The sequence below is a fragment of the Microbacterium sp. ARD32 genome, assembly GCF_031844385.1.
In the GTDB taxonomy this organism is placed as follows: domain Bacteria; phylum Actinomycetota; class Actinomycetes; order Actinomycetales; family Microbacteriaceae; genus Microbacterium.
Map to the genome: position 1 here is coordinate 1644766 of NZ_JAUZVD010000001.1, position 55881 is coordinate 1700646.

Consider the following 55881-nt stretch of genomic DNA (forward strand, 5'->3'; position numbering starts at 1 on the left):
GGTGGATCTCCAGCAGCGAGGCGCCGGGGAACGCCTCCAGGGTCTCGTAGTGCGTGACCGAGGGCTTGCCGTCGGGCACGACGGCGAACTTCCAGTGATGGTTCGGATGCCGCCCGATCGGCGCGTCGATCGTGCCGGCGAGCGGGTCGGGATGCCCCTGCACGACCGCGTGGTAGACCTTCTCGACCGTGCGTTCCTTGAACGCGCGCTTGAGGTCGGTGTACGCCGCCTCGGTCTTGGCGACGACCATCAGGCCGCTGGTGCCGACGTCGAGCCTGTGCACGACGCCCTGACGCTCGGGTGCGCCGCTGGTCGCGATGCGGAACCCGGCGGCGGCGAGGGCGCCGACGACCGTGGGACCCTCCCAGCCGAGAGAGGGATGCGCGGCGACGCCGGTGGGCTTGTCCACCACGACGATGTCGTCGTCGTCGTGCACGATGCCGAGCTCGGGCACGGCGATGGGCACGACCCGCGGCTCCTCCTTGGGCGTCCAGCTCACTTCGAGCCAGCCTCCGGCGCGGAGCCGGTCCGACTTCCCCAGCTGCGCGCCGTCGAGCGCGACGCCACCGGCCTCGGCGACCTCAGCGGCGAAGGTGCGCGAGAAGCCGAGCATCTTCGCCAGCGCGGCATCGACCCGCGCGCCGTCCAGCCCGTCGGGCACGGGCACGCTGCGCGTCTGCATGCTCAGGCGTCACCCGATGCGGAACCGGTGCCGGCCTGCGCGGAGTCGGCCCGCGAAGCGTCGCCCTGCGCTGCCCCGCCCTGCGCTGCCCCGCCCTGCGCGATGTCGGCCTCGTCCACGTGATCCCGCTCGCGGGTGCCGTCCAGGCGCAACCCCATGACCACCAGCAGCGCCACCGAGATCATCCCGGTCACGATGAACACGTCGGCGACGTTGAAGATGGCCGGCAGCATCCAGGGCATCGAGATCATGTCCACGACGTGCCCCACGCCGACTCCGGGTGCGCGGAACAGCCGGTCCGAGAGGTTCCCGAGCACCCCGCCCAGCAGGCAGCCGAGCACGACGGCCCACAGCCGCGAGCGCACGCCCAGCACCTTCCAGATGATGACCACGGCGACCACGGCCAGTGCGATCGAGAAGATCCACGTCATGCCGGCGCCGATCGAGAACGCGGCCCCCGAGTTGCGGATGTAGTACAGCTGAAGGAAGTCCCCCAGCACCGGCACCGCCTCTTCGGAGGGCAGGTGCTCGATGGTGAGGTGCTTCACGTACTGGTCGGCGGCCAGCACGAGCGCCGCGAGGATCGCAACGATCGCGCCGGCCGCCGACCGAGGAAGCGGCCGACGTCCGGTCAAGATCGACCTACAGGCCGATGGCGGAGACGGGTGTCGAGTCCGACGACGACTTCTGGTCCAGGTCGCGGAGCTGGCCCTCGATCAGGGCGCGCAGCTTGCCGCGGTAGTCGCGCTCGAACTCGCGCAGTTCGGTGATGCGGCTCTCGAGGGTGTTGCGCTCGCGCTCCAGACGCGCCGACTCCTCGCGCTGCTTGGCCTCGGCCTCGGTGCGGATGCGGGTGACCTCGGCCTCGGCCTCGGAGATGAGCTGACGGCGCTTGGACTCGCCCTCGGCGACGTGCTCGTCGTGCAGGCGCTGCGCCAGCTCGATGATGCCGGCCGACGTGCCCGTGGCGGAGGACTCCGCGGTAGGCGCCGGAGCGGCCTGGACGGGCGTCGCCGCGACCGGCGCCGCGGCCACCGGGCCGGTGCTCTGACCGGACTCGAAGGCGGCCAGCTTGGCCTTCAGGTCGTTGTTCTCCTCGATGGTCTTGCGCCACTCAACGACGATCTCGTCGAGGTAGTCGTCGACCTCCTCCGGGTCGAACCCGTCCTTGAAGCGGACGTGCTGGAACTCCTTGTGGACGACGTCATCCGGGGTAAGTGCCATGGGTGGCTCCTCTTTCGATGAGTTCATTTCGGCCAGTCGTTGAAGATGGCGCGGTGTTCTTCGGACGCGTACCCGCGGCGCGCGTCTGGGAGCCAAGCATAGTCCCCCAGCCTGTGCGTCGCGACGGGGCGACGCCCGCCGAGGCGGGTCAGAGCGCTTGCGCGATCGCGAGCGCGATGAGCACCACGACCAGGGTCAGCGTCCAGCCGAAATCCAGTGCCATCGAACCCACCCGCAGCGGGGGGACCAGTCGCCGGAACAGCCGGATCGGCGGATCGGTCACGGTGTAGACGAGCTCGGCGAGCACCAGCCCGGCGCCCTTCGGCCGCCACTCCCGGCTGAACAGTGGAATGAAGTCGAGTACCAGCCGTGCGAACAGCACGAGCAGGTACAGCGTCAGCACCAGCTCGGCGATGCCGCCGACGATGCCGAGACCTGTCGCCAAGGTCAGGAGTCGAACGAGGCCGGCGTCGCTGCGGCGATGCCGCCCTGACCGGAGACCGCGATGTTCTCGGGCGAGAGGAGGAACACCTTGCTGGTGACCCGCTCGATGCGCCCGTACAGCCCCAGCGACAGACCGCTCGCGAAGTCGATCAGACGGCGCGCGTCGGCGTCGCTCATCTGCGACAGATTGATGATCACCGGCACGCCGTCGCGGAAGTTCTCGGCGATGACCTGCGCGTCGCGGTACTGCTTGGGGTGCACGGTGAGGATCTCGTTGACCGTGCCCGCCGCCGGCTGGCGCACGGCCGTCGGCCGACGCAGCGGCGTCACCGGCGCGGGAGCGTGCTCCTCACGCGCTTCGCGCTCACGCTCACGCGGTGCGCGCACCTCGGGCTGCGCGGCGGTCTCCTCGTAGACCTCTTCCTCGTCGGCGAGGCCGAGATACACCATGGTCTTCTTCAGCGGGTTACCCATCGTGTCCTCCGGTTCGAACGGTGCGGGCTGGTCTGGTTGAAAGGTTAACCCCGCGCAGGGCGCGGGCCGGTTATTGCGGAGCCGATCCGCAGGTGTGTCGCGCCGGCGTCGATCGCCGACACGAAGTCGGCGGTCATGCCGGCGGAGATCCAGGTCGCCTCGGGCGCCAGGCCGCGGATGCGATCGGCGACGGAGCGCAGGCGCGCGAACGCGCGTGCCGGCTCCTCGTCGAGAGGTGCGACGGCCATCACACCGCGCAGCCGCAGCGAGTCCAGTCGCAGCACGTGCTCGGCGAGGGATTCCGCCTCGTCCAGCGCGCTGCCTCCCCGTCCGGCGTCCGTCGTGAGATTCACCTGCACGAGCACATCGAGTGCGCCGTCGTCCTCTGCAGCGCGGTGCAGCGCATCCGCGAGCCGCACGCGGTCCACGGAATGGACCGCGTCGGATGCGCGGCGGATCGCCGCGGCCTTATTGGTCTGGGCCTGGCCGATGAAGTGCCACCTCAGGTCATCCAGCGCGGGGTCCTGATCCGTCCGCAGCTCCGCGCGCTTGGCGGTCAGCTCCTGCTGACGGTTCTCCCCCACCTCGACGACACCGAGTGCACGCAGCTCCCGAACCAGCTGAGCCGGATGGAACTTGGTCACGACGATCCGGGTGATCTCACCCGGATCGCGACCGGCTCGGAGCGCGGCCTCGGCGATCCGCTCGTCGATCGCCGAGAGCCGCGCTGCGAGCTCCGGTTCGCCCACCGAGACCTACTTCAGGAACTCGGGGATGTCGATGTCGCCGTCGTCGAACGCCGGGTCGATGCTCGAGGGCGCAGAGACGGACACGGCGGGCTTGATGGGCTCGGCGCGGTCCTCCTCGCCCTTCTCCTCGACGCGCACCTCCGGCAGCGGTGCCGCCTCGGGACGCGTCGCCTCGAACGGCTCCAGACGCGGCGACGGCTCTCCGCCGTCGAATCCTGCCGCGATCACGGTCACCCGCACCTCGTCGCCGAGGGTGTCGTCGATGACCGTTCCGAAGATGATGTTCGCCTCGGGGTGCGCCGCCTCCTTGACGAGGTCGGCGGCGTCGTGGATCTCGAAGATGCCCAGGTTCGAGCCACCCTGGATCGACAGCAGCACGCCGTGCGCGCCCTCGATGGACGCCTCCAGCAGCGGCGACTCGACAGCCAGCTCGGCCGCCTTGATCGCCCGGTCGGCGCCGCGGGCAGATCCGATGCCCATCAGGGCCGAACCCGCGCCCTGCATCACCGACTTGACGTCGGCGAAGTCGAGGTTGATGAGGCCGGGGGTGGTGATGAGATCGGTGATGCCCTGCACACCGGCCAGAAGCACCTGGTCGGCGGTGGCGAAGGCCTCGATCATCGAGATGCCGCGGTCGCTGATCTCCAGCAGGCGGTCGTTCGGCACCACGATGAGGGTGTCGACCTCCTCCTTCAGCTTCGCCACGCCGGCCTCCGCCTGGCTCTGGCGACGGCGGCCCTCGAACGAGAACGGCTTGGTGACGACGCCGATCGTCAGCGCGCCGATCGACTTCGCGATCCGCGCGACGACGGGCGCACCGCCGGTGCCGGTCCCGCCGCCCTCGCCGGCGGTGACGAACACCATGTCGGCACCCGTCAGGGCCTGCTCGATCTCCTCGGCGTGGTCCTCCGCGGCGCGACGACCCACTTCAGGATCGGCGCCGGCGCCCAGTCCCCGGGTGAGTTCGCGACCCACGTCCAGCTTCACGTCGGCGTCGCTCATCAGCAGCGCCTGCGCGTCGGTGTTCACGGCGATGAACTCGACGCCGCGGAGTCCGAGTTCGATCATGCGGTTGACGGCGTTGACGCCGCCACCGCCGACACCGACGACCTTGATCACGGCGAGGTAGTTCTGGTTCTGGCTCATGGCCGGCCTCCGTTATTCGAGCCTGACGAGGGATAAACCTTAAACCTCTAGCAGAGGGTTAAACTGTTTCCCGGTATTGCGTTCTCGTCATCGACGGTAAGCGCAACGCGCGCGCCTGCCCGCACCGACACGGCGTGTCGGTGCGATCGCCTGCCGAAGGCGTCAGCGCACCACCGGAACGGTGGGCGCGGAGACGTCGAAGCCTCGTGCGTCGGGATTGCTCTTGATCAGCGCGGCGAGCACCAGGGCCTTGGTCACCGAGTCGTCATCGCTCCCCCAGAGCACCGTGGGGCCGTCCTTCAGCGTGAGCGTCACGTCGTCCACGGTCGATGCCGAGACCTGCGTCACCTGTGCCCGCAGGTCGGCGGAGAGCGAGCGGACGACCAGCCCCGCGCTGCGGAACGCGGCGGTGTCGGCGCCGCCGCTGATCTTCAGCACGGGCTGACCGGCGGGAGGGTCGGGAGTGGTCGACAGCACGACGCCGGCGGCATCGACGAGTGTGTAGCCGGCATCCGAGCGGAGCACTCCCACGGGCGTGCGCTCCACGATCCGCACGAGCAGCTCGTGCGGGGGCCGCGCCTCCAGCGAGTACGACTCGATGATGGGGAACTCGGTCAGCGCCGATTTCACCCCGCGGTCATCGATCAGCGCGAGCGGCGATCCGAGCTGACCCTGGAGAGCCTTCTGCACCGCGGCCGCATCCAGTGACTTCGCGCCCACCACGGTGATGCGCTCCACGGCGAACAGCGGCCCGTACGCCGCCAGCGCGCTGCCGATCAGGAGCGCCACGACCGCTCCGATCGCCGACAGCCACAGGATGCGGCGGCGGCGCGAGCGCTGCGTGAACCTGCGGATCTCCGCACGCAGCGCCTTGCGCCGTGCGCGCGCCGCGCGCCAGACGTCGCTGCTGCGCACGGGCGCCTGGTCACCGGCATCCCGCGACTCCTGCTCCGTCGCGACGCTCTCCGCCGTCGCGGATGCGGCCGCATCGGCCATCAGCGGCACACGCGCAGGCGTCACCATCTCCTCGTGCGCCGCCTCCTCGCGCGCGGTCTCGTCGCGCACGGTCTCCCCGGGCGCCATGGCGTCCGCTCTTCGCCGGAGCCGTCGAGCGACGGGCGCGGCCTCCTCGGGCTCCTCGACGGGAGACGGGAGCGGCACCGGACGACGCATGGCTCAGGCTCCGTGCGTGCGCCGCAGCGCGTCGAGCACCTGCGGGATGAGCTGGTAGACGTTCCCGCAGCCGAGCGTCACCACCACGTCCCCGTCACGGGCCACCTGCGCGGTGTAGTCGGCGGCCTGCTGCCAGTCCGGCACGTAATGCACGTGCGCCGGATCGGCGAAGGCGCCGCTGACGAGCTCGCCCGTCACCCCGGGCACGGGATCCTCTCGCGCGCCGTAGACGTCGAGCATGACGGTGTGATCGGCGAACTCCTCCAGCACCTCCGCGAATTCGCGGTACATGTGCTGCGTGCGCGAGTAGGTGTGCGGCTGCTGGATCGCGATCAGGCGACCGGCTCCGGCGACGCCGCGCATTGCCTCCAGCGCCGCCCGCACCTCGGTGGGGTGGTGCGAGTAGTCGTCGTAGACCCGCACCCCGCCGGCCTCGCCGTGCAGCTCCAGACGGCGCACTGTTCCGGCGAATCCCTCCACCGCGGCACTCGCCTCGGTCAGCGCGTGACCCAATGTCATCAGCACGGCCACCGCGCCGGCCGCGTTGATGGCGTTGTGCGCCCCAGGGACCGCCAACCGCATGCGCACCGACTCCGCGCCGCTGACCAGCGTGGCCGCGACCGCGCCGGTGGTGTCGATGTCGTCGACGCGCAGATCGGCGTCCGCCGCGCGTCCGAACGTGATGATCCTGTCGTGGGTCAGTGCGGCGCGCACGCGCTGCGCGCCGGGGTCGTCCGCCGAGATCACGACCGCCTCGGCGGCCTCGTTCCCGAAACGCGCGAAGGCGTCGTAGAAGGCGTCCTCCGAGGCGAAGAAGTCGAGGTGGTCGGGGTCGACGTTCGTGATCAGCGCGATCGAGGTGTCGTAGAGCAGGAACGTCCCGTCGGACTCGTCGGCCTCGATCACGAACAGCTCGTCGGAGCCCGTGCTGCTCGAGGCGCCGAGCTGCTCGATGACGCCCCCGTTGACGAAGCTCGGATCGGCGCCCAGCGCCTGCAGCGCCGTCACCAGCATCCCGGTGGAACTGGTCTTGCCGTGCGCACCGGCGACCGAGACGAGCCGGCGTCCGCCGATCAGCCAGTGCAGCGCCTGGGAGCGGTGGATGACGTGGAGACCGCGCTCCTTCGCCGTGACGAACTCGGGATTCTCCGGCCAGATCGCGCCCGTGTGGATGACCGTGTCGGCATCGCCCAGGTGCGCGGCGTCGTGGCCGACGTGCACCGTGGCGCCCGCCGCCGCCAGCGCGCGCAGATTGTCGCTGTCGGCGCGGTCGGAGCCGGAGACGCGGATGCCGGCATCCAGGAACATCCGGGCCAGTCCGCTCATCCCCGATCCGCCGATGCCGATGAAGTGCGCGGACTCGATGTCGTCGGGGACGGGAAGGGTGAGGTCGGGTCTGATCATGTCCCTGCCAGTCTACTTTTCCGCCAGCGCACGATCGATGAGCGCGATCAGGTTCTCGGTGCCGCTCCTGGTACCCACCCGCTGCGCGGCGTCCGCCATGCGGGCGATGCGATCGGGGTCCGCCAGCAGGGGCAGCACCCGCAGTCGCACGGCATCGCCGTCGAAGCTCGCGTCGTCCAGCAGCTCTGCCGCCCCCGCGGCCACGGCGGATGCCGCGTTCAACCGCTGCTCGCCGTTGCCGACCGCGTAAGGCACGTACAGCGCGGGCAGTCCGAGCGCGCTGATCTCGCTCACGGTCGCCGCGCCCGAGCGCGAGACGATCAGGTCGGCCAGGGCGAACGCGAGATCCATCCGGTCCACGTACCGGCGCATCGCGTACCCGGGCGCACCAGGGTCGGCCAGGTCGCTGCGCTCGCCGGTGACATGCAGCAGCTGCCAGCCCGCATCGAGCACGTCCTGCCACGAATCCGCCAGCGCCTCGTTCAGGCGCAGCGCGCCCAGCGATCCGCCGAACACCAGCAGCACGGGGCGATCGGCATCCAGTCCGAACTCCGCCGCGGCCTCGGCCCGGCTCGCCGCGCGGTCGAGCTCGACCACCTCGCGGCGCAGCGGCATCCCCACCAGCTCGCCGTTCCTCAGCGGCGTTCCCTCGAACGCCACGCCCACCCCGCTCGCGCGCCGCGCCCCCAGCACATTGGCCAGACCCGGCTTCGCGTTGGCCTCGTGGACGACGAACGGCACGCCCTCACGGCGGGCGGCGACGTACGCGGGGGCAGCGGCGTAGCCGCCGAACCCGACCACCACGTCGACGTCGTGCGCGCGGATGTGCGCGCGCACCTGCGCCACCGCGCGGCGGAACCGGGTGGGGAACGCCAGCGCCGCCCGGTCGGGCCGACGCGGGAACGGCACCTTGTCGACGATCAGCAGCTCGTAGCCGCGCGCGGGCACCAGGCGGGCCTCCAGCCCCTCCTTCGTGCCGAGCACGAGCACGGTGTCGCCGGCGCGTTCCCGCAGCATGTCCGCGACGGCGAGCAGCGGATTGACGTGGCCGGCGGTGCCACCGCCGGCGAGAAGATAGGTGGTCACCTGTGGCCCGTGACCCTTCGAGATGCGACGGGCGGCAGCGTGCGGGCGAACGACAGCAGCACGCCGCAGGCCAGCATCGCCGACAGCAGCGAGGTGCCGCCCTGCGAGACGAACGGCAGCGGCACCCCCATCACGGGGAAGATGCGCACCACGACGCCGATGTTGAACAGCGCCTGGCCGACGATCCAGACCACGATCCCGCCGGCGGCGATCCGGACGAACGGGTCTACCGTCCGGCGGATGATGCGGAACACGCCCACGGCGAAGAAGCCGAACAGCACCAGCACGAGCAGGCAGCCGAGCAGTCCGAGCTCCTCGCCGATGATCGCGAAGATGAAGTCGTTCGAGGCCGCCGGCAGCCAGTACTTCTCCTGCGAGTTCCCGAGCCCGAGCCCGAAGATGCCGCCATTGGCCATGCCCCACATGCCGTGCACCGACTGATAGCAGTCCACGGTCGGATCGCACGCCTCAGGGTTGAAGGCCGAGAGGATGCGGTTCATGCGGTTCTCGCTGGTGAGCGCATAGCCCGCGACCACGACCGCTCCCAGCAACAGGGGGATGATGAACAGCCGCAGCCTCGCTCCCGAGAAGAACAGGCACCCCAGCACGACCAGCACCAGCACCATCACAGTGCCCAGGTCGTCGCCGGCGATCACGGTGCCGATCGCCAGCACCGCCACCGGGACCACGGGGACGAAGACCTGATGCCAGGTTCCCAGCTTGGACTGCTTGCGCATCAGCACGCACGCGATCCACACCGCCAGCGCGAGTTTGAGGAACTCGGAGGGCTGCAGCTGGATGCCTGCGATCTTGATCCAGTTCTTGTTGCCGTACGACGACACGCCCAGACCGGGGACGAAGACCAGCAGCTGGAACAGCACGCCGAGGATCAGCGCGGGCCAGGCGATCCTCTTGAAGAAGACCACCGGCAGTCGGCTGACGATGAGCATGAGCGGGATCCCGACCAGCGCGAACAGCCCCTGCCTGAGTGCATCCTGGTACGGCGCCGAGGGGTTCGCGCTGCTGGCGGAGAGCACCATCACAACGCCGAAGATCGTCAGCAGCACCGCGGTCGAGGCGATCATCACGAACTCGGTGGACGGCGGGCTGAAGAGCCGGCCGAGCGACACCCGGGCCGCCAGGCCCCTGATCGCCGAGCGGCCGTCAGCGCGCGGAGGGTGAGCCGTCTGCGTCATCCGCGCTCCCCTGTCCGATCCACTCGCGCACCGCCCTGGCGAAGCGCTCTCCCCGATCCGCGTAGCTGACGAACTGGTCGAAGGACGCCGCTGCCGGGGCCAGCAGTACCGTGCCCGCGCCATCGACCATCCCCGACGCGATCCTCACCACGCGGTCCATGATCTCTCCAGTGTCGGCGGGGACGACCTCCTGCACCGGCACGTGCGGCGCGTGTCGCCGGAATGCCGCCAGGACCGGCTCGCGGTCCGCGCCGATCACGATCGCCCCGCCTGCGATCCCGCCCGCCTCGGCGATCAGCGCACCCAGGTCGACGCCCTTCAGGTCGCCTCCGACGATCCAGACGGCGCCGGGGTGCGCGCGCAGCGACGAGGCCGCTGCGTGCGGGTTGGTCGCCTTCGAGTCGTCGATCCAGCGGATGCCGCGATGCTCCGCCACGAGCTGGATGCGGTGGGCATCCATCCGGAACTCCGCCAGCGCGTCGCGGATGGCGACGGGCTCGACGCCGGCCGATCGTGCGAGGGCGGACGCGGCGAGGATGTTCTGCACGACGTGCGGGGCCGACAGGCCCACGTCGCGCAGCGCGTCGGTCGTGGTCAGCTCGAGCGCACTGTGCCTGCGGTCGTCGTGGAACGCGCGATCCACGAGGATGCCGTCGACCACGCCGAGGTCGCTGGGGCCGGGCGTGCCCAGGTCGAACCCGACGGCACGGGCGCCCTCGGTGACATCCGCCTCCTCGACCATCCGCAACGTCGCCCGGTCGGACTTGTTGTAGACGCAGGCGATCTTGGTGTTGCGGTACACCACGGCCTTGGCCGCACGGTACGCCTCGGCGCCGCCGTGCCAGACCAGGTGATCGTCGGCGAGGTTCAGGCAGGTCGACGCGTACGGCACGAGCTGCCCGGCGGGCTCCGACTGGCCGATGTACCAGAGCTGATGGCTGGAGAGCTCCACGACGAGCACGTCGAAGCCGGCCGGATCGCGCACGGCGTCGAGCACGGGGATGCCGATGTTCCCGCAGGGGGCGGCGCGCAGACCGCCGGCGTTCAGCAGCGTCGCCGTCAGCTGCGTGGTCGTCGTCTTGCCGTTCGTCCCGGTGATCAGCATCCACTCGGCGGGGGTGCCGTCCGGGCGCGGCACCTTGTCGCGCACGCGCCAGGCCAGCTCCACGTCGCCCCACAGCGCGATCCCCGTCTCGTGGGCCCAGGCGATCACCGGATGCGCGGGAGGGAAGCCCGGCGAGGCGACGACCACCTCGGGTGCGAACTCCCGGAGCGCGTCGGGCACCTCGGCGAGGGATCCGAGCTCCAGTCGCGCTCCGATCACCGGCACCAGTCGCGCGTACTCCTCGGAGGCGTCCTCCGAGAGCACGAGCACCTCGGCTCCGAGCTCGGTGAGCGTGTCGGCGACGGAGAAGCCGGTGACGGAGAGCCCGAGGACGGCGACGCGGAGCCCGGTCCAGTCGGAGTGCCAGCTGGTCAGCCCTGCCAGGCGTTCGGAGACCACGGCTCAGCCGTTCGAGGCCTGGGCGAACCAGTCCACGTAGAACAGGCCGACGGCGGATGCCGCCAGCAGACCGGCGATGATCCACAGTCGCACCACGATGGTGACCTCGGCCCAGCCGCGCATCTCGAGGTGGTGATGGAACGGGCTCATCAGGAACAGCCGCTTGCCGCGGGTGAGCTTGAAGTACGCCCGCTGCAGGATGACCGATCCGGACGAGATCACGAAGGCGCCCGCGATCACGAGCAGCAGCAGCTCGGTGCGGGTCAGGATCGCCATCGCGGTGATCACGCCGCCGATCGCCATCGATCCGACGTCGCCCATGAACACCTTCGCCTTGGGCGCGTTCCACCACAGGAACCCGATCAGTCCGCCGGCGAACGCGGCGGCGACAGTGGCGAGGTTCAGCGGCTCGCGCACCTCGTAGCAGCCCAGCGTCTCGGCGCCCTGCCCCACGCAGGACTGCTTGAACTGCCAGAAGGCGATCAGCGCGTAGGAGCCCACCACGAAGATGCCTGCTCCGGCTGCGAGCCCGTCCAGGCCGTCGGTGAGGTTGACGCTGTTGGAGGTGGCGACTCCGATCACCGAGATCCAGATCAGATAGAGCGCCCAGCCCAGCACGGCGCCGAAGGCGAACAGATTCAGCCAGGAGATGTCCCGGAACAGCGAGACGAAGCCGCTGGCAGGGTACTGGCCCAGCGAGTTCGGGAAGTTCAGCGCGACGATCCCGAACGGGATGAGCACGGCCAGCTGGCCGACGATCTTGCGCCACCCGGACAGGCCCAGGCTGCGCTGGCTGCGCACCTTCATGTAGTCGTCGATGAAGCCGACCACGCCGAACCCGACCATCAGCCAGAGCACGAGGATGGCCGACAGCGCCGGCTCGGTGCCGCCGAAGAACGTGCCGACGAAGTAGCCGACGATGGTGCCGACGATGAAGATCACGCCGCCCATCGTGGGCGTGCCGCGCTTGGCGCCGTGGTTGGGATTCGCGATGTCCTCGGGGGTGCGGATGACCTGGCCCCACCCGATCCTGCGGAAGACCTTCAGGAACACGGGGGTCAGGAAGAGCGTGAAGGCGAGCGAAATCGCCGTCGCCATAAGCAAGGACCTCACGAGAACAATTCTCCCAGACGATCGCCGAGGTGCCGGAGCCCGACGGAGTTCGACGACTTGACCAGCACGCGATCGCCGTCGCGCAGCTCGGTGCGCAGATACTCGAAGGCGGCGTCCTGATCCGGCAGATGCACGGCTTCGCTGTCCCACGACCCCTCGCCCACCGCGGCCAGGTACAGTCGGCGCGCCTCGGGCCCGACCACGACGATGCGCTGGATGTTCAGTCGCACCGCGAGCAGTCCGATCCGGTCGTGCTCCTCGCCCGCCGCCTCGCCGAGCTCGCTCATCGCGCCCAAAACGGCGACGGTGCGCTCGCCGGGGGCGGTGATCTGGGCGAGTGTGCGCAGTGCGGCCGCCATCGAATCGGGACTGGCGTTGTACGCGTCGTTGATGATGCGCACCCGGTCGCCGCCCATGGGCTGCATGCGCCAGCGCTCCGCGATCTCGAGGGTCTCCAGTCTCGCCGCCGCCACGGCGACGGGCACGCCGAGCACCCGGGCAGCGGCGATCGCCGCGAGCGCGTTCGAGACGTGGTGGGCTCCGAGCACCTGCAGCCGCAGCCGGATGCGCTCGCCTCCGGCGACGACGGTGCAGCCCGTGCCGTCGGCGGACACCCTGATGTCCTCGGCACGCACCTGGGCCTGAGCGGCCTGACCGAATCCGACCACGTCCTGCTCGCGCTCGACGGCGATCTCCCGCATCCCCCAGACCCGCGGGTCGTCGGTGTTGAGCACCGCGGTGCCGCCGATCCGGGCGGCCTGAACGAGTTCGGACTTGGCCAGGGCCGTGGCCTCGATGCCGCCGAATCCGCCGGCATGCGCGAGACCCACCATCAGCACCACAGCCAGATCCGGCTCGACCAGGCCTGCGAGTCGCGCGATGCTGCCGAGTCCCGCCGCGCCGAACTCGCTCACCAGGAAGCGGGTCTGCGGCGTGACGCGCAGCATGGTCAGCGGCGCACCGACCTCGTTGTTGTAGGACCGGATCGGCGCGACCGTCTCCCCCTCCTCCTGCAGGATGCGGGCGAGCATGTTCTTGGTGGTGGTCTTGCCGTTGGAGCCGGTGATCCCGACGATGCGCAGCTCGCCGGCATCCCGCACCCGCGCGACCACGGCCCGAGCGAGGTCGGCGAGTGCCTGCACGGCATCCGGCACCACGATCTGACTCACGGCGACATCGACCGGATGCTCGACGATCGCGAGCACGGCGCCCGCGTCGGCCGCCGCCCCGACGAAACGATGCCCGTCGGTGGTCTCGCCGGGCTTGGCCACGAAGATCGACCCTTCGCTCATCTCGCGCGAGTCGGTGTCCACCGTGCCGTCGACGACGGTCTCGGCGGTGTCCGCACCGGCGAGGTGCAGCTCGCCGTGCAGGATCTCGGTGATCTCAGCGAGCGAGAGGGCGATCATGTGGCATCTCCATGCGCGGCGGAACGCCGATCAGTTGAACTTGGGAAGCAGCGGCTCCATCGGCTCCGATGAAGGGGCGACGTGGTAGGTCTTGAGCACCTGGGTCATCGCCTGCTGGAAGGCGACGGCGTCCGCCGCCGAAGTCCTCATCTTAGTCGGCTCGTCCATGGTCACCAGGACGACGTACTGCGGATCCTCGATCGGTGCGATGCCCACCATGCTGGTGAAGTAGACGCCCTTCTTGTATCCGCTGCGCCCGTCCGTCTTCTGCGCGGAGCCGGTCTTCAGCCCGATGCGGTACCCCGGCACCTTGGTCGTATTGCGGTTGCCGCCCTGCACGGCGACGTTCTCCAGCATCCGCTGCACCTGCTTCGCGGTCTCGGGCTTGATGATCTGCTCGCCCTCGGGCGTCGCCGTCTCGTGCACCGTGCCGTCAGCGTCAGTGCAGGACTCCACCAGCGACAGCTCGATCTTCTTCCCGTTGTTGGCGATCGCCTGGTAGGCGCCGGCGATCTGAGCCGGAGTGACGGTGAACGCCTGGCCGAACGTGGTGGTGTACTTCGTGGCGCCGTCCCAGTCCTTCGGGTCGAGAACCTTTCCGTTCCGACCTCTGGGCAGGGTTCCCGCCTGCTCGGCGGGGAAGTCGATCGCGGTCTTCTCGGCGACGCCGAAGCGCTTCAGGTACTCCGCGCGCGTGGTCGGATCGACCTGCGTGCCGAACTTGGACAGCGACACGTTCGACGAGTCGATCAGAGCGCCGGCAAGGGTGTACTCGTACACGGGATGAGGAAACGGGTCGTTGATCGTCGTCCCGTTGGGGAACGTCTCCCGTGCGGCAGCGGTGACATGCGAGGTGGGTGTCGCCTTCCCCTGGTCGATCACTGTCGCCGCCGTGATCGCCTTGAACGTGGATCCCGGCTCGTACGCGTCCGAGAAGATCCGCGACTTCCAGTATTCCGGGGCGACCGTGTTGATGTTGTTCGGGTCCACCGACGGGTACTCGGCGGCTGCCCGGATCTTGCCTGTGGCGACCTCGACCACGGTGACGCTGCCGGCCTTCGCGCCCTGGCGCTGCACCTCTTCGGCGATCATCTGCTGCAGGTACCAGTTCAGATCGCTGTCGATGGTCAGCCTCACCGTGCCGCCGTCGACCGCCGGAGTGGTGCGCTCGCTGCCCGGGATGCGCACGCCGCCCTTGCCCTTCTTGTAGCTGATCGAGCCGTCGGTGGCCGCCAGGCACTTCTGATCGACCCGCTCGATGCCGTACTGCGGCTTGCCCTCGCCGTTCAGGAACCCCACGATGCTGCCCGCGACGGCGCCGTTCGGATACACCCTGATGGCGCGCTGGAAGCTGTGCACGTAGGCGAGCCCGAGATCGCGCAGTGCCAGGTACTGCTCGGTGGAGAGTCCGTTCTTCAGCTTGGCGTACTGGCTGAGCGGGTTCTTCTCCAGCGCAGAAGCGACGAGGGCGCGCACGTCGTCGCCGGTCATCCCCACGATCTCGGCGATCCTGTCGCTCGCCTCGGACCACGGCAGCTTCGGCTTCTTCTTCGGGTCGGTCTGCTTCTCGAACTTGTCGATCAGCAGCGGGTCCAGCTGCGAGTCGTAGACGAAGGCGTCGGATGCCAGCACGGTGCCGTTCTCGTCCACGATGTCGCCGCGCGCGCCGGGGACCTTGGTGGAGCTGCCCAGGCTGGTCAGCGAGTCGGCGACGTGATCATCGGCGTGCACGACCTGGATGTCCACGAGACGGAAGACGAACGCACCCAGCACGGCGAGGATCATCGCGAGGGCGACGACCGTGCGACGGCGCGTCCCGCGGGTGGCGCGAGTGGTCATGCGGCGGTCTCCATCCGGATGCTAATGGGTCGTCGGCGAGGGGAGGCCGTCGCCGATGACGGGCGGGAGTGCGGGGTCGGTCTCGGCTTCTTCGGTGGTCTCGGCGCTGGTCACGTCCGACACGGGCGGCGGGGGTGCGGGGATGAGGGCGTTGCCGACCTTCGTGGCGCCGTTGGGCGCCACCGTCGAGATCCAGGACGCGCCGTCTCCGGCGCCGCGCACGGTGCCGTCGCTCAGCTTCAGGTATGACGCGGAGCCCGCGACGACGAGCCCCAGGCGGTCGGCCCTCGCTGCGAGCTCCTGCGGCGAGCTCGCCGCGACGACCTCGTCGCCCAGCGCCTGCTTCTGCAGCCGCAGCTCGGACTGCTGGTGGTTCAGCTCGGCGAGCACGAACGCGTCATGCGTGGAGGCGAGCGAGATGCCCATCTGCGCGGCGCCGATCGCCAGAGCGCCCCCGACGGCGAGAGCGGCGTAGGCGAGCTTGGGGCGGCGGACGCCGTGCGGGGCGGCGACCGGTCGCAGCCGTCGCGCGGGCTTCTGACCGCGATTGGCGCGGGGCTCGATGCGCGGCAGAACGCGGGCTGTCAGCAGGCTCATGCCGTCTCCCTCAGCTTCTCGGCGGCGCGCAGCCGCACCGGGATGGCGCGCGGGTTGCGTGCGCGCTCGTCGTCGCCCGCCTGCTCCGCGCCCTTGGTCAGGATGCGGAACCGCGGTGCGTGCTCGGGCAGCTCCACGGGCAGCCCGGCGGGAGCCGTGGAGGCGGATGCCGCGGCGAACGCCTGCTTGACCAGGCGATCCTCCAGCGACTGGTAGGCCATGATCGCGATCCGTCCACGCACGTCCAGTGCGTCCAATGCCGAGGGGATGGCGTCGGCGAGCACGCTCAGCTCGGAGTTGACCTCGATGCGCAGCGCCTGGAACACGCGCTTGGCCGGGTGCCCGGCGCGCTGCGCGGCGGCGGGGGTCGCCGCCACGAGCAGATCGACCAGCTCTCCGGAGCGGGTGAGCGGATGCTGCGCCCTGGCCTCGACGATGAACCGGGCGTAGCGCCCGGCGAGCTTCTCCTCGCCGTAGCGCTCGAAGATGCGACGCAGCTGCCCCTCGCTGTACTCGGCGAGGATCGCCGCCGCCGTGCGGCCCTTGGACTGGTCCATCCGCATGTCCAGCGGCGCATCCTTGGAGTACGCGAAGCCGCGCTCGGCCTCGTCGAGCTGCAGGGAGGAGACACCGAGATCGAAGAGGATCGCCGAGGCGCCCTGCGCGTGCAGGCCGATCTCGTCGTAGACGCTGTGCACCAGGGTGATGCGGTCGGAGAACCGCGCGAGCCGCTCCCCCGCGATCCGCAGCGCGTCGGTGTCGCGGTCCAGGCCGACCAGGCGGATGTGGCCGAAGCGCTCCAGGAACGCCTCGGAGTGCCCGCCCATGCCGAGCGTGGCGTCCACGAGCACGGCGCCATCGTGCTCGAGGGCAGGCGCCAGCAGCTCGATGCAGCGCTCGAGGAGCACCGGGGTGTGGATGTCGCGGAGGCTCATGATCGTCTTCCCGTGACCTCCGGCTCTGATTCCTCTCCGCTCGACCCGGCACCGGGGAAGTGTGTCGGGGCGGAGCGGCGAGGCATCACAGCCGTGGTCAGAACAATCCGGGAATCACCTCCTGCTCCAGATCTGCGTAGGACTCTTCGTTGCTCTCCAGGTACGCGTTCCATGCGGCGGCGTCCCAGATCTCGGCGTGGGCGCCGACTCCGGTGACCACCAGCTCCTTCTCCAGCCCCGCGTACTGCCGCAGGTGGCCGGGGATGGTGATGCGGTTCTGGCTGTCGGGCATCTCCTGACTGGCCCCGGAGAGGAACATGCGCAGGAAGCTGCGCGCCTGCTTGTCGGTGAGCGGCGCCTGGCGGATCTTCTCGTGCTGGGCCTCGAACTCCGCCGTGCTGTACACGTACAGGCAGTGCTCCTGGCCCCGGGTCACGACGATGCCGCCGGCGAGATCCTCGCGGAACTTCGCAGGAAGGATCACGCGGCCCTTGTCGTCGAGCTTCGGGGTATGCGTTCCCAGCAACATCGGCCATCACCCCCTCTGCGTCCGGCCAACCCGAGGTGCGCACCACTTTACTCCACAACCCTCCACTTTCCTACGACAATTCGCCACCGATCTTCGGACGGGCGCGGGCACACGCGCAGAAACCCCCGTGATCACGCGGAATCACGGGGGTGGAGGACAGTGGAGCGGCAGTGGAGGGAAAATCCGCTCAAGACGCAGAAGAGCCCGGATGCTCAGCATCCGGGCTCTTGCAGCAGGTCAGATCAGCGCTCGTCCTGGCGCCTGTCCCATCGGTCGTTCATGCGGTCCATGAAGGACGAGGTGCGCGCATGCGCCGAGTGCGTCCCGGCATCCGGCTGAGCGCCCGAGACCGGGCGGCGCACCGGGGTGAACGCGAGGATGGCTCCGCCGAGCATCGCGAGGAAGGCGACCACGCCGATGATGATGCTGCCGACCGCGCCGATCCGACCGTTCGCGACGACCGCAGCGATGAGACCGCCCACGCCCAGGAGCACCAGCAGCGCGCCGTAGATCAGGTTCCGGTAGCTGAGCGCGCGATCACCGGACGGCGCCGACACGACATCCGCGTCGTGCTGAAGGAGATGGCGTTCCATCTCGTCGAGCATCCGCTGCTCTTGTTCGGAAAGAGGCATCTCCGACCCCCTTGGTTGGTTCCCTCCACTGTACCCGCGTCCGGGAGCGGGCGGCTAGCCGCGTGCTCGGGAAATCCTGCATCTAGGCTGGGAATCGTGCTCCCCTCCTCCATCACGGACGCCGTCACCGCCCGGCTCGACGCGTTCGTCGCGCAGCGGCAGGCGGATGCCGGCGACTACGGCCCCGATGCGGCGCTCTTCCTGCGCGCCGCCGGCTCGACGCTGGCGGGAGGCAAGCGCCTGCGCGCGCGGTTCTGCCACGCGGGATGGACCGCGGCCGCCCCGCGCGCCGTCGCCGGGACGCCCGCGCTGTGGGGCCTGTGCGCCTCGCTGGAGATCTTCCAGTCCGCCGCGCTCGTGCACGACGACCTGATCGACAACTCCGACACCCGCCGGGGCCTTCCCGCCGCCCACCGCGCTCTCGGGGCCGCCCACCGCGCGGCGGGATGGCACGGCGACGCCGAGGCCTTCGGCCGGTCCGCCGCCGTGCTCCTGGGCGACCTGCTGGTGGCCTGGAGCGACGACCTGCTCGAGGAGGCGCTGCAGCAGCATCCGCACGCCGCGGCGACGCGGGCCGAATACGCGCGCATGCGGCGCGACGTGACCGTGGGCCAGATGCTCGACATCGCCGAGGAGTCGGCGTGGAGCGTGAGCGAGCCGTCGACGCTGCTGGAGCGGGCGCTCCGGGTGGCGTCGCTGAAGTCGGCCCGCTACAGCGTCGTGGAGCCGCTGCTGCTGGGCGCGACCCTGGCCGGAGCCGACAGCGCGCTGCGCGCATCGCTGCGCGACTTCGGGCATCCGATCGGCATGGCCTTCCAGCTGCGGGACGATCTGCTCGGCGTGTTCGGCGACCCCGCCGTCACCGGCAAGCCCGCCGGCGACGACCTGCGCGAGGGCAAGCGCACCGCGCTGATCGCCGTCGCGCGCGAGCGTCTTCCGGCCGCGCAGCGAGCGGAGCTGGATGCCGCGCTCGGCGACGCCAGCCTGCCGGCCCCGGCCGTGGCCGAGCTGCAGAGGCTCATCAGGAGCACCGGGGCGCCACGTCGCATCGAGGAGATGATCGAGGACTTCACCGCACAGGCCGAGCGGGCGCTGATCGCGGCCGGCATCGACGAGCAGGCCGCCGCAGCGCTGCGTGCGCTCGCGGACGCGGCGATCGCCCGCTCCGCCTGACCGGGCCGTCGGCCCGCACGACGGCGGCTCTCACGCGAGAGTGCGCGCGATGCGCCTGACCTCGCTCTTGTGCCCGTCCCGCAGCGCGGCGATCGGCGCGCGTCCCAGGCTGTCCTCCTCGGCGAGCATCCAGTCGATCGCCTCGTCGTCGCTGAACCCGGCGTCCTGCAGGGCGATCACCGTGCCGCGCAGCGAGGGCAGCGGGCGGCCGTCGACGACGAAGATCGCCGGGACCGCGAACACGCCGCTGCGCCGCGAGCCGACCAGGTAGCGCTCGTCGAGCAGCCGCCGCACGCGCCCTGGCGTCTCGCCGAGCACCTCGGCCAGATCGGGGATGGTCAGCCAGTCGGTGGTTTCAGCCGCGTTCTCAGACACGTGTCAACTATCTCATTCCCGCGCGAGCGGCGCACAGATCACACTGGTCACATTGTTCACACCAGCCACTTCTGTTGACAACTCTTTACATCCGTGTCAGCGTGTCCTGAAGCGATACAGGGGGAAGTACATGCATACTCGCTCGTCCCGTGCCGCGGCGCTCCGGCTCGGAGCACCCGCGGCGGTCATCGGAACGCTCGCCGCGACATTCGCCGCCGCGCCCGCGGACGCCGTCGAACCGGCCCGCAGCCAGTCCGCGGCCTCGGGCATCGTGCCGGCCGTGGCGCCGCGCCCCGCCGGCGCCGTGCGGCACGCGGCCACGCAGCCGACGACCTGCACGGTGCGTCAGGGCGACACCGTCTCGGCGATCGCGATCCGGTACGGGCTGCGCCCCGCCGACGTGCTCGCGTGGAACGGCCTGGGGTGGCGGTCGGTGATCCGCCCCGGACAGACCCTGCGGCTGACTCCCCCAGCGACGCCGGCGGCCGCACCCGCCGCCTCCGAGCCGAGCGGGGCGAAGACGCACACCGTCGCAGCGGGCGACACGGTCTATGCGATCGCCCGCCGGTACGGCACGACCGTGGCCGCGATCGTGGCGGCCAATCGGCTCGGCCGCTCCGCCATCATCTACCCGGGTCAGAGGCTCGCGCTCTCGGCAGCGCCGGCCGCGGCCCCGGCATCCGCCACCGCGAAGCCCGCCACCGCCGCATCCGCCCCCGCCTCTGCGAAGCCGAAGACGCACACCGTCGCGCGCGGAGACACGCTGTTCGGCATCGCGAGGAAGTACGGCACGACGGTCGCGGCCCTGCTGCGGACGAACGGCCTGGGGAGCGGCAGCATCATCTATCCGGGGCAGTCGCTGCTGCTGGGTCCCGCGCAGCTGAGTGCGAACCTGGATGCGACGCAGCGCGCGAACGCCCTGCACATCATCCGGATCGGGCGCGAGCTCGGCGTGCCCGACCGCGGCATCGCGATCGCACTGGCGACCGCGATGGTGGAGTCCTCGATGCGCAACCTCGATCACGGCGACCGCGACTCGCTCGGGCTGTTCCAGCAGCGACCCAGCCAGGGGTGGGGCACCGCCGAGCAGATCAGAGACGCCGATCGCAGCATCCGCGTGTTCTACGGCGGCCGCCACGATCCGAACGGGAGCACGAGCCGGGGCCTGCTGGACCTCGCGGACTGGCAGAACCGAGTGTTCACCGACGCGGCTCAGGCGGTGCAGATCTCGGCCTACCCGGATCGCTACGGCCAGTGGGAGCAGCAGGCGCACCGCTGGGTCGCGACCCTGCGCTGATGGCCGAGTCGTCACCGGATCGAAACCTCGTTCAGGTGCGCCGCTGCCGCGGCGCGCACCCGCTTCTTCATAGACTCGTTCCGTGAGCACTGCGTCGGCCGATCCCCTCATCGGGCGGCTTGTCGACGGCCGATATCGGGTGCGCGCACGCATCGCGCGCGGCGGGATGGCCACGGTGTACGTCGCGACCGACATGCGATTGGAGCGCCGCATCGCGCTGAAGGTGATGCATGCGCACCTGAGCGACGACTCGGCGTTCCAGAGCAGGTTCATCCAGGAGGCCCGCTCGGCGGCCCGCCTGGCCGACCCGCACGTGGTGAATGTGTTCGACCAGGGACAGGACGGCGATCTGGCCTACCTGGTCATGGAGTACCTCCCCGGGATCACGCTGCGCGAGCTGATGCGCGAGCAGAAGCGCCTCACCGTCGCTCAGACGGTCACCATCATGGACGCGATCCTGGCGGGACTCGCCGCTGCCCACCGCGCCGGGATCGTGCACCGCGACGTCAAGCCCGAGAACGTGCTCCTCGCCGAGGACGGCCGCATCAAGATCGGCGACTTCGGCCTGGCCCGCGCCACCACGGCGAACACCGCCACCGGCGCGCAGCTGCTGGGCACGATCGCGTATCTGGCTCCCGAGCTGGTGACGCGCGGCACGGCGGATGCCCGCAGCGACATCTACGCGCTCGGCATCATGCTGTACGAGATGCTCGTCGGCGAGCAGCCGTACAAGGGCGAGCAGCCGATGCAGATCGCCTTCCAGCACGCCACCGAGCAGGTCCCCCGCCCCAGCGTGCGCAATCCGGGTGTGCCGGAGCAGCTGGACGAGCTGGTGCTGTGGGCCACCGACAAGTCCCCGGAAGAGCGCCCGCTGGATGCTCAGCAGATGCTGGACCGCCTGCGGGAGATCGAGCGCGAGCTGGGCGTGACGCCCACGCCCACGACGGGCACGACCGTCTCCGCCCGGCACGACTCCGGCGCGGTGACCAAGGTGATCGCCGGCGGCACCGCGGTCCTGCCCGGCCCGGCCGAGCCCGCCGACGCCGAGGCGGCCGACAACGGCGCGCGACTGCGCAGACGCACCGCCCGCCGCCGAGCGCGCGGCGCCCTGCTGCTCTCGCTGGTGCTCCTGCTCGCGGTCGCCGCCGGCGGCGTGGGCTGGTGGTTCGGCTCAGGACCGGGTTCGCTGATCTCCGTCCCCCCGGTCGCCGGGATGCCGCTCGCGGATGCCGAGCACGCGATCAAGGCCGAGGAGCTGCGGTCCACGACGACGCAGCGCTCCTCGCTCGATGTTCCCGCCGGTGAGGTCATCGAATCGCATCCCGCCTCCGGAGAGCGGGTCGAGAAGGACACCACGGTCACGCTGGTCGTGTCGGCGGGCCCCGCCCAGCACACGGTCGGCAAGCTCTCCGGGCTCTCAGAGGCTGACGCGCGCGCAACTCTCCAGGAGAACGCGGTCGTCGTCGCGGACGATGCCGAGAAGTACTTCGCCGATCTCGATGCCGGACTGGTGCTCAACGTGCGCATCACACCGCGGGCAGGCGGCGACGCCTATCCCTGCGGCGACGGCTGCGATCTCTTCGAAGGCGACGAGGCCGTCATCCAGCTCTCACTCGGCCCCGTGCCGAACGTGGTCGGCACGCCCCTCGACGAGGCGAAGCAGACGCTCAAGGACGCGCGGCTGGTCGTGGACGAGAACGTGCCGGAGGACTTCAGCGACACCGTCGAGAAGGGGCACGTGATCGCGCAGACCACCGAGCGCCCCGGCGGCGGCAGCTGGCGCCCCGGGGACACGGTGACGCTGACGGTGTCGAAGGGTCCGCAGCTGTTCGAAGTTCCCAGTGTCGCCGGCATGACCAGGGATCAGGCGGTGAAGAAGATCGAGGACGCCGGGTTCAAGGCGAAGTACGCCCCGTTCTGGGGAGGCGTTCCCAACGGGCTGACCAAGGCCCAGCACACCGACCCGGAGACGGGCTCGATGCAGCGCAAGGGCACCGAGATCTACATCTTCCTCAACGTCAGCGGCTGACTGGCGCCGGGGCCGGCGGGCCGCGCTCAGCGGGCGGCGCTCAGCGCTTCTCGAGCTCCTCGGCCACCAGGAACGCCAGCTCCAGGCTCTGCATGTGGTTCAGGCGGGGGTCGCACAGGCTCTCGTAGCGCGTCGCGAGCGTGGCCTCGTCGATGTGCTCGGAGCCGCCCAGGCACTCGGTCACGTCGTCGCCGGTGAGCTCGACGTGGATGCCTCCGGGGAACGTGCCCACGGCGCGGTGCGCCTCGAAGAAGCCGCGCACCTCGTCGACCACGTCGTCGAAGCGACGGGTCTTGTAGCCGGTCGACGTGGTGATCCCGTTTCCGTGCATGGGGTCGGTGACCCACAGCGGCGTGGCGCCGGAATCCTTCACGGCCTCCAGCAGCGGCGGAAGAGCATCCCGGATCCTCCCCGCGCCCATACGGGTGATGAAGGTGAGCCGGCCCGGCTCGCGGTCCGGGTCGAGTCTGTCGATCAGCGCGAGGGCGGTCTCCGGTGCCGTGGTCGGCCCCAGCTTGACGCCGATCGGGTTGCGGATGCGCGAGAAGTAGTCGACGTGGGCGTCGTCGAGGTCGCGGGTGCGCTCCCCGATCCACAGGAAGTGCGCCGACGTGTTGTACGGCGTTCCGGTGCGCGAGTCGATGCGCGTCATCGGACGCTCGTAGTCCATCAGCAGGCCCTCGTGCCCGGTGAAGAACTCCACGCGCTTGAGCTCGTCGAAGTCGGCGCCGGCCGCCTCCATGAACTTGATCGCGCGGTCGATGTCGGCGGCCATGCGCTCGTAGCGCTGGTTGGCCGGGTTCTGGGCGAAGCCCCTGTTCCAGGAGTGCACCTCGCGCAGGTCGGCGAATCCGCCCTGGGTGAACGCCCTGATCAGGTTCAGCGTCGACGAGGCCATGTGGTAGCCCTGCAGCAGCCGCCCGGCATCGGGCTGTCGGGACTTCTCTGTGAAGTCGTAGCCGTTGACGATGTCACCGCGGTACGCCGGCAGCGTCACCTCTCCGCGGGTCTCGGTGTCGCTGGAGCGGGGCTTGGCGAACTGGCCCGCCATGCGCCCCATCTTCACCACCGGCATGGAGGCGCCGTAGGTGAGTACGACCGCCATCTGCAGCACCGTCTTGATGCGGTTGCGGATCTGATCCGCCGTCGCGCCCGCGAACGTCTCGGCGCAGTCGCCGCCCTGCAGCAGGAAGGCGTTGCCGGATGCCGCGCGCGCCAGCCGCTCGCGCAGGTTGTCCACCTCGCCCGCGAAGACCAGCGGCGGCAGCGCGGCGATCTGCGCGGAGACCTCGGCGACCCGCTCGGCGTCGGGCCACTGCGGCTGCTGTCTGATCGGGAGCGAGCGCCACGCGTCGAGTTCGGGGTGCGAGGGGTGCATCCTCTCAGCTTAGTGTCAGCCCCGCCGGCGAACCCGCGCTGTGACGGCGTCGCACACGGCGTCAGCCGCGGTGCGGCAGGCGGTCCTTCACGGTGGACGCGTACACGTCGTCGTACTCCTGCGACCCCAGCCGCTGCAGAGAGATCATGATCTCGTCCGTGACCGCGCGAAGGATGTAGCGGTCGTTCTCCATGCCCGCGTAGCGGGAGAAGTCCAGCGGTTCGCCGATGAGCACTCCGACCCGTCCCACGTTGGGCAGGCGCTTGCCGATGGGCATGACCACGTCGGTGTCGACCATCACCACGGGGATCACCGGGACCTTCGCCTCCAGCGCCATGCGGGCCAGGCCCGTGCGCCCGCGGTACAGCTTTCCGTCGGGGCTGCGCGTGCCCTCGGGATAGATGCCCAGCAGGTCGCCGCGACCCAGGATCTGCAGTCCGGTGTTCAGCGACGCCTCGGATGCCCTGCCGCCGGAGCGGTCGATGGGGATCTGACCGGTGCCCTTCATGAACACCCTGGTCGCCCAGCCCTTGAGGCCCCTGCCGGTGAAGTAGTCGCTCTTGGCCAGGAAGGACATCGGCCGATCCAGCAGCAGCGGGAGGAAGATCGAGTCGGCGAAGGACAGATGATTGCTCGCCAGGATGGCCGCGCCGGAGGCGGGCACGTTATCGCGCCCCACGATCCAGGGTCGGAAGATCGCCTTGACCAGCGGTCCGATCACGACGTACTTCATCAGCCAGTAGAACATCGAGCAGAAGTCTAGCGTCGCGGCATCCTCCGCGACCGAGTTCCAGAGTTTCTGCGACTGGATGCCATGACCTAGACTCGGGATCATCACCCGCCATGCCGGTACCGAAGGAGCTGCCGTGATCCAGTTCGATGTTCCCGCGATCGTCCCCGCCGACCCCGAGGCGAACACCTCCGACCTGCTCGCGATCCGCGCGAAGCAGACCCCCGACCTGGCGCTGTTCTCGGTTCCGGAGGGCGAGGGATGGCGCGACATCACCGCCAGGGACTTCGAGATCGCGGTGATCGCGCTGGCGAAGGGCTTCGTCGCCGCCGGCATCAACCCGGGCGACAAGGTGGGATTCATCGCCCGCACCACCTACGAGTGGACCCTGATCGATTTCGCGCTGTTCTACGCCGGCGCCGTGATGGTGCCGGTCTACGAGACGAGCTCCCCCTCGCAGATCCAGTGGATCCTGGAGGACTCCGGGGCGATCGCGCTGATCGTCGAGTCGCCCGAGCACTTCGCCCGCGTCGACGAGGTGCGCGGCGACCTTCCGCTGGTCAGGGAGGTGTGGCAGCTGCATCTCGGCGCCATCGACGCGCTCACGGCGCAGGGAGCCGGCGTGGAGGATGCCGAGATCGAGCGTCGCCGGAGCCTGGCCGTGGGGTCGGACATCGCGACCCTCATCTACACGTCCGGGTCGACGGGACGCCCGAAGGGCTGCGTGCTCACGCACAGCAACTTCGTCGAGCTGTCCCGCAACTCGGCCAAGGCCCTCGACGAGGTGGTCTCGATGCCCGGCGCGTCGACGCTGCTGTTCATCACCACTGCGCACGTGTTCGCGCGCTTCATCTCGATCCTCGGCATCCACGCCGGCGTGCGCACCGGGCACCAGCCCGACACGAAGAACCTGCTGCCCGCGCTCGGATCGTTCAAGCCGACGTTCCTGCTGGCGGTGCCCCGCGTGTTCGAGAAGGTGTACAACTCCGCCGAGCAGAAGGCCGAGGCCGGTGGAAAGGGCAAGATCTTCCGGGCTGCGGCCGCCGCCGCGATCGAGCACTCGACCCTGCTGGAGGAGGGTCGCAAGGTGCCGCTCGGGCTCAAGCTGAAGTTCGCGCTGTTCGACAAGCTCGTCTACGGCAAGCTTCGCGAGGCGATGGGCGGCAATGTCGCCTACGCGGTCTCCGGCTCGGCGCCGCTCGGCGCCCGCCTGGGGCACTTCTTCCACAGCCTGGGAGTGGTGATCCTGGAGGGCTACGGCCTCACCGAGACCACAGCGCCCGCGACGGTGAACCTCGCCGACAAGTCCAAGATCGGCACGGTCGGTCCGGCGCTGCCGGGCGTGGGCGTGCGACTGGCCGATGACGGCGAGATCGAGGTGCGCGGCATCAACGTCTTCAAGGAGTATTGGAACAACCCCGAGGCGACCGCCGATGCGTTCGACGACGGCTGGTTCCGCACCGGCGACATGGGCAGCTTCGACTCCGACGGCTTCCTGACGATCACGGGACGCAAGAAGGAGCTCATCGTCACCGCCGGCGGCAAGAACGTCGCGCCGGCCGGCCTCGAGGACCCGATCCGGTCCAACCCGATCGTCGGGCAGGTGGTGGTGGTCGGCGACCAGAAGCCGTTCATCGCGGCGCTGGTCACGCTCGACTCCGAGATGCTGCCGACCTGGCTGGCCAACAACGGCCTGCCCGCGGACATGTCTCTCGCGGATGCCGCGGCGAGCCCCGCCGTGCGCGACGAGGTGCAGCGCGCCATCGATCGCGCGAACAAGACGGTCTCGCGTGCGGAGTCGATCCGCAAGTTCACGATCCTCCCGATCGAGTGGACCGAGGACAGCGGCCATCTGACGCCGAAGCTCTCGATCAAGCGCAACGTGATCATGCGGGACTTCGCCGACGAGATCGCCGAGATCTACGCGGCGCCCACTCACACCACGACGACGCCGCTGGGCTGAGCCGACTCGTCGACGGGCGCTTCAACGCCGCTGCGCAGCGTTGATCCGCCGGATCAGAACCAGTCGCTCTCGCGCACCTGGCGCATGGCGACGCGGCGCGTCTCGCCCGTGAGCCGGCCGAGGTACACGATGCCGTCGAGGTGGTCGGTCTCGTGCTGCAGGGCCTGCGCGAGCAGGCCCTCCCCCTCGAGCACGACCGGCTCGCCGTCGAGATCGATCCCCTCGACACGCGCCCACGGATATCGCGGGGTGTCGTGCCACAGGCCAGGCACCGACAGGCATCCCTCGCCGATTTCGGCCGGCTCGCCGCGCACCTCGACCAGCACCGGGTTGATCACGTAGCCGATGTCGCCGTCGATGTTGTAGCTGAACGCGCGCTGCGCGACGCCGATCTGGTTGGCGGCGACGCCGGCGCGGCCGGGCAGCTCGACCGTCTCGACGAGGTCGGCGATCAGCGCGCGCACGCCGTCGTCGATGGCGTCGATGGGAGCGCACTTCTGGCGCAGCACGGGGTCGCCGTACAGGCGGATCTCACGGACGGTCATCAGGCGGCTCCGCGCAGCCCCTCGATCAGCACGGCCGCGACCTCGCGCGCGGCGCGCCTGGTCTCCGGCTGTAGTGACCCGAATCCGATCGGCCCGCCGCCCGCGATCTGCGGGTCGTACGGGATGCGCAGCACGTGCGCGGCGCGGGTGGAGAAATGCGCCTCGAGCTCGCTCAGCCGAACGAGCGGCGCACCGGGGGTGGACTGGTTCAGCACGACGACGGCTTCTCTGGCGAGCCGCGCGTGGCCGTTGGTCTCCAGCCACGTCAACGTCTCGGAGGCCAGTCGCGCCTCGTCGACGCTGAGCCCCGACACGATCACGAGCTGATCGGCCAGATCGAGCGTGGCGTCCATCACCGAGTGCACGATCCCGGTGCCCGAGTCCGTGAGCACGAGCGAGTAGTACTGAGCGGCGACAGCCGCGACGTCGCGGTAATCGGCATCGCCGAACGCCTCGGACACGCGCGGATCCGCGTCGGACGCCAGCACGTCCAGGCGGGTCTCGTCCCTGGCGACGAGCGCGGAGATGTCGTGGAATCCCCGGATCTCGTGCTGGGCGCGCACCACGTCCCGCACCGATCGGCCGTGGCTGCCCGCGACCCGCTCGGCGAGGGTGCCGCGGTCGGGGTTGGCGTCGACGGCGATGACGCGGTCGTCGCGAGCGTCCGCGAGGGCCATGCCGAGCAGCGCCGTGACGGTGGTCTTGCCCACACCGCCCTTGCGTGAGAGCACGGGCACGAAGCGGGCGCTGCCGGTCAGCGGCGCCGCGATGCGCGCGCTCAGCAGCTTGCGCTCGCGGGCCCTGCGTCCATCGCCGATGTTGATCCGGCCCCCCGAGACGGCGTAGAGCAGGTGGCTCCACGCACCCTCCGGCTCGGGCCTGGCGATCCGAGAGGGATCGAGCAGGCGGTCCGCGGTCAGCAGGTCCGCGCTCTCGCGCCCGGCGTCGCCGAGCTCGTCGAGTCGCTTCGAGGTGAGGGGGAGATCGGATGCCTGCCGCGGCCCCTCCGCGGTGCGTTCGAGCTCAGCCGCGGTGCGCGCGGCGGGCGCACGATCTTCGGTCGCCATGGTGCGGTTCTCCTCTGCGGTCCCGGGCCGTGCGGGCTCGGTGTCGTGCGGCGGCTGCGCGTCGGCGGACATCGCCTCCTGCGCTGGTGCATCGGTCGGGTCCGCAGCCGGCTCGGCTGCAACGGGTTCGGCTGCGACGGGTTCGGCTCCGACGGGCGCGAGTGCGGCATCGATCTCCGGCACCGCTGCCGGCCCGGCGTCCGCCGTGTCGGGTTCGTCCGATGCCCCGTGCCTCACGGACGCCTCGGGCTTCGCGGACTTCTTCGGCGCGCCCGGCTTCTTCCGGCCCGCTTTCCCGGCCGCTGCCGCCGGCACGGGAAGGACGAGCTCGGGTCGGATACCGGGTGCGGGCCGACGCTCGCCCGAAGGGTCCTCTCGGACCGGCGCCGAGTCGTCCCGCATCGGGTCCGCGACGATCTCCGACTCCGCCGCCGGTTCTTCCGTCTCCTCGGCCTCAGCCGGCTCCTCGGTATCCGCCGGTTCCTCCGGGTCAGCCGGTTCCTCCGGGTCAGCCGGTTCCTCGGCCGACGCGGGTGCGTCGTCCGCAGGCAGCTCGATGACGATCTCGGGCGCCTCCCGGCTGATCCGCGCGAAGGTGTCCGGGTCCGCCACCGACGACGTGTCGATGATGAGGTCCGAGACGATCTCGCCGCCGATCACCTCGTCATCGACCATGTCGTCGTCATCGCCGCCGGTGGGCAGCGAGACGCTCACCTGCGAGGTGTTCCGATGCAGGCCGATCGCGGTCGTGTCCGACGACGGGGTGTCGTCGAGCACGCCCAGCGAATCATCATCCCCTTCGGGGTCAACGTTGTTCTTCGGCGTCACGGTTCCAGCTCCAAGCTCCGGCGCAGACATGCGCCCGCCCAAGATTAGTGCGCGGGACGGACCACGACCAAAAGATCACCGGCGTCGACCTGCTGGGTCTCGTCGATCGCGAGGCGCTCGACCACGCCGTCGACCGGACTCGTGATCGCCGCCTCCATCTTCATCGCCTCGATGGATGCCACGGCGTCACCGGCCTTCACCGGCTGCCCCTCCACCGCCTTCAGCGTCACCGCGCCCGAGAACGGGGCCGCGATCTGGCCGGGCTTGGAGGTGTCGGCCTTCTCGGTCTCGCGGGCGTCCACGATGATCGAGCGGTCCCGCACCGAGACCGGACGCAGTTGCCCGTTCAGGGTGGTCATGGCCGTGCGCATGCCCTTCGGATCCGCCTCGCCGATCGCTTCGAGACCGACGTACAGCCGCACCCCGCGCTCGATCTCGACGGCGTGCTCGGCCCCGGGAACCAGCCCGTACAGGTAGTCGGACGTCCCCAGCACGGAAAGGTCGCCGAACTCCTCGCGGCCCTGCCGGAAGGTCTTCGTCGGCACCGGGAAGAGAAGCTCGTTGAGCATGTCGCGACGTTCGCCGGACGTGCCGTTCAGTGCCGCCCGCTGGGCATCGGTGAGCGGCGTGATGCTCGCCTTGGCGGCGCGGCCCGCGAGCACCTTGCTTCGGAACGGCTCGGGCCAGCCGCCGGGCAGATCGCCCAGCTCCCCCGCCATGAATCCCACCACGGAGTCCGGGATGTCGTAGCGCTCCGGGTTCGCGGCGAAGTCGGCGGGGTCCGCCTTGACCGCTGCGAGGTGCAGCGCCAGGTCTCCGACCACCTTGGAGGACGGAGTCACCTTCGGCACGCGGCCGAGGATGTCGTTCGCCGCGGCGTACATGTCCTCGATGAGCTCGAAGTCGTCGGCCAGCCCCAGCGCGATGGCCTGCTGACGCAGGTTCGACAGCTGCCCGCCGGGGATCTCGTGGTGGTACACGCGCCCGGTGGGGCTCGGCAGGCCCGACTCGAACGGGCGGTACAGGTGACGCATCGCCTCCCAGTACGGCTCCAGGTCCGATGCCGCCTGAAGATCGATGCCGGTGTCGCGCTCGGTGTGCGCGAGCGCCGCGATCAGGGCCGACAGGGACGGCTGGCTGGTGGTGCCCGACATCGGCGCGGACGCCACATCCACGGCATCCGCTCCGGCTCCGCTCGCAGCGAGCAGGGTCGCCAGCTGGCCGCCGGCGGTGTCGTGCGTGTGCACGTGCACGGGCTGGTCGAACCGCTCGCGCAGCGCCGTCACGAGCTTCGCGGCCGCTGCAGGGCGCAGCAGACCGGCCATGTCCTTGATGCCGATCACGTGCGCACCTGCGTCCACGATCTGCTCGGCGAGGCGCAGGTAGTAGTCCAGCGTGTACAGGTCCTCGGCGGGATCGAGCAGGTCACCCGTGTAGCAGAGCGCCGCCTCCGCGACCGCGGTGCCGGTGCCCAGCACCGCGTCGATCGCGGGGCGCATCTGGGACACGTCGTTGAGCGCGTCGAAGATGCGGAAGATGTCCACGCCTGTCGCGGCGGCCTCGCGCACGAACGCGTCGGTCACCTCGGTGGGGTACGGCGTGTACCCGACGGTGTTGCGCCCGCGCAGCAGCATCTGGATGTTGATGTTCGGCAGCGCCGTGCGCAGTGCCGCCAGTCGCTCCCACGGGTCCTCGCCGAGGAAGCGCAGTGCGACATCGTAGGTCGCGCCGCCCCAGGCCTCCACCGAGAGCAGCTGCGGGGTCATGCGGGCGACGTACGGCGCGACCGCGACGAGATCGCTGGTGCGCACGCGCGTGGCCAGCAGCGACTGGTGCGCGTCGCGGAACGTCGTCTCGGTGACGGCGAGTGCCTTCTGCTCGCGCAGCGCCGCCGCGAAGCCGGCCGGCCCCAGCTCCTGCAGCCGCTGGCGCGAGCCCGCGGGCGGCTCGACGCCGAGGTCGAGCGCGGGGAGCTTGTGCGAGGGCGGCAGGGCCAGCGGGTTCTCGCCGTTCGGCTTGTTCACCGTGACGTCCACGAGCCACCGCAGGATCTTCGATCCGCGGTCCTTCGAGACCCGCCCGCGCAGCAGCTCGGGACGCTCGTCGATGAACGAGGTGGACAGGTCGCCCGCCGCGAAGGAGGGGTCGTCCAGCACGGCCTGCAGGAAGGGGATGTTCGTCGACACGCCGCGGATGCGGAACTCGGCCAGTGCGCGTCGTGCGCGGGAGACCGCGCTGTTGAACGAGCGCCCGCGACAGGTCAGCTTGGAGAGCATCGAGTCGAAGTAGGGGCTGATCTGGGAGCCCGCAGCCGTGGTCCCGCCGTCGAGGCGGATGCCGGCGCCGCCCGGGGAGCGGTAGGTGGTGATCTTCCCCGTGTCCGGCCGGAAGCCCTGCGTCGGGTCCTCGGTCGTGATGCGGCACTGCAGCGCGGCGCCGCGCAGCTGGATGTCGTCCTGCTCGAGATCGAGATCTGCGAGGGTCGCGCCGTTCGCGATCTGCATCTGCGCACGGACGAGGTCGACGTCGGTGACCTCCTCGGTCACCGTGTGCTCGACCTGGATGCGGGGGTTCATCTCGATGAAGACGACCTCCCCCGTGCGGGGTCCGGCCGTCTCGAGCAGGAACTCCACCGTTCCCGCGTTCTGGTAGCCGATCGACCGCGCGAACGCGATCGCGTGACGATGCAGGTCGCTGCGGGTCTTCTCGTCCAGGTTCGGCGCGGGGGCTATCTCGATCACCTTCTGGTGGCGGCGCTGCACCGAGCAGTCCCGCTCGAACAGGTGCACGGTGCTCCCCCGCCCGTCGGCGAGGATCTGCACCTCGATGTGACGCGGGCGCAGCACGGCCTGCTCCAGGAACATCCGCGAATCGCCGAACGCGGCCCCCGCCTCGCGCATGGCCTCGGCCAGCGCCGGCGCGAGCTCGCCCTTGGTCTCCACGCGGCGCATTCCGCGGCCGCCGCCTCCGGCGACGGCCTTCGCGAACAGCGGGAACCCGATCTCGTCGGACTGCGCGACCAGCGCCTCGACGTCGTCGGATGCCTCGGTCGAGCGCAGCACGGGGACGCCGGCCTCCACTGCGTGCCGCTTGGCCTCCACCTTGTTGCCCGCCATCTCCAGCACCTGCGCGGGCGGACCGATGAAGGTGATGCCCGCAGCGGCGGCCTTCTCGGCCAGCTCGGGGTTCTCGGAGAGGAATCCGTAGCCCGGGTAGATCGCATCGGCACCGGCGTCGAGCGCCACGGCGATGATCCCGTCCACGTCGAGGTAGGCCTGCACGGGGTGACCGCGCTCGCCGATCTCGTAGGCCTCGTCGGCCTTCAGCCGATGCAGCGAGCCCCGGTCCTCATACGGGAACACGGCGACGGTCCGAGCCCCCACCTCGTACGCCGCGCGGAATGCGCGGATCGCGATCTCACCACGGTTGGCCACCAGGATCTTCTGGAACATGCACACCTCTTCGGAGGTCGTCGCGCGCCGGATGCCGCGCGCGGAGCGGAGGCTGAGTGTGTCCCCACACTAATGCCTGCCGGCCCGTGCCTCCCACCGCGTGAACCCGGCGCGCGGGGCACGGAGGAGTCTCACGGCAACGGCACGGTAACGTGTAAGTCGTGCACGTACTCAGCGTCAGCTCCCTCAAGGGAGGCGTCGGCAAGACGACCGTGACCCTCGGTCTCGCCTCCGCCGCCTTCGCCCGTGGCATCCGAACCCTCGTGGTCGACCTCGACCCGCAGTCGGACGTCTCCACGGGCATGGACATCCAGATCGCGGGCCGGCTGAACATCGCCGACGTGCTGGAGAACCCGAAGGAGAAGGTGGTCCGTCAGGCGATCACCACCAGCGGCTGGGCCAAGGTGCACCCCGGCACGATCGACCTGCTGATCGGCAGCCCGTCGGCGATCAACTTCGACGGACCGCACCCCAGCGTGCGCGACGTGTGGAAGCTCGAAGAGGCGCTTGCGACCGTCGAGAGCGAGTACGACCTCGTGCTCATCGACTGCGCGCCCTCCCTGAACGCGCTCACGCGCACGGCCTGGGCGGCCAGCGACCGCGTGATGGTGGTCACGGAGCCGGGACTGTTCTCGGTCGCCGCGGCGGACCGCGCGCTGCGTGCCATCGAGGAGATCCGCCGCGGCCTCTCCCCCCGCCTGCAGCCGCTGGGAATCGTCGTGAACCGGGTGCGCCCGCAGTCGATCGAGCACCAGTTCCGCATCAAGGAGCTGCGCGACATGTTCGGTCCGCTGGTGCTGGCGCCGCAGCTGCCCGAGCGCACCTCGCTGCAGCAGGCTCAGGGTGCCGCCAAGCCGCTGCACATCTGGCCGGGGGACTCCGCTCAGGAGCTCGCGGCCGACTTCGACCAGCTGCTGGACCGCATCATCCGCACCGGGCGCGTGGCAGTTCCCGAGGCCGGCGCCCCCGCCTGACGATCTCCCGCTTTACGCGGTGCGCTTGGCGCGACGGGCTGCGAGCTCGTCCACGGGATCGGGAGCAGTCGGGTCGAACTCGACCAGCGTGGACTCCACCTCGCGCAGCACCTTGCCGACGGCGATGCCGAACACGCCCTGGCCGCGGCTGACCAGGTCGATGACCTCGTCGTTCGAGGTGCACAGGTACACGGAGGCGCCGTCGCTCATCAGCGTGGTGCCTGCCAGATCGCGGATGCCGGCGGCGCGCAGCTGCTCGACGGCGGTGCGGATCTGCTGCAGCGAGATGCCGGTGTCCAGCAGTCGCTTGACGAGCTTGAGCACGAGGATGTCGCGGAAGCCGTACAGCCGCTGCGAACCCGAGCCGGACGCGCCGCGCACGGTGGGGACCACCAGTTCGGTGCGCGCCCAGTAGTCCAGCTGGCGGTAGGTGATGCCTGCGGCGCGTGCCGCCACCGCGCCGCGGTAGCCGACCTCGTCGTCCATGGCGGGGAGCCCGTCGGTGAAGAGGAGCTCGGTCACGAACCGCGGGTCGCCTGCCAGCTCATCCGCATTCATACGTCTGTCCTCTCCTGAACGAATACCTCAACGCTAGAGCAGCACCCCCACCGCGGCAACGACATCCGGTCGGCGCCGAAGGTGTGTCGCAACCGGTTCGTTACGAAAGCGCGCGGTCCAGCGCCTGACGCACCATCAGACTGCGCACCTCGTCGATGCGCGTGGCCAGCTCGGGGGCGAGTTCCGCGGCGCGGCCGCGGGAGGCGGCATCCGTGCGTCGCAGCAGCGTGGACAGCGCCGATTCGATCAGGGCGGCCTCGCGCTCCGCGTTCTGGCGCAGGCTGCGCAGGTGCCGGGGCTCGATGCCGTGCCTGGCCAGCGTGACCAGTCCGGACAGCAGCGACGACACCTGCTCGGTGTACGACTCGGCGGCCACGATCAGGCCCGCGCTGATGGCGTCGTTCAGCAGCTGCGGCGTGGCGCCCGTGCGCGCGAGCAGCTCGTCACGCCGATGGCGCCGCGCCGGCGGGGTGATCGAGCGGGGCACGATGTCGCCCCAGCCCTGACCGTTCGCCTCGGCCTCGTCGAGCTGCTCGCGGATGACGCTGAGCGGAAGGTAGTGGTCGCGCTGCAGCGTGAGGGCGGTGCGCAGGCGCTCCACGTCGTGACCGGAGAACTTGCGGTACCCGGACTCGGTGCGCGAGGGCGTGACGATGCCCTGCACCTCGAGGAACCGCAGCTTGCTCGAGGTGAGCTGCGAGAACTCCGGTGTGAGACGAGCCAGAACCTGGCCGATGCTGAGGAGCCCAGCGGGCGCGGAGCGTCCCCGGGCGGCGCCGGCCGACGCCATCAGTCGTTCGCCGCCGCGAGATCGACCGGGGAGGCGAAGAAGTTCATCCGGAACTTGCCGATGCGCAACTCGTAGCCGTTCGCCAGCTCGCTGCGGTCGACACGCTCGCCGTTGACGTAGGTGCCGTTCAGCGAGCGCTGATCGATGATCTCGAACACGGAGCCCGCACGGGTGATCTCGGCGTGACGCCGCGACACGGTGACGTCGTCGAAGAAGATGTCCGCCTCGGGGTGACGCCCGACGGTCGTCACCTCCGCGTCCAGCAGGTAGCGGGCACCGGCGAGAGCGCCCGCCCGCACCAGCAGCAGCGCCGAACCCGCAGGGAGCGCCGCGATGGCCGCGCTCTCCGCTTCGGTCAGGTCCGCACCGAACGGGACGAACGAGAGGTCGGATTCGTGGCCGAACGTCTGCGTCACGTCGTGCCGCACTTCACCATTGCGGTGGATCGCGCCTCCGGCGCCGATCGTGCTGTCGTCTGTCACGGGTCTCCCTCCTCCGGTCCTTCAGCCTATCGGATGCGGCCGAGTCCACGGGAGTGCGATCCGGCCGGAATCCGGGTGCGGTCACCCGTCTCGCACGCGACGCAGACGATAGGCTTGTGGCATGCCACATTACGATGTCGTCATCCTCGGCGCGGGCCCTGGCGGATACGTCGCCGCCGTCCGCAGCGCCCAGCTCGGACTGTCCACCGCCATCATCGAGGAGAAGTACTGGGGCGGTGTGTGCCTGAACGTCGGCTGCATCCCCTCCAAGTCGCTCCTGAAGAACGCGGAGGTTGCGCACACCTTCACCCACAAGGCCGACTTCTTCGGCATCTCGGGTGACGTGCACTTCGACTTCGGCGCGGCGTTCGACCGCAGCCGCAAGGTGTCGGAGACTCACGTCAAGGGCATCCACTTCCTGATGAAGAAGAACAAGGTGACCGAGTACGAGGGTCGCGGAACGTTCACAGGGCCCAAGGCCATCTCGGTGGCGAAGTCGGACGGCACCACCGAAGAGGTCACCTTCGACAACGCGATCATCGCGACCGGCTCGACCGTGCGCCTGCTGCCCGGCGTCGAGCTGAGCGAGAACGTGGTCACCTACGAGGAGCAGATCCTCGCCCGCGAGCTGCCGGAGTCGATCGCGATCGTCGGCGCCGGCGCGATCGGCATGGAGTTCGCCTACGTGCTGGTGAACTACGGCGTGAAGGTCACCATCATCGAGTTCCTCGACCGCGCACTGCCGAACGAGGACGCCGAGGTCTCGAAGGAGATCCAGCGCCAGTACAAGAAGCTGGGCGTCGACATCCTCACCTCCACCGCGGTGAAGACCGTGACCGACAACGGCTCCTCGGTGCACATCACCTACGAGACCCGCGACGGCAAGGCCGGCGAGCTCGACGCGGGCAAGGTGCTCATGTCGGTCGGCTTCGCGCCCAACATCGAGGGCTTCGGGCTCGACAAGACCGGTGTGAAGCTCACCGAGCGCGGCGCCATCGACATCGACGACCACATGCGCACGAACGTCGAGGGCATCTACGCCATCGGCGACGTCACCGCCAAGCTGCAGCTGGCGCACGTCGCCGAGGCCCAGGCCGTCGTCGCCGCCGAGACCATCGCCGGTGCCGAGACGCAGACGCTGGGCGATTACCGGATGATGCCGCGCGCGACGTTCTGCCAGCCGCAGGTCGCCAGCTTCGGTCTGACCGAGGAGCAGGCCAAGGCCGAGGGACGCGAGATCAAGGTCGCGAAGTTCCCGTTCAGTGCGAACGGCAAGGCCAACGGCCTGGGCGAGCCCGTCGGATTCGTCAAGCTGATCGCCGACGCCGAGCACCTCGAGCTCATCGGCGGCCACCTCATCGGCCCCGACGTCTCCGAGTTGCTGCCCGAGCTGACCCTGGCGCAGAAGTGGGACCTCACCGCCCTCGAGGCGGCCCGCAACGTGCACACCCACCCGACGCTGTCGGAGGCGTTGCAGGAGGGCTTCCACGGCCTCGCCGGCCACATGATCAACCTCTGAGTTCAGCCTCGAGCTGCTCAGCCTCGAGTGCGAGAGCCCGGTCCCCTCGGACCGGGCTCTCTTCCTTCTCGGTCACAGCCCTGCCATGGTGACCAGTGCCGCAGCGCGCTCGCGCAGCGGCGCGGAGCCGAGCAGGCGGATGGCGCTCTCGCGCACCCATTGCGCCGCCGGCGATGCGGGCGCGCCCATCGCCATGTAGAAGGCCGACCGCCGCTGGGCGTCGGCGGCGCGAGCGGAGGCGCGTCGCGCGTAGCCGGCGAGATCGGCTACGCCGTCGTGCAGGCCGTCGATCAGCAGCGGCGCGAGCATCACGGCATCCGACCATCCCAGGTTCATGCCCTGCCCGCCGATCGGGCTGATCTCGTGCGCGGCGTCGCCGAGCAGCGCCACCCTTCCCCGCGCCAGATGCTCGGCGCGGTGCTGAGCGGCGGTGAACGTCGTCGGCGAGAGCCCCTTCGGGACGTGGATGCCGATGCCCGTGCGGGACCGGATGATCCGAGTGAAGCCGTCCGCCGTCACCGCATCGCGGTCGTCGGTGCGGCGGATGACCCACCGCTGCACACCCTCCGGAAGAGGGAACGACTCGACCAGTCCCGCGGGCTCGCAGTGGATGCGCGCCACCCGGTCCCCGGGCTCAGCGCGGGGGATGTCGATCATCGCGTATCGCGCCGCCCGACCACGTGCGATCCAGCCGATGCCGGCCGCCCGGCGCAGTGCGCTGCGCACGCCGTCGGCGAGCACCAGGAACGGCGCGACGAATTCGCCGTCGGCGGTGCGCACGCGCACTCGGGAGCCCTCGTCGCGGAATCCGGTCACGGCGCTGCCGGCCCGGATCGTGCCGCCGACCTGCTGCAGCCGAGCGCGCAGCAGCGCATCCGTGCGGTGCTGCGCCAGCGTCAGCGCCGGCCGCGCGGCACCGAAGGGCACCGCGGCCAGCAGGCGTCCTCTGGCGTGCGCCTCGCCGCCACCGAGCGCGACGGCTTCGGCGCGCACCGCCGGGCCGATGCCGGCCACGTCGAGCGCGGCCATGCCGGGCGGATGGATCCCGATCGCACGCGAGCGCTCGTCCGATCCGCGGCGCTTCTCGACGATGAGCACGTCCGCGCCTCGGCCGGCGAGCAGACATCCGAGGAGCAGGCCGACCGGCCCGGCACCCGCGATGATCACGTCAGGCATCGGTGCTCTCCCTCGCCCGCGGGCCGCGGGCGAGCAGGAGCAGGCGGGACGGCATCCGCCTCTCGATGCTCCAGCCGTCGCCGGCGACGGCGGCCAGCTCGTCGGCGGTGAAGGCCCGGCGGATGCTGGTGAGCCCGTCCGGCCGGATGAAGGACCCGGCCAGAACGGTACGGGCCAGCGGCCAGGTCGCCGCCGAGAACAGCGCGTACGCGGTGCGGCTGCGGGCGATGTCGCCGTGCAGCACCGCTCCCTCTGGCGCGAGCAGGCGCACGGAGTCGGCCAGCACGTCCGCGAGCTGCCCCCGTGCCAGATGATGCAGCACGTGGTTGGAGATCACGAGGTCGAAGATCTCGCCGTCCGCCACCAGGTCGGATGTCGACGCGCACAGCCAGCGCACGCCCGGCGGGCCGTCCTGCGCGGAGGCCCAGCTGACGGCGCGCGGGTCGATGTCCAGCCCCGTCACCTGCGCATCGCAGCCGTCCTGACGCAGCCGCCCTGCGATCATCCGGGTGAGGTCTCCCCCGCCCGCGCCGACGTCGAGCACGCGCAGGGCGCCCCGGCGGACGAAGGGGCGGATGTCACGGCGGTACACTCCCCGCCAGCCCGAGACCGCGGCGTTGACGAGCGGGAACAGCGCGTAGGTGCGATCCAGCATCGCCCGATCGGCATCGGGTTCGTCCATCAGCTCGCGCGCGCCGGTCGCGCGCTCGGACAGGTCGGGGATCATGCTCCGGAGGCGAGCACGGTGAGCATCGCGCTCTCCGCCGTCAGCCCGGGGCCGAACGCCATCGCTGCCACCCGATCGCCTGCGCGCGTCTCCGCGCTGTCGAGGATGTGACGCAGCACGAACAGCACCGTGGCGCTGGACATGTTGCCGTACTCGCGCAGGATCTCGCGTGCGGGATGCAGCTGCTCGTCGCTGAGGTGCAGGCGCTCCTGCACCCGGTCGAGGATGCTGCGTCCGCCGGGGTGGATCGCCCAGTGCGCCACCGGATCACCGATGCGGTCGTCCTCGAACGCGGCGGCCAGCTCGTCGTCGTCGTCCCAGAGCGGTCGCAGGGCGGTGCGGATGCTCTCGCCGATGATCTGCGGCACGGCCGTGGACAGCACCATCTCGAACCCGCTGTCGCCGATCGTCCAGGCCATGTCCTTCTCGCCCTGCGAGGCGATCGCCGTCCGGAAGCGGTCCAGGAGGAACGCGGGCGCCCCGGAGTCGAACGACCGCGCCGTGACCAGCCCGGCCGCCGCGCCGTCTGAGAACAGCGACGAGGCGATGATCATGTCGGGGTCCTCGGCCGAGCGCAGGTGCAGCGTGCACAGTTCCACGCTCACGACCAGCACCACCGCGTCCGGGTCGGCCAGGCAGAATTGCCGCGCGGCGCGCAGCGCCGGCATCGCGGCGTAGCAGCCCATGAAACCGAGGTGGTAGCGCTCCACGGAATCGGGCATCCCGAGTGCGCGCACGATCTCGAAGTCGGGCCCCGGCGCGTGGAAGCCGGTGCAGGAGACGGTGACGACGTGCGTCACGTCGGCGGCGGTGAGGTCGGGGTCGGCCTGCAGCGCACGCCGGGCGACCTCCACGAAGAGCCGATCCGCCTCGCGGATGTAGATCTCGTTGCGCGCCTTGGTGCCCGGTGCGAGCAGTTCGCCGCTGCTGCGGTCGTAGAACAGCGGGTCGGATGCCTGGGCATCGAGCGCGAGCTCGTCGAGCACGGTGTGCCGCGTCTCGATCCCGGATCCGTTGAACGATGCGGTCACCAGCCGCTGCGTCAGCCTGCTCAGTCCTGGCTGACCGGCGAACACATCGCGCACCGTCTCCTGGTCGAGCGGGACGTCGGGGACGATGGTCTGCAGGGAGCGGAGCTGCACGGTGGGGCTCATTCCGGCATTCCAGCATCCGGCGCACCCCGAATGAAGGGGCTTGCGCCGGCCGCTCCGCTCTGCGATGCGCTCTGCGATGCGCTCCCGGGCGCGCCGACTCAGAAGCCGAGCGCGCGGGCGAGCTTCGAGCCGGAGGATGGCGGACGGCCCCCGGCCGCAAGTACAGCCCGCTCGACCGCGGCGAAGAACGCCTCCCGGCCGGCCTCGTCGGCCGCAGCCGCCGGTCCGAGCTCCATCTCCCACTCCCGCCAGACGCGCTGGGCGCCCGTGCGCAGATCGGTCGCGCGCACGTGATCGTCGACGAACTCGGCGATCACCTCTGCCTGCCCGCGCAGCTGGTAGGCGGTGCGGGTGTTCTCGATGCGGGCGATCGGATGCAGCGGAGCAGAGGTCCACTGCGCGACGGTCTGCGCCACGGCATCCGGCATCCGATCGTCGTCGTCCAGCGGCCAGCCCAGCTCCAGGCGGCCGTCGCCCTGGCGCGGCCCCTTGATGTGCCAGCCGGCGTCGGGTCCCCCGGTGCGGCGGCGCAGGGCGACGCCGTGCTGCGCGAGCGCGCGATCGTCGGTGTCGAGGTAGCGGGCGTCGAGCTCTCTCAGCTCGCCCTCGCTCACCGAGGTCACGCCGGGCACGTCCGCCCAGTCGGGCAGTGCCGTCTCGGCGTCCGCGTCGTACTTGCGCTCGACCTCGAAGGTGCGCTGCGGCAGCCGGTCAGTCGTCATTCGGTGAGATGTCGTCACCGGACTCCGCGAAGCGGAACGCCACCTCGGTGGGACCGTCGTGCGCGCCGGTGCGGGTCGCCTCACCGTCACGACGGTAGGTCAGCTGGGTCTCGCTGTAGGGCAGGATCAGCGTGCTCTGATCCTCGTCCTCGAGCGGGATGATCTGCCCGTCGAGCGGGCCGCCGTGAAGTCGTGCGAGTGCCATGCGCCCAGCGTAGTCCCCCGCGCGGACATCACGGGGAAGCCCGCCGTCAGCCGGCCGCGATCGCGAGAGCGGCCCCCAGGATCATCCACGGGCCGAAGGCGATGCGCGTGGAGCGGTTCGCTCTCTTCAGCAGCATGAGCGCGATCGCGAACAGCGCCCCGAGCACGAATGCGCCGGCCGCGCCCAGCAGCAGCGTCCACCAGCCGTGCCAGGTCAGCACGATCCCGATCACGGCGGCCAGCTTCACATCGCCGCCGCCCATCCCCTGTCGTGATCCGAGGTGCATCACCGCGTAGAAGACGCCGAGGATCAGGCCGCCCAGCAGCGCACGCAGCATGCGTCCGCCGTCGCCGGTGAGCAGCCCCTCTGCCAGCACGAGCACGGTCAGTGCGCCCAGCGTCGGCAGCACGATGCGGTTGGGCAGCCGATGCGTGCGCGCATCGACGATGACCAGCCACAGCCCGATCGCCGCCAGCAGCACGTGTGCGATCAGCACGGCGACGTCGTGGAAGGGCATGCTGGAAGGGTAGACGAAACCGCCGCTGCGCGCTGACGCCCTGTGGAGAGCTCGCGGCGCGTTCAGACGTCCGGCGCGTTCAGACGTCGAGGATGTCGAGATCGACCGTGACGATGCCGCCCTCCCCGATCGACTGCGCATCGCGCACCTGCTTCTTCAGCGGCAGCACGAACGCCGTCCCGCTGAAGAAGATCGAGGTCGTCCATGTGGTCGAGCCGATCCCGGCCCGCACGCGCAGCGAGCCGAAGCCGCGCGGCGGCGCGGGCAGTTCGCGGATCTCGTGGGAGAGGTCCTCGGGCAGCGTGGCGAAGAACCAGGCATCCATCCGCGCACTCCAGCGGGTGACCTCGCTCTCGAACTGGATCCGCATGATCCCAGGGTAGACAGGGATGTCGGATGTGCGATCTACTCTTCGAAGTGGACTTGAATTGTTCGAATCTTTCTTCGAGGATGGATGCATGGGGATCAGGACGATGACGGCGCTCTCCCCCGCCGACGAGCGAGCGGGAGACATCCTGCGACTGCGCCGCGAGATCGGGCGGATGCAGCGCCGCCGCAGCGACGACGCGGTGCTGCCGGTGCCCGCCCCGTTGCGGGAGCTGCTCCCCGGCGGCGGCCTGCAGACCGGCACGGTCTACTCGGCATCCCCCTCGCCGAGCCTGCTCTTCGCGCTGATGAGCGCGGTCTCGCAGCGCGGCAGCTGGTGCGCCGCGGTGGGCATGCCCACCCTGGGGATCGAGGCCGCGGCATCCTTCGGCATCGACCTGTCCCGGCTGATCCTGGTGCCCTCCCCCGGCGAGAGATGGCTGGCCGTCGTCTCCGCGCTGGCCGAGGTGGTGCCGCTGATCGCGCTCGCCCCCGGCTCGCGGGTGCGAGACGCGGATGCCGCGCGACTGGCCGCCCGACTGCGCGATCGCGGCTGCACCGTGCTGGCCACCACGAGCGAGCCGTCCCCCTCGCCCTGGCCGCAGAGCGAGGGGCTGATCAGCCTGCACGACCCGCACTGGTCCGGGCTCGGCACAGGCTGGGGCCTGCTGTCGGACCGCACCGTGACGATCACCGCGCAGACCCGGCAGTCCCCGCGTCCGCAGAGCCTGCGCGTGCAGCTGCCCGGGGGCCTCGGCGGCATCGAGGCCGTGCCCCAGGCTCCGACCGATCATCCCCGCACCTGGATTCCCGAGCTCGTCGAAGGCGTGGCCTGATGGAGGCAGCGGCAGAGACTCCCGCCGTCGCGCGGATGCATGTGCTGTGGTTCCCCGACTGGCCGCTGCGCGCGGCACTGGGCGCCGCTCCCCCGCATCCGCCCACCGCGCTCGTGCAGGGCGGGGTGGTCACGGCGTGCTCGGCATCCGCCCGCGCACACGGGGTGCGCGTCGGCCAGCGCAAGCGGCTCGCGCAGAGTCGCCTGCCGGAGCTGCGGATGCTGACGCACGACACCGACCGGGACGAGCGCGCCTTCCTGCCCGTGCTGCGACTGATCGAGGCGCACGCCCCCGGAGCGCATCTGCTGCGCCCCGGTCTGGCCGCGCTGCGCTCCCGCGGCATCTCGCGCTATCACGGCGGTGAGGGCGAGGCCGCCGCCGCCCTGCTCGCGGTCCTCACCGATGCCGGCTGCGCCGAGGCCCGCATCGGCGTGGCCGACGGGATGTTCACCGCCGAACTGGCTGCGCGCGGCGCCGGCGAGGCGGGCTGGGCGGTCATCCCACCCGGGCGGGCGCGGGAGTTCCTCGCGCCGCTGCCGCTGCAGGTGCTGAACGAGCCGGAGCTGGCGGATCTGCTGCGGCGCCTGGGCATCGACACGCTGGGCGGGTTCGCCGAGCTGGAGCCCGTGGCCGTGCGGGAGCGCTTCGGCGAGCACGGCGCCCGCCTGCACGCCCTGGCCCGCGGGGCCGACTCGCGTCCTGCGACCCCGCGGCCGCCCGACCCGCAGCTGGCGAGGGAGATCGAGTTCGACGCGCCGCTGACCCAGTCCGACCAGATCGCCTTCGCCGTGCGGCGGACCGCGGATGCCGTGATGCTGGCGCTCGCCGATTGCTCCGTGGTGTGCACCGAGGTGCGCATCGACCTGACCGACGACGACCAGGCGGTGTTCTCGCGCACCTGGCTGCATCCGACCTGCTTCGACGGCGGCGATCTCGTGGACCGGGTGCGCTGGCAGCTCGAATCCCTCGCCGCGTCGTCGACCACCGGCGCGGATGCCGCGGATGCCGATGCCGCGCACGCCTTCCGCGGCATCGTCGGCGTGCGGATCGTCCCCGTCGCCGTGGACGACGCCGCCCATCACCAGCCGGGGCTGTTCGGCTCCGGCACGGACGAGCGCCTGCACCACGCGGTCTCCCGGGTGCAGACGCTGCTCGGGCACGCCAGCGTCGCCACCGCGAGCGTCTCGGGAGGCCGGATGCTGGCCGATCGCCAGGTGCTGACCCCGTGGGGTGAGCGTCCCGCGCTCGAGCGCGATCCCGCGCTTCCCTGGCCGGGGAGCCTGCCCGACCCGCTGCCCTCCGAGGTGTTCACGCCGCTGCGTCCGGTGCAGGTCTCCGGCCCCGGCGGCGCGCCGATCAGCGTCGGCGAGCGGGGCGGGCTCTCCTGCCCGCCGGCGCTCATCGACGGCAGCGAGGTGATCGGCTGGGCCGGCCCCTGGCCGGTGCACGAGCACCGCTGGGATGCCGGACGCGCCCTCAGCGGTCATCGCTTCCAGCTGCTCGACCGGCAGCACCGCGCCTGGCTGGTGCTGCTCTCCGAGGGCTCCTGGTGGGCCGAGGGGAGGTACCGCTGATGGGCTTCAGCAACCCGCCGCTGGACTGGCGGACGCTGGAGCGCACGCTGAGTGCGCCGACGGACCCGCCGGCATCCGCCGAGCCGATCGCCCCGCGTGCGGATCCGGGACCGCTGAGCAGGCATCGCACCCCGGCATCCGCTCCTGCCGCCGCCCGGCCGGCGGATGCCGTGCCGTACGCCGAGCTGCACGCGCACTCGTCGTACTCGTTCCTGGACGGGGCGTCCTCTCCCGACGATCTGCTCGCCGAAGCCGAGGCACTGGGTCTCACGGCTCTCGCGATCACCGATCACGACGGCTTCTACGGGGCGGCGCGGTTCGCCGAAGCCGCCGAGCTCACCGGCGTGCAGACCGTGTTCGGTGCGGAGCTGTCGCTGGGCGAAGCCTCAGCAGAGGGGTCCCTGAGCCAGAGGGCCGCGGGGACGAAGGGCAAGGGCCGCGCCGGCGTGCCGGACCCGCTCGGCGACCATCTGCTCGTGCTGGCGAACGGCGTGGAGGGGTACCACCGGCTCGCGGGTGCCATCACCCGCGCCCAGCTGCGCGGCGGCGAGAAGGGCAGGCCCCGCTACGACCTGGACGATCTGGTGGAGAGCGGACGAGGGCACTGGACGGTGCTGACCGGATGCCGCAAGGGCGGTGTGCGCCGAGGGCTCGATCGCGGCGATGCCGGGACGCCGCTGCGGCGCCTGGTGGATCTGTTCGGGCAGGAGCACGTGGCCGTCGAGCTCATCGACCACGGCGATCCGCTCGACAGCAGGCGCAACGACGCCCTCGCCGCGCTCGCCGCGCAGCTGCACCTGCCCGTCGTCGCCACCGGCAACGTGCACTACGCGACCCCGCAGAAGGCGGGGCTGGCCGAGGCGATCGCCGCCGTGCGCGCCACCCGCAGCATGGACGACCTCGACGGCTGGCTGCCCGCGCACGGGGCCGCGCACCTGCGCAGCGGCGCCGAGATGACCGAGCGGTTCCGCCGCTACCCGGGCGCGATCTCGAACGGCCTGCGGATCGCCGCGGACTGCGCCTTTCCGCTGCGACGGGCCAAGCCCGCGCTCCCGCTGCAGGACGTGCCTCCCGGCGAGACGCCGATGAGCCACCTGCGGGCGCTGGTGTGGGCGGCGGTCCCCGCGAAGTACCCCCGGCTCGATGAGGGCGGCAGGCGGCGCATCGCACGCGAGCTGGACGTCATAGCGGAGAAGGACTTCCCCGGATACTTCCTGATCGTGCACGGCATCGTCGAGGAGGCCCGCCGCCGCGGCATCCTCTGCCAGGGTCGCGGATCCGCCGCGGCGAGCGCCGTCTGCTATCTGCTCGGCATCACCGCGGTCGATCCGATCCTGTACGGCCTGCCCTTCGAGCGCTTCCTCGCCACGACGCGCAGCGAGGAGCCCGACATCGACGTGGACTTCGACTCCAGCCGTCGCGAGGAGATCATCCAGTGGGTCTACGCCTCCTACGGCCGCGAGCGGGCGGCGCAGGTGGCGAACGTCATCCAGTACCGGCCCAAGAACGCGGTGCGCGACATGGCCAGGGCGCTGGGGCACTCCCCCGGCCAGCAGGACGCCTGGTCGAAGCAGGTGGACGGGTGGGGCGCGGGCATCGAGGCATCCGAGGACAACGACATCCCCGCGGATGTGCTCTCCTACGCGAGCGAGCTGCTGAAGGCTCCCCGACACCTGGGCATCCACTCCGGCGGGATGGTGCTCACCGCACGGCCGGTGGGCGAGGTGGTGCCGGTCGAGCACGCCCGCATGCAGGACCGCACGGTCATCCAGTGGGACAAGGACGACGCCGCCTGGATGGGGCTGGTGAAGTTCGACCTGCTGGGACTCGGGATGCTGTCGGCCCTGCGGCACTGCTTCGACCTGATCTCCGAGACCACCGGGGAGACGTGGACGCTGGACGACATCCCCAAGGAGGAGCAGGCGGTGTACGACATGCTCTGCCGGGCCGACTCGATCGGGGTGTTCCAGGTGGAGTCACGTGCCCAGATGGGGCTGCTGCCCCGGCTGCAGCCCCGGGAGTTCTACGAGCTGGCGATCCAGATCGCGCTGATCCGGCCCGGGCCCATCCAGGGCGGGGCCGTGCATCCGTTCGTGCGCCGCAAGCTGGGGCAGGATGCCGTGACCTACGCGCATCCGGTGCTGGAGCCGGTCCTCGAGCGCACCCTGGGCATCCCCGTGTTCCAGGAGCAGCTGATCCAGATGGCGACGGTGCTGGGCGACTGCACCGCCGACGAGGCCGACCTGCTGCGCCGGGCGATGGGATCCAAGCGCGGGTTGGAGAGGATCGAGCGGATCCGGGAATCGCTGTACGAGGGCATGCGCGAGAAGGGGCTGAGCGAGGAGACCGCCGATCGCATCTACGCGCAGATCCAGGCGTTCTCGCACTTCGGGTTCGCCGAGTCGCATTCGCTGTCGTTCGCGCTGCTGGTGTACGCCAGCTCGTGGCTCAAGCTGCACTATCCGGCGGCGTTCCTGGCGGGGCTGCTGCGCTCCCAGCCGATGGGGTTCTACTCGGCGTCCTCCCTGACCGCCGATGCCCGCCACCACGGCGTGCGGGTGCTGCGGCCGGATCTGCACGCCTCGGGCGTGCTGGACGGTCTGGAGTCGCTCGATCCCTCGCAGGAGCGGATGCCGACCGGCCTGGACTCCTGTCTGCTCACCCCGCAGCCGACGATCGGGCCCTTCGATCGCACCGCGCCCGATGAGTCGGCCGCGCACCGTCGCGATGGCGGATTCGCGGTGCGGCTGGGGCTGTCCGGGGTGCGCGGGATCGGCGAGAGGCTGGCGGAGCGGATCGTCTCCTCCCGCGAGCAGCACGGACCGTTCCGCGATCTGCACGACCTGGTACGACGCACGGATGCCACCGCCGCGCAGCTGGAGGCGCTGGCCACCGCCGGCGCGTTCGAGTGCCTGGGGCTGAGTCGCCGCGAGGCGATCTGGCTGGCCGGGGCCGCCGCCGAGGACCGTGCGCGCTTCCTGCCCGGGACCGCAGTCGCCGTGCAGCCGCCGTTGTTCCCCGACCAGTCGGGATACGAGCGTCTGGCGGCGGATCTGTGGGCAACCGGCGTCTCGACCGACGACCATCCGATGACGCACCTGCGCTCGGAGCTCGACGCCCGCGGGGTGCTCACCTCGCAGGGTCTGCGCACGCACGAGCCCGGTCGTCGTATCCAAGTGGCCGGCGTGGTCACGCACCGCCAGCGTCCGGCGACGGCCAGCGGAATCACCTTCCTCAACCTCGAGGACGAGCACGGCCTGACCAACGTGATCTGCTCGGCCGGCGTCTGGGGGCGCTATCGGCGGGTCGCCCGCGACTCCCCCGCGCTCATCGTCCGCGGCATCCTGGAGCGTTCCCCGGAGGGCGTCGCGAACGTGCTCGCCGACGCCTTCGAGGATCTGCGCACCGGTCTCGCGCACCGATCGCGCGACTTCCGGTGAACCGCGCCCGATGTGAGGCACACCCCGCGGGCGGACTTCGCGTCGTACTCAGCCGCGCTTCACGGCTCTCGCCGCCCAGCGCCGGCCGTGCCGGGTCACCTCGATCGGATGGCGGAAGGCCCGCGAGATCGTCTCCGTCGTGAGCACCTCGGCTACGGAGCCCGCCGCGACCACCTCGCCCGCCGAGATCACGAGCGCGTGCGTCGTGGTCTCGGGCAGCTCCTCGAGATGGTGCGTGACGAGGATGCTGGTCAGCTCCGGCTCTCGACGCACCAGGGCATCCACCGTCTCCAGGAACTGCTCGCGGGCCGCGACGTCGAGTCCGGTCGTGGGCTCGTCGAGCAGAAGCAGCTCGGGCTGCACGACGAGGGCGCGCGCGATCAGTGCGCGCCCTCGCTCGCCCTGCGACATGGTGGACCAGTTCGCCTCATGCCGATCGGCAAGGCCGACGGCGTCGAGCGCGGTGCGGGCTCTCTCCACCTCCTCGGGCCGCGGTGTCCACCTCATCGGGAGCTCGACGGTCCCGGTCACACCGGTGAGCACCACCTGCGTCGCCGAGAGCGCCGACTGGAGCGGATGCCTCGGGTCGACGTGTCCGATGCGCCGGCGCAGCGCCTGCAGATCGACGCGACCGATCCGCTCCCCGAGCACATCCACCGTCCCGGCGCTGGGGTGCGTCTGCGCACCGCAGAATCCGAGAATGGTGCTCTTCCCCGCGCCATTCGGACCCAGCAGCGCCCAGCGCTGCCCCGTCCTCACCGTGAACGACACCTCACGCAGGATGGGACGCCCGTTCCGACGGAGATGGACGTCCTGCAGTTCCAGCACCGTGTCCGCATGACGATGAGTCATGCGATCGCCTCGGCGAGTCCGGCGAGGTGCGCCCGGCTGAGCGCTGACGCCTCCGACGACCGCCTGCCCACCACCGCTTCGACCAGATCCACGTGAGCCTCGTGGTCGTCGTCATCGCCGAACGACCGGCGCATCCTGAGCATGTCGATCATCGCCTGACGCAGTCGCGGTGTGAGGCTGTCGTACAGGTCGAGCAGGACCGGGTTGTGCGCGGCGACGACGATGCACCTGTGCAGCGCCAGGTCGGCGTCGACGTGCCCCTCGATCGACGCGGCGCGGCGCGAGGCGCGGGCTGCAGCACGAGATGCATCACGCCCCGCCAGCGCCTGCCGCAGGGCGCGGAGGTCCGCCTGCGTGCGTCGCCGGGCGGCGAGATCCGCGGCCTCGCTCTCGATCGCGGTCCGCGTCTCGATGACGGCGAGGATGTCGGCGCGGCGCAGCACGTCGTCCCAGTCGCTCCGCACGTCGAGGGCGGTCAGGAAGACGCCTGCGCCCTGCCGGGTCTGCAGCACGCCCTTCGCGGCGAGCTGGCGGATCGCCTCGCGCACCGTGGATCGGCCGACTCCGAGCTGGGGCGCGAGCGTGGTCTCGCTGGGCAGTCTCTCTCCGAGCGCCCATTCCCCGCTCCGGATCCGGTCGAGCAAGAGTTGCGCCGCCCGGTCAGCCAGTGTCTCGCGCATCACCTGTGCCATCTCAACCCATCTGCTTGTCTGAGGAGTTGTGTTACAGTCTAGCCATGCTTCACCAGGGTCTCCTCCTTCGTCGCCACGACGGGGCCTAGTTCGATCGGCTCCCCGTCGTGGAGCCTCGACGTCCCCAGGCCGGTCGCACCCACCAGACCGGAAGAAGAGAACCATGTCCGCATCCATCACTCCTCCCTCCCCCGCCGTCGACTCCGAGCGAGTCGCACCGGCGTGGAACCGGCAACGACATTCGCCGATGCCCTCGCACCGGTACTCCGATGCCTTCTCCCGCGTGTCGGTGCTCCTCGGAGACGAGCGGCAATGGCCCGCCCGACGCCCGACCGCGGCGCCCCTGTGGGTTCCCGTCGACCTGCGCGACGGGAATCAGGCCCTCGCCGAGCCGATGAGCCCGCAGCGCAAGCGCCGCTTCTTCGAGCTCATGGTCGCGATGGGCTACAAGGAGATCGAGGTGGGCTACCCGTCCGCCTCGCAGACCGACTACGACTTCGTGCGGCTGCTCGCCGAGACCGATCTCGCGCCGGAAGATGTCACGATCGTGGTGTTCACGCCTGCCCGACGGGACCTCATCCAGCGCACAGCCGCCGCGATCCGCGGCATCCGGAACGATGTCGTCATCCACCTCTACACGGCCACCGCCCCGATCTGGCGCGAGGTGGTGCTGGGCCGCAACCGGAGCGAGCTGCGGGAGCTGATCCTGGGCGGTGGCCGGGACGTGCTCGAGGCCGCGGGCGATCTGCCGAACGTCCGCTTCGAGTTCTCCCCCGAGGTGTTCAACCAGACCGAGCCCGACTACGTGCTGGAGATCTGCGACGCGATGACCGCACTGTGGGATGCGTCGCCTGATCGCCCCGTGATCATCAACCTGCCGGCCACGGTGGAGATCGCCACGCCGAACGTCTACGCGGATCAGATCGAGTACATGCATCGCAATCTCGCACGGCGGGATTCCGTGATCCTCTCCGTGCATCCGCACAACGATCGCGGGACCGGCATCGCGTGCGCGGAGCTGGCGATGCTCGCGGGGGCCGAGCGCGTGGAGGGCTGCCTCTTCGGCAACGGCGAGCGCACGGGGAACGTCGATCTCGTGACGCTCGCCCTGAACCTGCACACCCAGGGCATCGACCCGATGATCGACTTCTCGGACATCGACGAGATCCGCACGACGGTCGAGGAGTGCAATCGCATCGAGGTGCACCCGCGGCATCCGTATGCCGGATCGCTCGTGCACACGGCGTTCAGCGGCACGCACCAGGACGCGATCCGCAAGGGATTGGCCGAGCACCGGAGCCGTGCGGCCTCGGAGGGGCGGAGCGAGAGCGAGATCGCCTGGCGCGTTCCCTACCTGCCGATCGACCCGGCCGACATCGGTAGAGGCTACGAGGCCGTCATCCGCGTCAACTCGCAATCGGGCAAGGGCGGCATCGCGCATCTCCTGGAGGCCGCCCACGGCATCCAACTGACGCGCGAGGAGCAGGTCGAGCTGGCGGTGCGAGTGCAGCAGCACACGGATGCGACGGGTGGGGAGATCACGGCCGACGAAGTGCTGCGGATCCTGCAGGACGGCTGACGGCACCGGCGTCGTCGAGCGCGGTGCGGCCCCGTGCATCCACGATCGCGGGGTCCGCGCCGACGCCGGATGATGCCGTCAGCGCCGCGGGATCGGGACCGACCAGAGCGACTCGGTGACGCGGTATCCCTCGCGCTCGTACAGCCGTCGCGCGCCCGGGTTGCTGCCGAAGACGTTCAGGGCCAGCACGCCGAGCCCCGCGCGCGCCGTCTCCGCCGCCGCTGCGCGCAGCGTCTGCGTGCCGAGTCCCTGTCCCCGCCGATCCTCATCCATGGCGATGTCGTAGATGAACCCGAGGTTCTCGCGCAGATGCAGCCACAGGATCCCCACACGCCGGTCATCGCCGTCACGGACGGTCCAGAACCGGTTCCCCGACGTCTGCAGCCCGTCGGGCAGCAGCTCGAGCATCTGCTCGGCCGTGGTCCGGCGCGCGGCCTCGATCGTCGGGTCGGCGCCGGAGTCGAAGCGCTCCTGGGCGTACTCCTCATCCGACGCGTCGCGGAAGGCTGCGTAGTCCGCGTCGTCCATCGCATGCAGTCGGATGCCGCTCGGCGCCGGCACCTCGGCCACTTCGACGCGCATCTTCGTCGCGACGCGGCGAGCGTCCGCGGATTCGGCGAGCGCGGCCATGAAGGCGTCGCCGCTGAAGGAGCTGAAATGCCAGATGCCCGTCCAGCCCGCCACGACCGCCAGGTCTTCGAGAAGCGTCCAGACCGCGTCGGGGTCCTGCTCGGCGGTGTGCACATCGGCGAGCACCACCTCGCCTTCGCCGGGGATGGCCCACACGGTCGCGGCGCCGTCGTCGGTCGACCAGATCTCGCCGGAGGGCGACTCGGGGGCCGGGGTCTCCTGCCGCTCGGCCGCGGCCTTCGCCCCGTACGCGCGGGCGACGGCCGCCGCGATCAGCTCGTCTCGCCGCCGGGGCTCGGTGATCTCGTCCCAGCTCACCAGAAGCGGTCCTTCGGCTCGGTGGGCTTCTTGTCTGCGCCGCCCCAGCGATTCGCCTCGGCCTTCGCGGCGCCCGCAGCAGCGTCGGCCTCGCGCAGCGCCTCCTCGGCGTCGACGGCGGCCGGCCGCTCGGGCTCCTCCGCTCGATTCTTCTCCATGACCACACTCTAGGCACCGCGAGCGCTCGGTGGGCGGGGCGGCGGTCAGTCCTCCGGCTGCTGCCGAGTCCACGCCTCGTCGCCGGGTGCGATCTCGCGCGCCATGTCCCTCAGGAAGCGGATCACCACGTCGCGCTCGGCTGCGGTGAGTCTGGCCGCCGCGTAGAAGCGCTTCGCCTGCTGTCTGCCCACCGTCTCCATGGCGGCCTGATGCGTCTGCGGGGTGATCGAGATCGCCAGCGCCCGCCGGTCGGTGGGGTGCGGTGCGCGCACGATGTGCCCGCCGCGCTCCAGCCTGTCGAGGAGCTTGGTGGTCGAGGCCGACGATATGCGCAGATGGTGGGCGATGCCGCCGGGCGTCGCGAGGATCCCGCGGTGGGCGCACACGATCAGGTAGTGCAGGGCGCGCATGTCGGTGTCGTTGAGCCGCATGTAGCGGCGCGAGGCCTCGGAGAGCCGCTCCTCCGCGTCGCGGAGCTCCCCCAGCGACGACATCAGCTCGGTGATCTGCCGCACGTCGGCGGCGGGCATGCCCTCGCGATCGACCAGCATCTGGTCCGGATCGCTGTAGTCGACGTCGTAGACGTCGGCATCGGCAAGGCCGTCGGGCGTCTGCGTCGTCCGGCCGCCTTCGGCCGGGATGCCCGCTGCGGCGGATTCCTCTCGCATGCCCTGCATTCTAGCCTTTCCTCTATTCATGCCGAGTTGTTTTCTAGCTTGGCTAGCAATATCCTCTTCTTGATTCCAGCGAAGAAGGGCCCGTCATGTCGCACAGCACCGAGAAGACGCACCGCACCTGGCCACGAGTCCTGTTCTCGTCCGCGCTCATCCTGCTGTGGCTGGTGGGAGCCGGCCTCGGCGGACCGCTGTTCGGGAAGATCGACGAGGTCTCGTCCAACGACGCCACCGCCTACCTGCCGGATTCGGCGGCGGCCACCGAGGTGCAGAAGTCGCTGGGCGACTTCCTCGGTTCTGACTCGATCCCGGCCGTGGTCGTCTTCTCATCCGATGCGAAGATCGACGACGCCCTCAAGGACGAGCTCGCCGCCGGGCTCGAGGATGCGACCGCCGCCGAAGGCGTGAAGGACGGCTCCTCCCCTGTGCTGCTCTCGGACGACGGTCTGGCCGCGCAGGCGTTCGTGCCGATCGACGCGGATGCCGAGGTCGGCGAGGTCACCGCCGCACTGTCGGCCGATCTGCGCAAGAGCGTGCCTGACGGCGTCACCGTGCACATCACTGGACCGGCCGGGTTCACCGCGGACCTCCTCGCCGGGTTCTCCGGCATCGACGGCATCCTGCTGCTGGTGGCACTGCTGGCCGTGCTCGTGATCCTCGTGATCGTGTACCGCTCGCTCCTGCTGCCTCTGATCGTGCTGTGCACCAGCATGTTCGCCCTGTGCGTGGCGCTCCTGGTCGTGTGGTGGGCCGCGAAGCTCGGGATCCTGCTGCTGAGCGGCCAGACCCAGGGCATCCTGTTCATCCTGGTGATCGGCGCCGCGACGGACTACTCGCTGCTGCTGGTCTCCCGGTTCCGCGAGGAGCTGCACTCCACCGAGAACCGCTGGGCGGCCGTGCGCGCAGCGTGGAAGGGCGCCTTCGAGCCGATCCTCGCCTCCGGCGGCACGGTGATCGCAGGTCTGCTGTGCCTGCTGCTGAGCGACCTGAAGTCGAACAGCACCCTGGGCCCGGTGGCGGCGATCGGCATCGTGTTCGCCATGCTCGCCGCGCTCACGCTGCTGCCCGCGCTGCTGGGTCTCGCCGGGCGGGCGGCGTTCTGGCCGCGCCGGCCCGCGTTCGAGCCGGGCCGCACGATGCAGGCCGACCCGCTGCAGGGTCGGGGCCTGTGGCCGCGACTGGCACGGGGCATCCGCCGTCACCCGCGCGCGATCTGGATCCCGACCGCACTCGTGCTCGCGGTGGCCGCCGCGGGCGCGGTGCAGCTCGATGCCGACGGAGTGCCGCAGTCCGACCTCGTGCTCGGCACGTCCGAGGCGCGGGACGGGCAGGCCGTGCTCGGCGAGCACTTCCCCGGAGGCTCCGGGAGTCCGGTCTACGTGCTCGCGGAGGAGTCGCGACTGCAGGACGTCGCCGACGTGCTGCTCGCGGACGACGGCATCGACGGCGTCTCCGTGACGGCGTCGGACTCGCCGTCCGGCAGCACCTCGATCACCGAGGACGGCATCACCGCCTTCGGTCCTCCCGGCACCCCAGCGCCTGAGCCCACGGTCGTCGACGGCCGGGTGCTGCTGCAGGGCACGCTGACGGATGCCGCGGATTCCGCGTCCGCGGAGCGCACCGTCGAGCGGCTGCGGGCAGACCTGAACGGCACGGATGCCCTGGTGGGTGGGGTCACCGCCACCGCCGTCGACACGAACGCGGCGTCGATCCACGATCGCAACCTGATCATCCCGGTGATCCTCGGCGTGATCCTGCTCATCCTGATGCTGCTGCTGCGGGCGGTCGTCGCCCCTGTGCTGCTCATCCTCACCACGGTGCTGTCGTTCGGGTCGGCGATGGGCGTCGCGGCGCTGGTGTTCAACGGCGTGTTCCGCTTTCCCGGAGCCGACCCGGCGGTGCCGCTGTTCGGCTTCGTGTTCCTGGTCGCGCTGGGCATCGACTACAACATCTTCCTGATGACGCGGGTGCGAGAGGAGTCCCGCCGCCACGGCACGCGCGAGGGCATTCTGCGCGGCCTCTCGGTGACCGGCGGCGTGATCACCTCGGCGGGCCTGGTGCTGGCGGCGACCTTCGCGGCGCTGTCCGTGATCCCGATCCTGTTCCTGGTGCAGATCGCGTTCATCGTGGCGTTCGGCGTGCTGCTGGACACCTTCGTGGTGCGCTCCCTGCTGGTGCCGGCGCTCTCCTACGATCTCGGCCGCGTCATCTGGTGGCCCTCCCGCCTGGCCCGGCGCGATGCCGAGCAGCCCGAGGCATCGCAGGATGCCGAAGCCCGGAATGAGGTCTCGGCATGAGGCTCTGGTCGGTGCACCCCTCGCAGCTCGACCGGGCCGCACTGGTGGCCTGCTGGCGCGAGGCGCTGCTGGCGCAGGCGGTGCTCGCCGGGCGCACCCGGGGATATCGGCGGCATCCGCAGCTGGAGCGGTTCCGCGCCGTTCCCGATCCGCTCTCTGCGGTGGGCGCCTACCTCAGCGGGGTGGCCGACGAGGCGGATGCCCGCGGCTATCGCTTCGATCGGTCCCGGATCATCTCCCCGTCGAGCCCTGGCGCGATCCTCGATGTGACCGAAGGGCAGCTCGAGCTGGAGTGGGAGCACCTCGGAGCGAAGCTGCGGGTGCGAAGTCCGGTGGATGCCGAGCGGTGGGCTCAGGAGCAGCCTCGGCCGCACCCGCTGTTCCGCGTCGTCCCCGGCGGCGTCGCCTCCTGGGAGCGCGCGCTGCCCCTATCGTCGGACTCATGAGCTTCGATGCCGTTGACCGCTCCGCCGTCGCGCAGTTCGTCCGCGCCTGTGGAGCGGGCGTGGTCGCGTCGGTCGGGTCGGATGCCGAGCCGCAGGCCGCCTTCGTGGGGCTGACCGCGACGGACGACGGACTCCTGGTGCTCGATGCCCTCGAGAGCTCCCGGAAGGTGGCGAACATCCGCACCCGCCCGCGGGTGGCGGTCGTCGTCACCGACGCCGAC

52 protein-coding genes and 1 pseudogene (2 of these 53 cut by a window edge) are annotated in these 55881 nt (G+C 70.6%); 13 read left to right on the forward strand and 40 right to left on the reverse strand.

Annotated features, from left to right (window positions below):
• The 19 genes from Q9R19_RS07810 to Q9R19_RS07900 form a co-directional block, all read right to left on the reverse strand.
• A protein-coding gene (locus Q9R19_RS07810; RefSeq protein WP_311255746.1) for an RluA family pseudouridine synthase crosses the window boundary here: on the reverse strand, positions 1–682 show its 5' portion. 254 nt of this gene lie to the left of the window's left edge; 682 of the gene's 936 nt are visible here — the first part of the coding sequence; the start codon lies at positions 680–682; the stop codon falls past the left edge of the window.
• A gap of 2 nt (positions 683–684) precedes the next feature.
• Entirely contained in the window at positions 685–1317 is a 633-nt protein-coding gene (gene lspA / locus Q9R19_RS07815) for a signal peptidase II (RefSeq protein WP_311255747.1), read from the reverse strand.
• Positions 1318–1324: 7 nt separating this feature from the next.
• Complete coding sequence (locus tag Q9R19_RS07820) at positions 1325–1906, reverse strand: DivIVA domain-containing protein (protein WP_311255748.1); 582 nt, start codon at positions 1904–1906, stop codon at positions 1325–1327.
• A 148-nt stretch (positions 1907–2054) separates the two neighbouring features.
• Positions 2055–2351, reverse strand: a complete 297-nt coding sequence (locus tag Q9R19_RS07825) for a YggT family protein (RefSeq protein ID WP_311255749.1) — start codon at positions 2349–2351, stop codon at positions 2055–2057.
• A gap of 2 nt (positions 2352–2353) precedes the next feature.
• A complete protein-coding gene (locus Q9R19_RS07830) occupies positions 2354–2824 on the reverse strand; it encodes a cell division protein SepF (RefSeq protein WP_311255750.1) in 471 nt (156 codons plus the stop codon).
• A 44-nt stretch (positions 2825–2868) separates the two neighbouring features.
• Positions 2869–3573 (reverse strand): YggS family pyridoxal phosphate-dependent enzyme, encoded by a 705-nt coding sequence (locus Q9R19_RS07835; RefSeq protein ID WP_311255751.1) that lies wholly within the window; start codon positions 3571–3573, stop codon positions 2869–2871.
• 6 nt (positions 3574–3579) lie between these two features.
• Positions 3580–4719: a cell division protein FtsZ gene (ftsZ, locus tag Q9R19_RS07840; RefSeq protein WP_311255752.1), complete on the reverse strand. Its 1140-nt coding sequence runs from the start codon at positions 4717–4719 to the stop codon at positions 3580–3582.
• 162 nt (positions 4720–4881) lie between these two features.
• Entirely contained in the window at positions 4882–5802 is a 921-nt protein-coding gene (locus tag Q9R19_RS07845) for an FtsQ-type POTRA domain-containing protein (protein ID WP_311255753.1), read from the reverse strand.
• 93 nt (positions 5803–5895) lie between these two features.
• Positions 5896–7296: a UDP-N-acetylmuramate--L-alanine ligase gene (murC, locus tag Q9R19_RS07850; RefSeq protein ID WP_311255754.1), complete on the reverse strand. Its 1401-nt coding sequence runs from the start codon at positions 7294–7296 to the stop codon at positions 5896–5898.
• 12 nt (positions 7297–7308) lie between these two features.
• Entirely contained in the window at positions 7309–8382 is a 1074-nt protein-coding gene (locus tag Q9R19_RS07855; RefSeq protein WP_311255755.1) for a UDP-N-acetylglucosamine--N-acetylmuramyl-(pentapeptide) pyrophosphoryl-undecaprenol N-acetylglucosamine transferase, read from the reverse strand.
• Complete coding sequence (locus Q9R19_RS07860) at positions 8379–9578, reverse strand: putative peptidoglycan glycosyltransferase FtsW (protein WP_311255756.1); 1200 nt, start codon at positions 9576–9578, stop codon at positions 8379–8381. Before Q9R19_RS07860 ends, Q9R19_RS07855 begins: the two co-directional genes overlap by 4 nt.
• Positions 9547–11082 (reverse strand): UDP-N-acetylmuramoyl-L-alanine--D-glutamate ligase, encoded by a 1536-nt coding sequence (gene murD, locus Q9R19_RS07865; protein ID WP_311255757.1) that lies wholly within the window; start codon positions 11080–11082, stop codon positions 9547–9549. The genes Q9R19_RS07860 and murD overlap by 32 nt, the downstream gene beginning before the upstream one ends.
• 3 nt (positions 11083–11085) lie before the next feature.
• Complete coding sequence (mraY, locus tag Q9R19_RS07870; RefSeq protein WP_311255758.1) at positions 11086–12195, reverse strand: phospho-N-acetylmuramoyl-pentapeptide-transferase; 1110 nt, start codon at positions 12193–12195, stop codon at positions 11086–11088.
• Complete coding sequence (murF, locus tag Q9R19_RS07875; RefSeq protein WP_311255759.1) at positions 12192–13604, reverse strand: UDP-N-acetylmuramoyl-tripeptide--D-alanyl-D-alanine ligase; 1413 nt, start codon at positions 13602–13604, stop codon at positions 12192–12194. The genes mraY and murF overlap by 4 nt, the downstream gene beginning before the upstream one ends.
• A 30-nt stretch (positions 13605–13634) precedes the next feature.
• Positions 13635–15443, reverse strand: coding sequence for a penicillin-binding protein 2 (locus Q9R19_RS07880; protein WP_311255760.1), 1809 nt, complete (start codon positions 15441–15443; stop codon positions 13635–13637).
• Between the two features lie 21 nt (positions 15444–15464).
• On the reverse strand, positions 15465–16040 hold the full coding sequence (locus Q9R19_RS07885; RefSeq protein WP_311255761.1) for a hypothetical protein: 576 nt from the start codon (positions 16038–16040) through the stop codon (positions 15465–15467).
• Positions 16037–16975 carry a 16S rRNA (cytosine(1402)-N(4))-methyltransferase RsmH gene (gene rsmH / locus Q9R19_RS07890; protein ID WP_311255762.1) on the reverse strand — a complete coding sequence of 313 codons (939 nt, stop codon included), beginning with the start codon at positions 16973–16975 and terminating at the stop codon, positions 16037–16039. The genes Q9R19_RS07885 and rsmH overlap by 4 nt, the downstream gene beginning before the upstream one ends.
• Before the next feature lie 97 nt (positions 16976–17072).
• Positions 17073–17504, reverse strand: coding sequence for a division/cell wall cluster transcriptional repressor MraZ (gene mraZ / locus Q9R19_RS07895; protein ID WP_311255763.1), 432 nt, complete (start codon positions 17502–17504; stop codon positions 17073–17075).
• Positions 17505–17746: 242 nt separating this feature from the next.
• Positions 17747–18136, reverse strand: a complete 390-nt coding sequence (locus tag Q9R19_RS07900; RefSeq protein ID WP_311255764.1) for a DUF3040 domain-containing protein — start codon at positions 18134–18136, stop codon at positions 17747–17749.
• A 96-nt stretch (positions 18137–18232) separates the two neighbouring features.
• On the opposite strand from Q9R19_RS07900, the gene Q9R19_RS07905 reads away from it, so the two are divergent.
• Complete coding sequence (locus Q9R19_RS07905) at positions 18233–19309, forward strand: polyprenyl synthetase family protein (RefSeq protein ID WP_311255765.1); 1077 nt, start codon at positions 18233–18235, stop codon at positions 19307–19309.
• A 30-nt stretch (positions 19310–19339) separates the two neighbouring features.
• On the opposite strand, the gene Q9R19_RS07910 is transcribed toward Q9R19_RS07905, so the two are convergent.
• Entirely contained in the window at positions 19340–19684 is a 345-nt protein-coding gene (locus tag Q9R19_RS07910) for an Rv2175c family DNA-binding protein (RefSeq protein WP_311255766.1), read from the reverse strand.
• A gap of 130 nt (positions 19685–19814) precedes the next feature.
• Here Q9R19_RS07910 and Q9R19_RS07915 point away from each other — a divergent pair, with 130 nt between their 5' ends.
• Positions 19815–20981, forward strand: a complete 1167-nt coding sequence (locus Q9R19_RS07915; protein ID WP_311255767.1) for a LysM peptidoglycan-binding domain-containing protein — start codon at positions 19815–19817, stop codon at positions 20979–20981.
• A gap of 82 nt (positions 20982–21063) precedes the next feature.
• The gene (gene pknB, locus Q9R19_RS07920; RefSeq protein WP_311255768.1) at positions 21064–23010 is read left to right on the forward strand and encodes a Stk1 family PASTA domain-containing Ser/Thr kinase; all 1947 of its coding nucleotides are present in this window, start codon (positions 21064–21066) and stop codon (positions 23008–23010) included.
• A gap of 40 nt (positions 23011–23050) precedes the next feature.
• Here pknB and Q9R19_RS07925 read toward each other — a convergent pair whose 3' ends face one another.
• Both Q9R19_RS07925 and Q9R19_RS07930 read right to left on the reverse strand, forming a co-directional pair.
• The gene (locus Q9R19_RS07925) at positions 23051–24388 is read right to left on the reverse strand and encodes a class II 3-deoxy-7-phosphoheptulonate synthase (protein ID WP_311255769.1); all 1338 of its coding nucleotides are present in this window, start codon (positions 24386–24388) and stop codon (positions 23051–23053) included.
• 61 nt (positions 24389–24449) lie between these two features.
• Entirely contained in the window at positions 24450–25136 is a 687-nt protein-coding gene (locus Q9R19_RS07930) for a lysophospholipid acyltransferase family protein (protein ID WP_311255770.1), read from the reverse strand.
• A gap of 118 nt (positions 25137–25254) precedes the next feature.
• Here Q9R19_RS07930 and Q9R19_RS07935 point away from each other — a divergent pair, with 118 nt between their 5' ends.
• Positions 25255–27081 (forward strand): AMP-dependent synthetase/ligase, encoded by a 1827-nt coding sequence (locus Q9R19_RS07935; RefSeq protein WP_311255771.1) that lies wholly within the window; start codon positions 25255–25257, stop codon positions 27079–27081.
• 53 nt (positions 27082–27134) lie between these two features.
• Here Q9R19_RS07935 and def read toward each other — a convergent pair whose 3' ends face one another.
• The 3 genes from def to Q9R19_RS07950 are packed head-to-tail and all read right to left on the reverse strand — an operon-like array spanning position 27135 to position 32973.
• Entirely contained in the window at positions 27135–27626 is a 492-nt protein-coding gene (gene def, locus Q9R19_RS07940; protein ID WP_311255772.1) for a peptide deformylase, read from the reverse strand.
• Entirely contained in the window at positions 27626–29521 is a 1896-nt protein-coding gene (locus Q9R19_RS07945) for a MinD/ParA family protein (protein WP_311255773.1), read from the reverse strand. Before Q9R19_RS07945 ends, def begins: the two co-directional genes overlap by 1 nt.
• Positions 29522–29565: 44 nt before the next feature.
• Entirely contained in the window at positions 29566–32973 is a 3408-nt protein-coding gene (locus Q9R19_RS07950) for a pyruvate carboxylase (RefSeq protein ID WP_311255774.1), read from the reverse strand.
• Positions 32974–33134: 161 nt separating this feature from the next.
• Here Q9R19_RS07950 and Q9R19_RS07955 point away from each other — a divergent pair, with 161 nt between their 5' ends.
• Positions 33135–33947 carry a ParA family protein gene (locus Q9R19_RS07955; protein WP_311255775.1) on the forward strand — a complete coding sequence of 271 codons (813 nt, stop codon included), beginning with the start codon at positions 33135–33137 and terminating at the stop codon, positions 33945–33947.
• A 12-nt stretch (positions 33948–33959) separates the two neighbouring features.
• On the opposite strand, the gene Q9R19_RS07960 is transcribed toward Q9R19_RS07955, so the two are convergent.
• From Q9R19_RS07960 to Q9R19_RS07970, 3 genes are all read right to left on the reverse strand, one after another.
• The gene (locus tag Q9R19_RS07960) at positions 33960–34505 is read right to left on the reverse strand and encodes a MerR family transcriptional regulator (RefSeq protein ID WP_311255776.1); all 546 of its coding nucleotides are present in this window, start codon (positions 34503–34505) and stop codon (positions 33960–33962) included.
• Positions 34506–34605: 100 nt separating this feature from the next.
• Positions 34606–35295 carry a MerR family transcriptional regulator gene (locus Q9R19_RS07965; RefSeq protein WP_311255777.1) on the reverse strand — a complete coding sequence of 230 codons (690 nt, stop codon included), beginning with the start codon at positions 35293–35295 and terminating at the stop codon, positions 34606–34608.
• Complete coding sequence (locus Q9R19_RS07970; protein ID WP_396653468.1) at positions 35295–35759, reverse strand: FHA domain-containing protein; 465 nt, start codon at positions 35757–35759, stop codon at positions 35295–35297. The genes Q9R19_RS07965 and Q9R19_RS07970 overlap by 1 nt, the downstream gene beginning before the upstream one ends.
• A 139-nt stretch (positions 35760–35898) precedes the next feature.
• On the opposite strand from Q9R19_RS07970, the gene lpdA reads away from it, so the two are divergent.
• On the forward strand, positions 35899–37296 hold the full coding sequence (gene lpdA, locus Q9R19_RS07975) for a dihydrolipoyl dehydrogenase (RefSeq protein ID WP_311255778.1): 1398 nt from the start codon (positions 35899–35901) through the stop codon (positions 37294–37296).
• A gap of 72 nt (positions 37297–37368) precedes the next feature.
• Here lpdA and Q9R19_RS07980 read toward each other — a convergent pair whose 3' ends face one another.
• The 7 genes from Q9R19_RS07980 to Q9R19_RS08010 form a co-directional block, all read right to left on the reverse strand.
• Positions 37369–38472, reverse strand: a complete 1104-nt coding sequence (locus Q9R19_RS07980; RefSeq protein WP_311255779.1) for an NAD(P)/FAD-dependent oxidoreductase — start codon at positions 38470–38472, stop codon at positions 37369–37371.
• Complete coding sequence (locus tag Q9R19_RS07985; RefSeq protein WP_311255780.1) at positions 38465–39199, reverse strand: methyltransferase domain-containing protein; 735 nt, start codon at positions 39197–39199, stop codon at positions 38465–38467. The genes Q9R19_RS07980 and Q9R19_RS07985 overlap by 8 nt, the downstream gene beginning before the upstream one ends.
• Positions 39196–40353 carry a type III polyketide synthase gene (locus Q9R19_RS07990; protein ID WP_311255781.1) on the reverse strand — a complete coding sequence of 386 codons (1158 nt, stop codon included), beginning with the start codon at positions 40351–40353 and terminating at the stop codon, positions 39196–39198. The genes Q9R19_RS07985 and Q9R19_RS07990 overlap by 4 nt, the downstream gene beginning before the upstream one ends.
• 98 nt (positions 40354–40451) lie before the next feature.
• Positions 40452–41075, reverse strand: coding sequence for a CYTH domain-containing protein (locus Q9R19_RS07995; RefSeq protein ID WP_311255782.1), 624 nt, complete (start codon positions 41073–41075; stop codon positions 40452–40454).
• Positions 41065–41280 (reverse strand): response regulator, encoded by a 216-nt coding sequence (locus tag Q9R19_RS08000; RefSeq protein WP_311255783.1) that lies wholly within the window; start codon positions 41278–41280, stop codon positions 41065–41067. The genes Q9R19_RS07995 and Q9R19_RS08000 overlap by 11 nt, the downstream gene beginning before the upstream one ends.
• Before the next feature lie 46 nt (positions 41281–41326).
• On the reverse strand, positions 41327–41797 hold the full coding sequence (locus tag Q9R19_RS08005; protein ID WP_311255784.1) for an A24 family peptidase: 471 nt from the start codon (positions 41795–41797) through the stop codon (positions 41327–41329).
• A gap of 79 nt (positions 41798–41876) precedes the next feature.
• Positions 41877–42167, reverse strand: coding sequence for a DUF1905 domain-containing protein (locus Q9R19_RS08010; RefSeq protein ID WP_311255785.1), 291 nt, complete (start codon positions 42165–42167; stop codon positions 41877–41879).
• A gap of 88 nt (positions 42168–42255) precedes the next feature.
• Between Q9R19_RS08010 and Q9R19_RS08015 the strand changes: the two genes are divergently transcribed.
• From Q9R19_RS08015 to Q9R19_RS08025, 3 genes are read left to right on the forward strand one after another with little or no spacing between them, the layout of a single operon-like run.
• A complete protein-coding gene (locus Q9R19_RS08015; protein WP_311255786.1) occupies positions 42256–42999 on the forward strand; it encodes a hypothetical protein in 744 nt (247 codons plus the stop codon).
• Positions 42999–44573: a DNA polymerase Y family protein gene (locus Q9R19_RS08020; protein WP_311255787.1), complete on the forward strand. Its 1575-nt coding sequence runs from the start codon at positions 42999–43001 to the stop codon at positions 44571–44573. Before Q9R19_RS08015 ends, Q9R19_RS08020 begins: the two co-directional genes overlap by 1 nt.
• A complete protein-coding gene (locus Q9R19_RS08025) occupies positions 44573–48013 on the forward strand; it encodes an error-prone DNA polymerase (protein WP_311255788.1) in 3441 nt (1146 codons plus the stop codon). Before Q9R19_RS08020 ends, Q9R19_RS08025 begins: the two co-directional genes overlap by 1 nt.
• Before the next feature lie 315 nt (positions 48014–48328).
• Here Q9R19_RS08025 and Q9R19_RS08030 read toward each other — a convergent pair.
• Positions 48329–48865: pseudogene (locus tag Q9R19_RS08030) on the reverse strand (ABC transporter ATP-binding protein); the annotation flags it as partial.
• The gene (locus Q9R19_RS08035) at positions 48862–49557 is read right to left on the reverse strand and encodes a GntR family transcriptional regulator (RefSeq protein WP_311255790.1); all 696 of its coding nucleotides are present in this window, start codon (positions 49555–49557) and stop codon (positions 48862–48864) included. The gene Q9R19_RS08035 and the pseudogene Q9R19_RS08030, both read right to left, overlap by 4 nt.
• Before the next feature lie 163 nt (positions 49558–49720).
• On the opposite strand from Q9R19_RS08035, the gene Q9R19_RS08040 reads away from it, so the two are divergent.
• The gene (locus Q9R19_RS08040) at positions 49721–51136 is read left to right on the forward strand and encodes a 2-isopropylmalate synthase (protein WP_311255791.1); all 1416 of its coding nucleotides are present in this window, start codon (positions 49721–49723) and stop codon (positions 51134–51136) included.
• 78 nt (positions 51137–51214) lie between these two features.
• Here the strand turns inward: Q9R19_RS08040 and Q9R19_RS08045 are convergent, their stop codons facing one another.
• From Q9R19_RS08045 to Q9R19_RS08055, 3 genes are read right to left on the reverse strand one after another with little or no spacing between them, the layout of a single operon-like run.
• A complete protein-coding gene (locus tag Q9R19_RS08045) occupies positions 51215–52084 on the reverse strand; it encodes a GNAT family N-acetyltransferase (RefSeq protein ID WP_311255792.1) in 870 nt (289 codons plus the stop codon).
• Entirely contained in the window at positions 52081–52242 is a 162-nt protein-coding gene (locus Q9R19_RS08050) for a hypothetical protein (protein ID WP_285630038.1), read from the reverse strand. Before Q9R19_RS08050 ends, Q9R19_RS08045 begins: the two co-directional genes overlap by 4 nt.
• Before the next feature lie 45 nt (positions 52243–52287).
• The gene (locus Q9R19_RS08055; protein WP_396653452.1) at positions 52288–52920 is read right to left on the reverse strand and encodes a MarR family winged helix-turn-helix transcriptional regulator; all 633 of its coding nucleotides are present in this window, start codon (positions 52918–52920) and stop codon (positions 52288–52290) included.
• Between the two features lie 86 nt (positions 52921–53006).
• On the opposite strand from Q9R19_RS08055, the gene Q9R19_RS08060 reads away from it, so the two are divergent.
• The 3 genes in view from Q9R19_RS08060 to Q9R19_RS08070 are tightly spaced (each overlapping or abutting the next) and all read left to right on the forward strand, a layout consistent with a single transcriptional unit that may run on beyond the window.
• Positions 53007–55214: an efflux RND transporter permease subunit gene (locus Q9R19_RS08060; RefSeq protein WP_311255794.1), complete on the forward strand. Its 2208-nt coding sequence runs from the start codon at positions 53007–53009 to the stop codon at positions 55212–55214.
• Positions 55211–55660, forward strand: coding sequence for a pyrimidine dimer DNA glycosylase/endonuclease V (locus Q9R19_RS08065; RefSeq protein ID WP_311255795.1), 450 nt, complete (start codon positions 55211–55213; stop codon positions 55658–55660). The genes Q9R19_RS08060 and Q9R19_RS08065 overlap by 4 nt, the downstream gene beginning before the upstream one ends.
• Positions 55657–55881, forward strand: partial view of a pyridoxamine 5'-phosphate oxidase family protein gene (locus Q9R19_RS08070; protein ID WP_311255796.1) — the 5' portion only. The gene runs 201 nt beyond the window's last position; only the first 225 of its 426 coding nucleotides appear in the window; it begins with the start codon at positions 55657–55659; its stop codon lies off the right edge, out of view. Before Q9R19_RS08065 ends, Q9R19_RS08070 begins: the two co-directional genes overlap by 4 nt.

Bases quoted from the DNA above. Each gene is read 5' to 3' on its own strand.
- Q9R19_RS07820 (WP_311255748.1), bottom strand. From the start codon at position 1,906: ATGGCACTTACCCCGGATGACGTCGTCCACAAGGAGTTCCAGCACGTC.
- Q9R19_RS07830 (WP_311255750.1), bottom strand. From the start codon at position 2,824: ATGGGTAACCCGCTGAAGAAGACCATGGTGTATCTCGGCCTCGCCGAC.
- ftsZ (WP_311255752.1), bottom strand. From the start codon at position 4,719: ATGAGCCAGAACCAGAACTACCTCGCCGTGATCAAGGTCGTCGGTGTC.
- Q9R19_RS07845 (WP_311255753.1), bottom strand. From the start codon at position 5,802: ATGGCGCCCGGGGAGACCGTGCGCGACGAGACCGCGCGCGAGGAGGCG.
- murC (WP_311255754.1), bottom strand. From the start codon at position 7,296: ATGATCAGACCCGACCTCACCCTTCCCGTCCCCGACGACATCGAGTCC.
- Q9R19_RS07860 (WP_311255756.1), bottom strand. From the start codon at position 9,578: ATGACGCAGACGGCTCACCCTCCGCGCGCTGACGGCCGCTCGGCGATC.
- murF (WP_311255759.1), bottom strand. From the start codon at position 13,604: ATGATCGCCCTCTCGCTCGCTGAGATCACCGAGATCCTGCACGGCGAG.
- Q9R19_RS07880 (WP_311255760.1), bottom strand. From the start codon at position 15,443: ATGACCACTCGCGCCACCCGCGGGACGCGCCGTCGCACGGTCGTCGCC.
- Q9R19_RS07885 (WP_311255761.1), bottom strand. From the start codon at position 16,040: ATGAGCCTGCTGACAGCCCGCGTTCTGCCGCGCATCGAGCCCCGCGCC.
- rsmH (WP_311255762.1), bottom strand. From the start codon at position 16,975: ATGAGCCTCCGCGACATCCACACCCCGGTGCTCCTCGAGCGCTGCATC.
- mraZ (WP_311255763.1), bottom strand. From the start codon at position 17,504: ATGTTGCTGGGAACGCATACCCCGAAGCTCGACGACAAGGGCCGCGTG.
- Q9R19_RS07900 (WP_311255764.1), bottom strand. From the start codon at position 18,136: ATGCCTCTTTCCGAACAAGAGCAGCGGATGCTCGACGAGATGGAACGC.
- Q9R19_RS07915 (WP_311255767.1), top strand. From the start codon at position 19,815: ATGCATACTCGCTCGTCCCGTGCCGCGGCGCTCCGGCTCGGAGCACCC.
- Q9R19_RS07925 (WP_311255769.1), bottom strand. From the start codon at position 24,388: ATGCACCCCTCGCACCCCGAACTCGACGCGTGGCGCTCGCTCCCGATC.
- Q9R19_RS07930 (WP_311255770.1), bottom strand. From the start codon at position 25,136: ATGTTCTACTGGCTGATGAAGTACGTCGTGATCGGACCGCTGGTCAAG.
- def (WP_311255772.1), bottom strand. From the start codon at position 27,626: ATGACCGTCCGTGAGATCCGCCTGTACGGCGACCCCGTGCTGCGCCAG.
- Q9R19_RS07950 (WP_311255774.1), bottom strand. From the start codon at position 32,973: ATGTTCCAGAAGATCCTGGTGGCCAACCGTGGTGAGATCGCGATCCGC.
- Q9R19_RS07960 (WP_311255776.1), bottom strand. From the start codon at position 34,505: ATGAATGCGGATGAGCTGGCAGGCGACCCGCGGTTCGTGACCGAGCTC.
- Q9R19_RS07965 (WP_311255777.1), bottom strand. From the start codon at position 35,295: ATGGCGTCGGCCGGCGCCGCCCGGGGACGCTCCGCGCCCGCTGGGCTC.
- lpdA (WP_311255778.1), top strand. From the start codon at position 35,899: ATGCCACATTACGATGTCGTCATCCTCGGCGCGGGCCCTGGCGGATAC.
- Q9R19_RS07980 (WP_311255779.1), bottom strand. From the start codon at position 38,472: ATGCCTGACGTGATCATCGCGGGTGCCGGGCCGGTCGGCCTGCTCCTC.
- Q9R19_RS07985 (WP_311255780.1), bottom strand. From the start codon at position 39,199: ATGATCCCCGACCTGTCCGAGCGCGCGACCGGCGCGCGCGAGCTGATG.
- Q9R19_RS07990 (WP_311255781.1), bottom strand. From the start codon at position 40,353: ATGAGCCCCACCGTGCAGCTCCGCTCCCTGCAGACCATCGTCCCCGAC.
- Q9R19_RS07995 (WP_311255782.1), bottom strand. From the start codon at position 41,075: ATGACGACTGACCGGCTGCCGCAGCGCACCTTCGAGGTCGAGCGCAAG.
- Q9R19_RS08000 (WP_311255783.1), bottom strand. From the start codon at position 41,280: ATGGCACTCGCACGACTTCACGGCGGCCCGCTCGACGGGCAGATCATC.
- Q9R19_RS08005 (WP_311255784.1), bottom strand. From the start codon at position 41,797: ATGCCCTTCCACGACGTCGCCGTGCTGATCGCACACGTGCTGCTGGCG.
- Q9R19_RS08010 (WP_311255785.1), bottom strand. From the start codon at position 42,167: ATGCGGATCCAGTTCGAGAGCGAGGTCACCCGCTGGAGTGCGCGGATG.
- Q9R19_RS08015 (WP_311255786.1), top strand. From the start codon at position 42,256: ATGGGGATCAGGACGATGACGGCGCTCTCCCCCGCCGACGAGCGAGCG.
- Q9R19_RS08020 (WP_311255787.1), top strand. From the start codon at position 42,999: ATGGAGGCAGCGGCAGAGACTCCCGCCGTCGCGCGGATGCATGTGCTG.
- Q9R19_RS08025 (WP_311255788.1), top strand. From the start codon at position 44,573: ATGGGCTTCAGCAACCCGCCGCTGGACTGGCGGACGCTGGAGCGCACG.
- Q9R19_RS08035 (WP_311255790.1), bottom strand. From the start codon at position 49,557: ATGGCACAGGTGATGCGCGAGACACTGGCTGACCGGGCGGCGCAACTC.
- Q9R19_RS08040 (WP_311255791.1), top strand. From the start codon at position 49,721: ATGTCCGCATCCATCACTCCTCCCTCCCCCGCCGTCGACTCCGAGCGA.
- Q9R19_RS08050 (WP_285630038.1), bottom strand. From the start codon at position 52,242: ATGGAGAAGAATCGAGCGGAGGAGCCCGAGCGGCCGGCCGCCGTCGAC.
- Q9R19_RS08055 (WP_396653452.1), bottom strand. From the start codon at position 52,920: ATGCAGGGCATGCGAGAGGAATCCGCCGCAGCGGGCATCCCGGCCGAA.
- Q9R19_RS08060 (WP_311255794.1), top strand. From the start codon at position 53,007: ATGTCGCACAGCACCGAGAAGACGCACCGCACCTGGCCACGAGTCCTG.
- Q9R19_RS08065 (WP_311255795.1), top strand. From the start codon at position 55,211: ATGAGGCTCTGGTCGGTGCACCCCTCGCAGCTCGACCGGGCCGCACTG.